54 protein-coding genes, 1 tRNA gene and 3 pseudogenes (1 of these 58 cut by a window edge) are annotated in these 54,240 nt (G+C 68.3%); 23 read left to right on the top strand and 35 right to left on the bottom strand.

Features of this window, described 5'->3' with window-relative positions; all coding sequences use genetic code 11:
• Positions 1-181: 181 nt before the first annotated feature.
• From HDR50_RS02330 to HDR50_RS02280, 11 genes are all read right to left on the bottom strand, one after another.
• On the bottom strand, positions 182-658 hold the full coding sequence (locus HDR50_RS02330) for a hypothetical protein (protein ID WP_291355552.1): 477 nt from the start codon (positions 656-658) through the stop codon (positions 182-184).
• Positions 627-968 (bottom strand): hypothetical protein, encoded by a 342-nt coding sequence (locus HDR50_RS02325; RefSeq protein ID WP_291355550.1) that lies wholly within the window; start codon positions 966-968, stop codon positions 627-629. Before HDR50_RS02325 ends, HDR50_RS02330 begins: the two co-directional genes overlap by 32 nt.
• Positions 965-2,731 (bottom strand): portal protein, encoded by a 1,767-nt coding sequence (locus tag HDR50_RS02320; RefSeq protein WP_291355548.1) that lies wholly within the window; start codon positions 2,729-2,731, stop codon positions 965-967. Before HDR50_RS02320 ends, HDR50_RS02325 begins: the two co-directional genes overlap by 4 nt.
• A gap of 11 nt (positions 2,732-2,742) precedes the next feature.
• Positions 2,743-3,480, bottom strand: coding sequence for an N-acetyltransferase (locus HDR50_RS02315; RefSeq protein ID WP_291355546.1), 738 nt, complete (start codon positions 3,478-3,480; stop codon positions 2,743-2,745).
• Positions 3,477-4,820: a hypothetical protein gene (locus HDR50_RS02310; protein WP_291355544.1), complete on the bottom strand. Its 1,344-nt coding sequence runs from the start codon at positions 4,818-4,820 to the stop codon at positions 3,477-3,479. The genes HDR50_RS02315 and HDR50_RS02310 overlap by 4 nt, the downstream gene beginning before the upstream one ends.
• 9 nt (positions 4,821-4,829) lie before the next feature.
• On the bottom strand, positions 4,830-5,075 hold the full coding sequence (locus HDR50_RS02305) for a hypothetical protein (RefSeq protein WP_291355542.1): 246 nt from the start codon (positions 5,073-5,075) through the stop codon (positions 4,830-4,832).
• Positions 5,075-5,467: a DUF2730 family protein gene (locus HDR50_RS02300; RefSeq protein WP_291355540.1), complete on the bottom strand. Its 393-nt coding sequence runs from the start codon at positions 5,465-5,467 to the stop codon at positions 5,075-5,077. The genes HDR50_RS02305 and HDR50_RS02300 overlap by 1 nt, the downstream gene beginning before the upstream one ends.
• Before the next feature lie 12 nt (positions 5,468-5,479).
• Positions 5,480-5,857: a hypothetical protein gene (locus HDR50_RS02295; protein ID WP_291355538.1), complete on the bottom strand. Its 378-nt coding sequence runs from the start codon at positions 5,855-5,857 to the stop codon at positions 5,480-5,482.
• A complete protein-coding gene (locus tag HDR50_RS02290) occupies positions 5,857-6,540 on the bottom strand; it encodes a glycosyl hydrolase 108 family protein (RefSeq protein ID WP_291355536.1) in 684 nt (227 codons plus the stop codon). Before HDR50_RS02290 ends, HDR50_RS02295 begins: the two co-directional genes overlap by 1 nt.
• A gap of 258 nt (positions 6,541-6,798) precedes the next feature.
• Positions 6,799-7,362: a Mor transcription activator family protein gene (locus HDR50_RS02285; RefSeq protein WP_291355534.1), complete on the bottom strand. Its 564-nt coding sequence runs from the start codon at positions 7,360-7,362 to the stop codon at positions 6,799-6,801.
• Positions 7,363-7,376: 14 nt separating this feature from the next.
• Complete coding sequence (locus HDR50_RS02280; protein WP_291355532.1) at positions 7,377-7,634, bottom strand: hypothetical protein; 258 nt, start codon at positions 7,632-7,634, stop codon at positions 7,377-7,379.
• A gap of 253 nt (positions 7,635-7,887) precedes the next feature.
• Here HDR50_RS02280 and HDR50_RS02275 point away from each other — a divergent pair, with 253 nt between their 5' ends.
• From HDR50_RS02275 to larC, 3 genes are read left to right on the top strand one after another with little or no spacing between them, the layout of a single operon-like run.
• On the top strand, positions 7,888-8,565 hold the full coding sequence (locus HDR50_RS02275; protein ID WP_291355530.1) for a helix-turn-helix transcriptional regulator: 678 nt from the start codon (positions 7,888-7,890) through the stop codon (positions 8,563-8,565).
• A 50-nt stretch (positions 8,566-8,615) separates the two neighbouring features.
• Positions 8,616-9,290, top strand: a complete 675-nt coding sequence (gene larB, locus HDR50_RS02270; RefSeq protein ID WP_291355529.1) for a nickel pincer cofactor biosynthesis protein LarB — start codon at positions 8,616-8,618, stop codon at positions 9,288-9,290.
• A complete protein-coding gene (larC, locus tag HDR50_RS02265) occupies positions 9,287-10,162 on the top strand; it encodes a nickel insertion protein (protein ID WP_291355528.1) in 876 nt (291 codons plus the stop codon). The genes larB and larC overlap by 4 nt, the downstream gene beginning before the upstream one ends.
• A gap of 95 nt (positions 10,163-10,257) precedes the next feature.
• Here larC and HDR50_RS02260 read toward each other — a convergent pair whose 3' ends face one another.
• On the bottom strand, positions 10,258-11,469 hold the full coding sequence (locus HDR50_RS02260) for an iron-containing alcohol dehydrogenase (protein WP_291355526.1): 1,212 nt from the start codon (positions 11,467-11,469) through the stop codon (positions 10,258-10,260).
• 162 nt (positions 11,470-11,631) lie between these two features.
• On the opposite strand from HDR50_RS02260, the gene HDR50_RS02255 reads away from it, so the two are divergent.
• The 3 genes from HDR50_RS02255 to HDR50_RS02245 are packed head-to-tail and all read left to right on the top strand — an operon-like array spanning position 11,632 to position 14,277.
• Positions 11,632-12,948, top strand: coding sequence for a cytochrome ubiquinol oxidase subunit I (locus HDR50_RS02255; protein ID WP_291355524.1), 1,317 nt, complete (start codon positions 11,632-11,634; stop codon positions 12,946-12,948).
• 2 nt (positions 12,949-12,950) lie between these two features.
• Positions 12,951-13,976, top strand: a complete 1,026-nt coding sequence (gene cydB, locus HDR50_RS02250) for a cytochrome d ubiquinol oxidase subunit II (RefSeq protein WP_291355522.1) — start codon at positions 12,951-12,953, stop codon at positions 13,974-13,976.
• The gene (locus HDR50_RS02245; protein ID WP_291355520.1) at positions 13,966-14,277 is read left to right on the top strand and encodes a hypothetical protein; all 312 of its coding nucleotides are present in this window, start codon (positions 13,966-13,968) and stop codon (positions 14,275-14,277) included. The genes cydB and HDR50_RS02245 overlap by 11 nt, the downstream gene beginning before the upstream one ends.
• A gap of 158 nt (positions 14,278-14,435) precedes the next feature.
• Here HDR50_RS02245 and HDR50_RS02240 read toward each other — a convergent pair whose 3' ends face one another.
• Positions 14,436-14,849 (bottom strand): thioesterase family protein, encoded by a 414-nt coding sequence (locus HDR50_RS02240; RefSeq protein WP_291355518.1) that lies wholly within the window; start codon positions 14,847-14,849, stop codon positions 14,436-14,438.
• 172 nt (positions 14,850-15,021) lie between these two features.
• On the opposite strand from HDR50_RS02240, the gene HDR50_RS02235 reads away from it, so the two are divergent.
• The 5 genes from HDR50_RS02235 to dinB all read left to right on the top strand — a co-directional run bounded on the left by HDR50_RS02235 (position 15,022) and on the right by dinB (position 19,222).
• Positions 15,022-15,414, top strand: a complete 393-nt coding sequence (locus HDR50_RS02235) for a DoxX family protein (RefSeq protein WP_291355516.1) — start codon at positions 15,022-15,024, stop codon at positions 15,412-15,414.
• Positions 15,415-15,564: 150 nt separating this feature from the next.
• Positions 15,565-15,777: a 50S ribosomal protein L31 gene (rpmE, locus tag HDR50_RS02230; RefSeq protein WP_165078290.1), complete on the top strand. Its 213-nt coding sequence runs from the start codon at positions 15,565-15,567 to the stop codon at positions 15,775-15,777.
• Complete coding sequence (locus HDR50_RS02225; RefSeq protein ID WP_365816516.1) at positions 15,764-16,762, top strand: DUF1385 domain-containing protein; 999 nt, start codon at positions 15,764-15,766, stop codon at positions 16,760-16,762. Before rpmE ends, HDR50_RS02225 begins: the two co-directional genes overlap by 14 nt.
• A gap of 78 nt (positions 16,763-16,840) precedes the next feature.
• On the top strand, positions 16,841-17,911 hold the full coding sequence (gene prfA / locus HDR50_RS02220) for a peptide chain release factor 1 (RefSeq protein ID WP_291355511.1): 1,071 nt from the start codon (positions 16,841-16,843) through the stop codon (positions 17,909-17,911).
• Positions 17,912-17,959: 48 nt separating this feature from the next.
• Positions 17,960-19,222, top strand: a complete 1,263-nt coding sequence (gene dinB, locus HDR50_RS02215) for a DNA polymerase IV (protein ID WP_291355509.1) — start codon at positions 17,960-17,962, stop codon at positions 19,220-19,222.
• Between the two features lie 46 nt (positions 19,223-19,268).
• On the opposite strand, the pseudogene HDR50_RS02210 reads toward dinB, so the two are convergent.
• From HDR50_RS02210 to HDR50_RS02140, 15 genes and pseudogenes are all read right to left on the bottom strand, one after another.
• Positions 19,269-19,976, bottom strand: a pseudogene (locus HDR50_RS02210) (prephenate dehydrogenase/arogenate dehydrogenase family protein); the annotation flags it as partial.
• A gap of 89 nt (positions 19,977-20,065) precedes the next feature.
• The gene (locus HDR50_RS02205; protein ID WP_291355507.1) at positions 20,066-21,505 is read right to left on the bottom strand and encodes a 3-phosphoshikimate 1-carboxyvinyltransferase; all 1,440 of its coding nucleotides are present in this window, start codon (positions 21,503-21,505) and stop codon (positions 20,066-20,068) included.
• A 1-nt stretch (position 21,506) separates the two neighbouring features.
• Positions 21,507-22,700 (bottom strand): prephenate dehydratase, encoded by a 1,194-nt coding sequence (pheA, locus tag HDR50_RS02200; RefSeq protein WP_291355505.1) that lies wholly within the window; start codon positions 22,698-22,700, stop codon positions 21,507-21,509.
• Between the two features lie 2 nt (positions 22,701-22,702).
• Positions 22,703-23,699, bottom strand: a pseudogene (locus HDR50_RS02195) (3-dehydroquinate synthase II family protein).
• Between the two features lie 2 nt (positions 23,700-23,701).
• Positions 23,702-24,499, bottom strand: a complete 798-nt coding sequence (locus HDR50_RS02190) for a 2-amino-3,7-dideoxy-D-threo-hept-6-ulosonate synthase (protein WP_291355503.1) — start codon at positions 24,497-24,499, stop codon at positions 23,702-23,704.
• 309 nt (positions 24,500-24,808) lie between these two features.
• A complete protein-coding gene (locus HDR50_RS02185; RefSeq protein ID WP_291355501.1) occupies positions 24,809-25,696 on the bottom strand; it encodes a potassium channel family protein in 888 nt (295 codons plus the stop codon).
• Positions 25,697-25,723: 27 nt separating this feature from the next.
• A complete protein-coding gene (locus HDR50_RS02180) occupies positions 25,724-27,082 on the bottom strand; it encodes an MFS transporter (protein WP_291355499.1) in 1,359 nt (452 codons plus the stop codon).
• A 14-nt stretch (positions 27,083-27,096) separates the two neighbouring features.
• On the bottom strand, positions 27,097-28,134 hold the full coding sequence (locus HDR50_RS02175; protein ID WP_291355497.1) for an urea transporter: 1,038 nt from the start codon (positions 28,132-28,134) through the stop codon (positions 27,097-27,099).
• A 29-nt stretch (positions 28,135-28,163) separates the two neighbouring features.
• The gene (locus tag HDR50_RS02170; protein WP_291355495.1) at positions 28,164-29,111 is read right to left on the bottom strand and encodes an urease accessory protein UreD; all 948 of its coding nucleotides are present in this window, start codon (positions 29,109-29,111) and stop codon (positions 28,164-28,166) included.
• 5 nt (positions 29,112-29,116) lie between these two features.
• Entirely contained in the window at positions 29,117-29,743 is a 627-nt protein-coding gene (gene ureG, locus HDR50_RS02165) for an urease accessory protein UreG (RefSeq protein WP_291355494.1), read from the bottom strand.
• A 30-nt stretch (positions 29,744-29,773) separates the two neighbouring features.
• The gene (locus tag HDR50_RS02160) at positions 29,774-30,589 is read right to left on the bottom strand and encodes an urease accessory UreF family protein (RefSeq protein WP_291355492.1); all 816 of its coding nucleotides are present in this window, start codon (positions 30,587-30,589) and stop codon (positions 29,774-29,776) included.
• Complete coding sequence (locus HDR50_RS02155) at positions 30,513-31,145, bottom strand: urease accessory protein UreE (RefSeq protein ID WP_291355491.1); 633 nt, start codon at positions 31,143-31,145, stop codon at positions 30,513-30,515. Before HDR50_RS02155 ends, HDR50_RS02160 begins: the two co-directional genes overlap by 77 nt.
• A gap of 105 nt (positions 31,146-31,250) precedes the next feature.
• The gene (locus tag HDR50_RS02150) at positions 31,251-32,969 is read right to left on the bottom strand and encodes an urease subunit alpha (protein WP_291355489.1); all 1,719 of its coding nucleotides are present in this window, start codon (positions 32,967-32,969) and stop codon (positions 31,251-31,253) included.
• Positions 32,970-32,972: 3 nt separating this feature from the next.
• Positions 32,973-33,407 (bottom strand): urease subunit beta, encoded by a 435-nt coding sequence (locus HDR50_RS02145; RefSeq protein ID WP_365816533.1) that lies wholly within the window; start codon positions 33,405-33,407, stop codon positions 32,973-32,975.
• Between the two features lie 134 nt (positions 33,408-33,541).
• Complete coding sequence (locus HDR50_RS02140; RefSeq protein ID WP_291355488.1) at positions 33,542-33,844, bottom strand: urease subunit gamma; 303 nt, start codon at positions 33,842-33,844, stop codon at positions 33,542-33,544.
• Between the two features lie 814 nt (positions 33,845-34,658).
• Between HDR50_RS02140 and HDR50_RS02135 the strand changes: the two genes are divergently transcribed.
• The 8 genes and pseudogenes from HDR50_RS02135 to HDR50_RS02105 all read left to right on the top strand — a co-directional run bounded on the left by HDR50_RS02135 (position 34,659) and on the right by HDR50_RS02105 (position 41,782).
• Positions 34,659-35,396 (top strand): hypothetical protein, encoded by a 738-nt coding sequence (locus HDR50_RS02135; protein WP_291355487.1) that lies wholly within the window; start codon positions 34,659-34,661, stop codon positions 35,394-35,396.
• Positions 35,397-35,504: 108 nt separating this feature from the next.
• A complete protein-coding gene (locus HDR50_RS02130; RefSeq protein ID WP_291355486.1) occupies positions 35,505-36,836 on the top strand; it encodes an MATE family efflux transporter in 1,332 nt (443 codons plus the stop codon).
• A gap of 212 nt (positions 36,837-37,048) precedes the next feature.
• On the top strand, positions 37,049-38,281 hold the full coding sequence (locus HDR50_RS02125; RefSeq protein WP_291355485.1) for a dicarboxylate/amino acid:cation symporter: 1,233 nt from the start codon (positions 37,049-37,051) through the stop codon (positions 38,279-38,281).
• A gap of 14 nt (positions 38,282-38,295) precedes the next feature.
• Positions 38,296-38,685, top strand: a pseudogene (locus HDR50_RS12375) (amino acid racemase); the annotation flags it as partial.
• A gap of 160 nt (positions 38,686-38,845) precedes the next feature.
• Positions 38,846-39,013: a hypothetical protein gene (locus tag HDR50_RS02120; RefSeq protein WP_291355484.1), complete on the top strand. Its 168-nt coding sequence runs from the start codon at positions 38,846-38,848 to the stop codon at positions 39,011-39,013.
• An 82-nt stretch (positions 39,014-39,095) separates the two neighbouring features.
• The gene (locus tag HDR50_RS02115; RefSeq protein ID WP_291355483.1) at positions 39,096-40,109 is read left to right on the top strand and encodes a D-cysteine desulfhydrase; all 1,014 of its coding nucleotides are present in this window, start codon (positions 39,096-39,098) and stop codon (positions 40,107-40,109) included.
• Positions 40,110-40,165: 56 nt separating this feature from the next.
• Complete coding sequence (locus tag HDR50_RS02110) at positions 40,166-40,825, top strand: GntR family transcriptional regulator (RefSeq protein WP_291355482.1); 660 nt, start codon at positions 40,166-40,168, stop codon at positions 40,823-40,825.
• Positions 40,826-40,843: 18 nt separating this feature from the next.
• A complete protein-coding gene (locus tag HDR50_RS02105; RefSeq protein WP_291355481.1) occupies positions 40,844-41,782 on the top strand; it encodes a DMT family transporter in 939 nt (312 codons plus the stop codon).
• On the opposite strand, the gene HDR50_RS02100 is transcribed toward HDR50_RS02105, so the two are convergent.
• The 6 genes from HDR50_RS02100 to HDR50_RS02075 form a co-directional block, all read right to left on the bottom strand.
• A complete protein-coding gene (locus HDR50_RS02100; protein WP_291355480.1) occupies positions 41,779-42,534 on the bottom strand; it encodes an SDR family oxidoreductase in 756 nt (251 codons plus the stop codon). The two genes, HDR50_RS02105 and HDR50_RS02100, sit on opposite strands and share 4 nt — an antisense overlap.
• 418 nt (positions 42,535-42,952) lie before the next feature.
• The gene (locus tag HDR50_RS02095; protein ID WP_291355479.1) at positions 42,953-43,783 is read right to left on the bottom strand and encodes a sugar phosphate isomerase/epimerase; all 831 of its coding nucleotides are present in this window, start codon (positions 43,781-43,783) and stop codon (positions 42,953-42,955) included.
• A complete protein-coding gene (locus tag HDR50_RS02090; protein WP_291355478.1) occupies positions 43,780-44,571 on the bottom strand; it encodes a DNA-3-methyladenine glycosylase 2 family protein in 792 nt (263 codons plus the stop codon). The genes HDR50_RS02095 and HDR50_RS02090 overlap by 4 nt, the downstream gene beginning before the upstream one ends.
• Positions 44,568-45,632 (bottom strand): DHH family phosphoesterase, encoded by a 1,065-nt coding sequence (locus HDR50_RS02085; protein ID WP_291355477.1) that lies wholly within the window; start codon positions 45,630-45,632, stop codon positions 44,568-44,570. Before HDR50_RS02085 ends, HDR50_RS02090 begins: the two co-directional genes overlap by 4 nt.
• On the bottom strand, positions 45,629-46,381 hold the full coding sequence (gene cbiR, locus HDR50_RS02080; protein ID WP_291355476.1) for a cobamide remodeling phosphodiesterase CbiR: 753 nt from the start codon (positions 46,379-46,381) through the stop codon (positions 45,629-45,631). The genes HDR50_RS02085 and cbiR overlap by 4 nt, the downstream gene beginning before the upstream one ends.
• Before the next feature lie 14 nt (positions 46,382-46,395).
• Positions 46,396-49,338, bottom strand: a complete 2,943-nt coding sequence (locus HDR50_RS02075; RefSeq protein ID WP_291355475.1) for an insulinase family protein — start codon at positions 49,336-49,338, stop codon at positions 46,396-46,398.
• 203 nt (positions 49,339-49,541) lie between these two features.
• Here HDR50_RS02075 and aroC point away from each other — a divergent pair, with 203 nt between their 5' ends.
• From aroC to HDR50_RS02055, 4 genes are all read left to right on the top strand, one after another.
• Positions 49,542-50,657, top strand: coding sequence for a chorismate synthase (gene aroC, locus HDR50_RS02070; protein ID WP_291355474.1), 1,116 nt, complete (start codon positions 49,542-49,544; stop codon positions 50,655-50,657).
• Between the two features lie 28 nt (positions 50,658-50,685).
• Positions 50,686-52,998 (top strand): ATP-dependent RecD-like DNA helicase, encoded by a 2,313-nt coding sequence (locus tag HDR50_RS02065; protein WP_291355473.1) that lies wholly within the window; start codon positions 50,686-50,688, stop codon positions 52,996-52,998.
• An 80-nt stretch (positions 52,999-53,078) separates the two neighbouring features.
• Positions 53,079-53,154, top strand: a tRNA-Val gene (locus tag HDR50_RS02060).
• Between the two features lie 108 nt (positions 53,155-53,262).
• Entirely contained in the window at positions 53,263-54,066 is an 804-nt protein-coding gene (locus HDR50_RS02055) for a ZIP family metal transporter (protein ID WP_291355472.1), read from the top strand.
• A gap of 12 nt (positions 54,067-54,078) precedes the next feature.
• Here the strand turns inward: HDR50_RS02055 and msrA are convergent, their stop codons facing one another.
• Positions 54,079-54,240, bottom strand: the end of a protein-coding gene (gene msrA / locus HDR50_RS02050) for a peptide-methionine (S)-S-oxide reductase MsrA (protein WP_291355471.1). Its footprint extends 792 nt past the window's final position; the window shows 162 of its 954 coding nt (coding positions 793-954); its start codon lies beyond the right edge, outside the window — the gene reads right to left on this strand; the stop codon is at positions 54,079-54,081.

Raw genomic sequence — 54,240 nt, 5'->3', positions numbered from 1 at the left:
GGTCGAGTACTTGAGTACACTCCCTGCGAAAATTTTTATCTTCCTTGCAAGCAGCAAAAAATCTTATTTTTTAGGATTCTTCCGGCACCAGCACCCGTCTTCCGCTTCGCTCCAGACGGGATATGGAATGTCCGCCACTGACATTCCTTCACAGCTCCTGACTTGAGCGCTTTCACTCCTTTTACGAATGCCAGTTGGGATACATGCGCTCCTCCAGCGGCGCGAGACCGCCTTCAGGGGTGCCGGGCGCGGGCACGTCCTCCATCACCGCGTCGGCAAGGCGGTTGAAGAAGCGCACGATGTCCGGGTGATTGCCGTAGCCCGAGCTCTCGAGCAGACGCCCGATGCGGCCCCCCTCGTCAAAGCGCCCGAGCGCGAGCTGCGCGCGGGCCACGCTGGCCTCAAAGCGTTCGCCGCCGAGCTCGGGGTCGCGCGCCACCTCGTCCCGCCACGATTCCACGCGGGCGCGCCACTGCTCGCGCTGCGCCGCCTCGCGCTCACGCAGCACGCCCTCCATCCGGGCCGCATCGTCTGCCGCGCCGGCTTCGGGCGAGGCGGCCTCCTGCGGCACCGCCTCCGCCTCCTCGGGCACGAAGCCCGGCAGGGGGATGTCGGGCGCTTGGGCCTCAGGCCCGCTTGCCACTTCCGTCACTTCCATCATCGTCCTCCCGTGTGAGCAAAAGGTTGGGGAAATGCGCCGGATCCGCGGCCTCCAGCAAGCGAAGGAGGCGCATGCCCACCTGCCTGGCGCCCTCGGCGAAAAGCAGGCGCTCGGCCAGCGGGGAGGCCCCGGGCGCCGGCGCCTCGGCCTCAAAGCAGCGGCACAGGGCGAGCAGCCAGCGCAGGAAGGCCCGGCCCTCCGGCCCTGCCATGAGCCCGTTCACCGCGGCGGCAAGGCGCGCCTCCTGCCGGCGAAGGACATCCTCGCGCTGCGGCACCGGGCCGCCCTCGAAGATGCCGCCGCTCATGGCCGCGCCCCGCATGCCGAGCCCGCCTCCAGCAGGCGCACGAGCGCATCGAGGGCGCTTCCCTCCGTGCCGTCGGGGAGCCGGAGTGGGCTTTGCGCCAGCCGCTCCACCATGCCCGTGGCCTCGCCGGCCAGCCTGAGCGCCTCGCCCTGGCCCGCGCTCCTGGCGCGCTCCTGCCGCAAGGCGTCGCGCTCCTCCTGCGGGCGCGTGAGGCTCACGGGCAGCCCCAGGCTGTCGGCGTAGGAATCGAGCAGCCTGTCCACATTGAGGCAGTCCAGCGCCTCGGGCCACGCGCCGGCCGCCCGCCGGGCCATGTCGAGGAAGCGGTCGGCCGCGCCCATGCCCACGAGCTTCTGCGCCTGCGCGAGCAGGGAGACGAATTCCACCTTGAGGCGGCGCCCGGCCAGCTCCGGCGGCGTGGGCGGCAGCATGTCGAGCTCGCGCATGAGCTCGAAGGTGCGGTCGATGAGCGGCAGGAAGAGCTCGTCGTGCAGGCGCTCCAGCACCGGGCCGATGAGCACGAGCTTTTCTTCCTCGCGGGCCGCGATCTCGCTGGCCGTGACCTGGCTGCGGCCCTCCAGCACCAGCTTGAAGAGGTCGTTGTAGAGGCCCTGGCGGATCTGGTTCTGTACCGATTCCATGGCCTTGCGCGCCGTGGCGAGGTCGGGCCGCACCTGAAAGAGCGGCGTGGCCGCCTGCGGGCTCTGCCCGGGCACGCTGTCCACATAGTTGATGGCCCCGGGCGTGAGGTCGAGCCCCACCGAGCGCAGGCCCGCGGCCACGCTCATGGGCGGGTCCACGGCCTTGTGGATGGCCTTGAGCGTGGTGATGCCCATCTGTTGCAGCATGCGACAGTCCGGCAGGGCGTCCATGGCCGGAGAGCGGCCGTAGACATCTGTCCCCGCCGCGTCCCAGCGCGGGCCGAAGCCCGGGAAGGCCCGGAAGCCCGACACGCGCAAGGGATGCGCGCCCTCGCGGCCCTCCAGCCAGTGGAGCGACGCGAAGGCCATGCTGCCGGCATCTACGCGGCCCGGGCGCCGCCCGGCCCGCGGAAAGACTGCCTGAGCCACGGCGAAGCGCTGATCCGGCGTGCGCGCGAGCGCGGCGCGCATGTCCTCCGGGAGCGCCCCGGGCCCGAAGGCCGCGGCCATCTGGCGCAGGCTCATGAAGACCCGCCGGAAGACCGTGTCCACCCGGCGACGCTCGTTCACGTCCAGCGCGTACTCGCCCGCGCAGAGCGGCACGAAGCTGAAACCCCAGCGCGGGTCGGCGAGCTCGAAGGCGAAGGCCGTGCCGAAGGTGCCGAGCTCCGCATAGAGCGTGTGCATGACGTTGTAGAAGTTGGAACGGTGGAAGACCACGCGCATGCGCGAGGCGCATTCGTCGAGCCATTCCTGCCCCTGGCGGCTTTTGGCGAGCTCCGCGTCGTCGAGCGAAAGGCGAAACCACGGCCGCGCCGGGCTCGTGAGGCCGCCCTGAAGCCCGGCCGCGAGCACGCGCATGGCGAGGATGCCCGTGGCGTCCACGAGGCGGCTGTTGAGCATGGGGCCGCGCTCCTCGCCGGTGCGCTCCCGCTCCGTATCCAGCCGGAAGCGCGTGGGCAGGAAGTGCTCGGCGAGGCTCTTCCACGCGCCTTCCCACGGGGCGCGGCGGCGCAAAAGCTCGCGGTGGCGCCGGGAAAGCCTCGCCACTTCCGCGCGCAGGCGCTCGCCGCTTTCGCCTTCATCCGCGGCCCCGCTGTCCGCGCAAGCGTGTGTGCGCATCCTCTCCTCCTTCATTGGCCGAGCAGGGTCTTGCGTTCCTCGCTGCGGGCCCGGGCCAGCGGGCTCGTGGTGATGGCGCCCCCGATGCCCGCGGCCTTCGCCGCCTTGTCACGCTGGTTCTGGCGCGCCGCCGTGGCCGCCTCGGTGACGGGCTTGGCCACTTCCTGCTTGGGCGCGGGCGTCACTTCCGGCACGCTGGGCTTGCTGCTCATGCCTCCTCCGAATCCCATGGTCCCTCCTTGGTTGTGCGCGTGGCGTGCGCGGGCCGTCCACTCCGCCCGGGAGAGGATGACCAGCACGCCGTCCACAAAACGGCCCTTGCGGGCGTAAAAACAGGCCCCCGGCAGGCGCCCGAGCACGCGGAAGCCACAGGCCCCGGCCAGCCGCCAGGCATGGCGGTTGGGCACAGGGCAGATGCCCGCGATGCCGGAGCAGGCCGTCTCCCGGAAGATCCAGGCAAAACCGCCGGCCGCCATGGTCGGAGCCAGCGCCGCGCTCTCCCTGAAAGTGGTGAAGTCGAATTCCAGCACAGTGCCGCGCCAGGGCGTGAACAGGCCGCAGGCGGCGAGCCGCCCGGACGCATCCTCACAGCGGAGCAGCAGCCCCCGGGCCGTCACCCGGCGCCAGTCGTCCAGCGTGGGTTCGGCAAAGGCATACATGGCGCAGCCGAGCAGCCCCTCGCGCCGCATGCGGTGAAAAGGCTCGTCGCGTTCGGCGTCCGTGACGGCGGGGCGATAGCTGAAGTTCATGGCCGGCCTCCCTGCTCCCCGAAGATGTCGTAGCCCGTGCGCGCCCGGCCGGGCGCGGGCGCCCCTTGCGCGAGATCCGCCCTGAAGCCCGTGGCCGCATAGCGCAGGGCGTCCGCCGCGTGGCTCGTCCAGTCATGGAGCGGGCCTGTGGCCTCGCCGTGGCCCCGCCACTGCCGCCTGTAGGCCCTGAGCGCGCGGATGCCGGCGCCGCAGTGCCTGGCATCGAACCAGAGGCGCGGGATGCGCCTGCGCGTGGCGTCGATGCCGTCCGCCAGCGAGAGCCCTGGGGCCACGCTGAAGCGGATGCCGAGGGCGGCCGCGCTTTCGAGCCGGCTCTGCCCGGTGCCGAGCTCGCGCACGCGGATGTCGCGCGGGGCGATGTGCTGCCCGTAGACGAAGCCGCGGCCGCCTATCCCCGGCAGATCCGCCGGCGCCGGGGAGCCCGCGGGCTGCGCCTTGAGCCCGAGCACCCGCGCATAATGGGCCAGCCCCTCCCCGCCGGCCTCGTAATAGTCGAGCATGCGCCACGCGCCCGAGGGTTCGGCCTGGAAGAACCAGATGGCCGTGGCGTCGTCCATGCCGAGATCCCACGCGGTATGCACCGGGAGCGCCGGGTCGGGCGCAAGGCGCGTGATGCGCCCCTCCCCTTCGGCGGCGTCCAGAAGAGCCGCGTAATAGGCCCCGCGCAGGGCGGCCGCGAAGGAGCACTCGAATTCCTGCCGGTATTCGCTCTCGTCCATGGCGCGGCGCGCGGCCGCAAGCTCGGCCTCGGGCAGGTACCCCGTGGCCGAGGCCGGAAAGCGGAAGCGCGACCACAGGCCCGTGGCGTCGGCGCCGGCCTCCTGCCACACGTCGTGGAGCAGGTTCTCCGTGCCGCGCGGCGTGCCGCAAAAGAGCGCCCTGCCCTCCCTGTCGGCCAGCATGGGCCGGAAGACCTGGCTCCAGACGCGGCGCTCCATGTCCGCTGGCTCGTCGAGCACGAGGTCGTCGAGGTAGAGGCCGCGCAGGGCGTCGGCGTTTTCCGTGCCGACGAGGCGGATGCGCGCGCCGTTGGGCAGGATGCAGCTAAGCTCGCTCTCGAGGAAGCGCGTGCCCGTGACGGCCCCGGCGAAACGCCGCAGGTAGTCCCAGGCCACGGCCTTGGCCTGCCCGAGGAAGGGCGCGGCATAGGCCGCCCGCCAGTCCGCGCCGCCGCGCCGGAGCGCCTCGCGGATGAGGTCGTTGACCGCGGCAACGGTCTTGCCGAAGCGGCGATGGCAGAGGAGCACGCAAAAGCGCGTGCGCTCCTCATGGAAGCGGCGCTGCAGCGGCCGCGGCGTGTAGGGGATGACACAGGGCATATGCCTTCCTCACTCCGGCTGCGCCGGCGTATCCGCCCAGACCACCACGAGCCGCGGGGCCTCGGCCTTCGCCGGCTCGGCCCCGTCCCGGAGCGCGCGCAGCAGGGCGTGCACTTCCTTGAGCTCGCGCACCACGTCGAGCCCCTTGTCCGCAACCGGCGCGGCGTCCAGCGTGTCCGCGAGGAGGCCGAGGCGCCGCTCCAGCCGGGCGAGCAACTGGCGCTCCTGCGTTTTTTTGGTGGCGCGGGGCGCCATCAGCGGCGCCCCCCCTCGGCCGGGAGCTGCCCGAGCCGGTCTTCCTGACGGTCGAGGCCGTGCTCGAGGCGCGCGAGCAGCCTGTCCAGCCCGGAAATACGGGCGTTCAGCGCCTGGATCTCGCCGCGCAGGGCCGCGAGCTCGCCGTGCAGCGCCGCCATGTCGCTTGCTGCCGGGAGCTCGCGCACGCGCTCCTCCAGTACGGAGAGGCGCCCGTTGAGCTCCGATTCGCTGCGCGCCTCGCGCTGAAGATGCAGGAGCCACTCGTCAGAGCGCACGAAGGCGCGCCGGAGGCTCCACAGCGCCAGGGCGAACAACCCCTGCACCGCGAGGATGAGAAGGGACGAGCCCCCGCCGCCGAAAAGCCCCTGCCAGGCCTGTGCTGTCATCATCATTTCCCTCCTTCAGAAGCCCAGGCCGAGCATGCCCAGAAGCACGGTGAGGATCTGGTCCAGCGCCGAGGGCGGCAGGTGCCGCTCCAATTGCGGGAAGAGGAGCGGGATGACGATGAGCCGGCCCGCGACCTCCCACGCGAAGAGCAGGGTCAGCACCCAGCCGAGGAAGGAGCGCCACAGCCTGAGCCGGCTTTGCGGGGCGCCTTCGATCTCGGCGCTGTTGATGCGGCCCTGGGCCTCGTTCTGGCTGGCGCGGCCGCTGAGCACGCGCTCCGAGGCGCGCGCGAGTTCGCCGGCGATGCCCTTGTCCCCGCCCTTGCGGCCGAAGAGGCTGCCGAGCACCCCGCCGGTGAGCGTGCCCAGAGCCTTGCCGAGCATGGCCCACATCAGAAGGCCCCCCTTTCGAGCTCGCCCAGATAGTCGGCGAGGGCCGCCACGCGGTTGCGCCAGCCCTGCAAAAAGGCCTTCATGGAGGGGCGGCGCGCCGCAAGGTCGCGGTAGAAGGCTTCGCGCTGGCGCAGGGCCTGCCGGGCCGCGCGGAAGGCGAGGTCCACCCCGGCGAGCGCCTCGGCCAGTTCGCGCGTTTTCGGGCCCATGAGGCCGTCTTCGGCGATGGGGCTCCAGAGGTCGAGCTCGGCCTCGCCCACCTGGTTCATGGCCCGCTGGAGCTGGCGCACGGCGCGGCCCGGGCCCATGTTCACCGCCCCGTCATAAAGGGTGACGCCAAGCGGCAGGGGCAGGCGCTGGCAGCCGAGCTTGTCCCAGAATTCCCGGCGAAAGAGCGCCGCGGCCTGGGCTTTCGTGCAGGCGCGGATATCGTCGGCGTCCACGTCGCCGTCCATGTCGAGGTCGAGCGACTGCCAGGCGCAGGTGCCGGCGGCCGGGCGCGGGCACGAGCCGCAGTGGCGGGCGAGGCGCAGGCATTCCTCCCGGGCCTCGCGGGCGAGCTCCTGCACAAAGCGCAGGGAAACGCCGTGGTTGGTGAGGCCGCCCGGGTCGGCGGGGTGGTCGGAAAGGCCGCCCTCCCAGCGGGCGGTGAAGGCATGGGCCACGGAAAAGGCGTCGCGCATGGTGTGCTCCCGAAACGAAGTGCCGTTGTGATGCCGGAACGGATGCCGCCCTGTGCGGCGCCCGTGGGAGCAAGGTGCCAAAAAGAAGGCGCGGCGTAAGAGTGAAGCCTTTCACCAGCGGCAAATGCCGGGCCGGCGCGGCCTTTGCGGCGCCGGGGGGCGTTTTTTGGGGTGTGGGACACGAAAAAAGCCCGCGATGCCGCGGGCTTGAAAATTTTTGCGGGAGTGTTTTCGGGGAAGACTTCCTGAAGCGCAGCCTCAGCTCTCCACCCGCTCCGGGGCGGCTTGCGTCAGCCGGCGCAGGGCCTTGGCGCCCCGGGGAGCGGACGCCGTGGTCTTGAGTATCTGCCAGATGCGCCGGTCTGAAAGGCCATAGCGCCCGGCCAGCGCGGCCACCGCGTTCACGCTGCTCATGCCGCGGCCCGCGGCGCGGCTGAAGTCCCGGATGATCTCCTGCTGCCGGAGGCGCCCGAGCACGGCCCGGCAGGTGGGCACATAGAGCTCGGTGCCGCCGTAGCGGGCCACCAGCCGCTCTGTACACGCGGCGCCGAGGCTTCGGCGCAGACGATGCCCGGGCGGCGGCACTGACGCGGGGATGCGCAGGGTTCGGCCGCCGTATGCCATGAGCACGCGCTTGAAGCGGTCGAGGTCGTCCAGCGCCGCCCAGAGCTGGCGCGCGCCCTCGGGGAGATGCGGCAAAAGCTCCTCCCACTGGCGCAGTTCCTCGTCCTTCCTCGCCCCCCCCGGCGCTGTGCCTCCGGGGCGCCGTCGCGCCTGACGAAGCCGCGCCCGCCCGCCACGCGGCGGGGACACGCCCGCCATGGCCGCTCGCGCGCTTACTGGAGCACATGGCAGGCCCCCTCCGGCGCGGGCAGGCTCACGCGGGCGCCCGCAGAAGGCTGCGCCGGGGCGCCTTCCCCGGCAGGCCCATCCCCCTCCGGGGCCTGAACCGCCCCGCGCGCCGCCAGCTCGGCCAGCAGGTGCAAATGCCGCTCCGCCAGACGCAGGGCCGGGCGTTCAGGCGCGGCCGCCTCCAGTTCTGCCAGCACCGCGCACACGGCGCGCATGCCCTCATAAATACAGCTCTCGTCCATGTGTCCACCTCTTCGCACGTTCTTTGCCCGCTTCTGCCGCCGCGCCCGCAAGGAAAAGTTTTAGTGACCTGCAGCCCAAGGCCGTCGCTCGAATCCTTGCGCTTTGCCTGTGGGCGGTATATCTTCTTCCTGTCGGGACGGCGTGGATCAGTATTCTCAAAGTTTTCCTTTTTTTGCAAAAGAAAAATTTTCAACTTTTCCATGAGGTTTGCGCCAAGCCCGCCGAAGCCTTGAGGAAAAAAACGGTTATCCTATGAATTCCACCCCGCCCACCGCCCAGGCCTCGGCCTTTGCCGCGCGCGTACGCCAGCGCCGCGCCCAGCTTGGCCTGCGCAAGCCGGACGTGGCAACGGCCGTGGGCGTGAGCCTGACCACCATCCAGCAATACGAAAACGGCCAGTTTCCGCGCGGTGAGCTCGCCATGCGCCTTGCCGACACCCTGCGGTGCACCCTCGACTGGCTTTTGGCCGGCCGCGGCGACCCCGAGGGCGGCATCGTAGACACGCCGGAAACGCGGCTTGTCATGGTGCCCATGGTGGAGGCCCGGCTTTCCGCCGGCACGGGCAGCTTCGAGACCGGGGGCGAGGTGCTGAGGCACTACGCCTTCCGCTGGGACTTCCTGCGCCGCAAGGGCAACCCGGCGCGCATGGCGCTTTTGCGCGTTTCGGGCGACAGCATGGAGCCGCTCATCCGCAACAACGACGTGGTCCTCATCGACCAGTCCCAGAACGACCCCATTCCCGGCCGCATCTACGCCGTGGGCGTGGAGGACATGGTGTATCTCAAGACGGTCAACGCCATGCCGGGCAAGATCATCCTGACGAGCGTCAACCCGGATTATGCGCCCATTGAGGCGCCTACGGACGAGCAGCTGGCCGACCTTGTGCGTATCATCGGCCGCGCCGTGTGGGTGGGCCGCGAGCTGGAATAGGTGTTCGCGGGCGCCCGCCACCTTTCACCCGGATATTCCCCGGAGGCCACATGGACGCACCCAAGGCCGGGAACCTGCCCGGCATCCTTTTCGACCATGCCCGGCGCGCGCGCATCGGCCTCCCCGAAGCGGTGTTTTGCGAGGGCAAGACCCGGGAGGCGCTGCTCGCGCTCTTGCGGCGCTTCCCGCGCGGCTCGGGCGAGGCCATCCTGTTCACGCGGCTGGCGCCGGAGATTTTCGCGAATCTTCCCGAGGATGTGCGCAGCGGGTATGATTATGACCCGGTTTCGCGCACGGCCTTTGGCGACCGCATGCCGAAGCGCCCGGGCGCCAGCGTGGCCGTGGTCTCGGCGGGCGCGGCGGACGCGCCCGTGGCCCGCGAGGCGGCGCGGACGCTCTTGTATCTCGGCATCCCGCACACGCTCTTTGAGGACTGCGGCGTGGCCGGCCTGTGGCGGCTCACCGGGCGCCTGCCCGAAATCAACGCCCACAGCGCGGTCATCGCCGTGGCCGGGCTTGAGGGCGCGCTCGCCAGCGTGCTTGGCGGCCTCACGCCGCTCCCGGTATTCGCCGTGCCCACCTCGGTGGGCTACGGCGTGGCGCGCGACGGCGCCGCGGCCCTTACCGGCATGCTCGCCAGTTGCGCGCCCGGCGTGGCGGTGCTCAATATCGACAACGGCTACGGGGCGGCCTGCGCGGCCGCCCGGGTGGTGAACCTCGCATGACGCATGACCACGAACATCCGCACGGCCACGGCCATCATCACCAGCACGAACATGCCCCCGACGAAGCCCCCCACGGCCGCGTGCTCACCATCCGCAGCCATTCGGGCCTTTCCGGCGACATGCTGCTCACCGGGCTCGCGCTCATGAACGCGGCGGCGGATAGGGAACAGACCGGGGACGCGCCCGTCGGCACCGCGGCCCTCGTGGACACGGCCAACAGCCTGCTCGCGGAGCTGCTGGCGCCGCTGGCGGCCACCGTGCCCGCGCTCGAAGGCTGCGTCCGCCTCGTGCGCAAGGAGGTGGCCGGCATCGGTGGCTGGCATGCGGAAGTGCGCCTCCCCGAGGCGCACGAGCACCGCAGCTTCGCCCATATCCGCGAGCTCATCGAGGCCACCGGCCTTACGGAGCGCGCCCGGCGCCTGGCCCTCGACTGCTTCGCCCTGCTCGCCCGCTGCGAGGCCGAGGTGCACGGCAAGGAGCCGGACGAGGTGTGTTTTCACGAGGTGGGCGCCCTCGACAGCATCCTCGACATCTGCCTCGCCTGCGCCCTTTTCGACCGCCTCGCCCCGGCGCGCTTCGTGGTGGGGCCGCTCCCGCTGGCCGATGGCAGCGTGCTCTGCGCCCACGGTCACATCCCCGCGCCCGCGCCGGCCGTGCTCGCCCTGCTTTCCGGCGTGCCGGTGCGGCCCTTCGCCGGCGCCCCCACCGCCGGCGAGCTCGTCACGCCCACGGCCCTCGCCCTTTTGCGCACCTTTGGCTGTGATTTCGGGCCCTGGCCTGCCTTCCGCGTGACGGCCACGGCGCTGGTCTACGGCAGCAAGGTCTTCCCGGGCACGGCCAACGGCGCGGTCTTCGCCGTGGGCATGGCCTAGGCCCGCAACCCGCTTAAAAACCGGCGCGCCGGCGGTCATCAAGACCCCCGGCGCGCTTGTTGTTTGGCGGCGCGGGCAAAAGCCCGCCCCCTGTCTTAATCCAGCGTCTTCATGGACACGCGGTAGATGGTCTCGATGCGCTCGGGCGTGGCGTCCACGGGCGCCATGGAGAGCAGAAGCCCCAGGGAGGGCGTGGTCTGCGTGAGCTCCACAAGGCGCGCGATGTCGCCCTCGCCGAAGCCCTCGGCGGTCAGCTTCTCGGGCACGTTGACCGACTCGAGCCACTGCTCCACCCCGGAGGCCGCGGCGTGGGCCTCGGCCGGGATGCCCTTGAGGCCGGGCACGATGGGCTCGAGGATCTGCGCGAGCACCGGCGCCGAGGAGGGATAGATGAGCTCCACCACCGCGGGCACGATCATGGCGAGGCCGAGGCCGTGGGCCAGTTCCGGCTTGACGGCGCTCAGCGGGTGCTCGAGGGCGTGGGTGTAGTGGAGCAGGCCGTTATCGAAGCTCACGCCGGCCAAAAGGGCCGCATAGGCGAGGAAGTAGCGGGCCGTGAGGTCGCCGGGGTTTTCCTCGGCGGCCGGCAGCCAGCGCGCCACGAGGCGGATGCACTCGCCGGCCAGCAGGATGGCGAAGGGATTGGTGGCCTTGGAGGTGGCGGCCTCGATGCTGTGGTTCACGGCGTCGATGGAGACATAGCGCGTCTGCTTGGCGGGCAGCGACGCCATGAGCGCCGGGTCGTCGATGGAGTACCACGGGTAGAGGCATTCAAAGGCGATGGCCGGCTTGTAGTTGAGCCTGGTGATGGTGGCCACGGCGAAGCGGTTGGCCTCGCTGCCCGTGCCGTGGGTGAGGTTGATGACCACGATGGGCGCGGCCTTGTCCGGGGCGAAGGCGCCGGTATACAGCTCTTCCGCCGTCTTGCCGGGATTGGCGAGCAGCACGGCCGCGCTCTTGCCCGCGTCGATGGGCGAGCCGCCGCCGATGCAGATGACGGCGGAAGCCCCGTTGTCGCGGCCGAGCGCCGCGGCCTCGTCGATGGAGTCGGTCGTCGGGTTGGGCGTCACCTTGTCATAGAGGGCGATCTTGATGCCATGGGCCGCGCAGGCCTTTTGCACATGGTCCCACGCGCCGGTGCGCTTGTAGGAGCCGCCGCCCGTGACGCAGAGCACGCTTTTCACGCCCTTGTGCGCAAGCTCCTGGGCGATGAAGTCCATCTTGTCGATGGCGCCCACGCCGAGAAAGACCGTGGTCTTGACGCGGATTTCCTTCACTTCATTGATATTGACGCTTTCTTCCCACATGGGGGCCTCCTTGTGCGGCAGGGGAATGGCTTGTGAAAAAAACAGCAACAATAAACTTGCGCCAGCCCGGCTGGATTGTCAAGCCGGCGCGCGCATTGCCATCCGGCCTGAGCCATGCTAGGAATTTTCAGGCATGTTTTGCTTCCGTCGCAGGAGGACGTTATGGATGTCGTGATGCTCTCACGGCTGCAATTCGCCGTGGCTGTTTTCTTCCATTTCATCTTCGTGCCGCTCACCCTCGGGCTCTCGGTCATCCTTGTCTGGATGGAAACGCGCTACGCCGCCACCGGGGACGAGTTCTGGAAACGGCAGGTGAAATTCTGGGGCAAGCTCTTCCTCATCAACTTCACCCTGGGCGTTGTCACCGGCATCACCCTTGAGTTCCAGTTCGGCACCAACTGGTCGCGCTATTCCGAGTATGTGGGCGACATCTTCGGCTCGCTGCTCGCCATCGAGGCCACGGTGGCCTTCTTCCTCGAGTCCACCTTCATCGCGGTGTGGCACTTCGGCTGGGACCGCTTGAGCCGCCGCGCCCACTGCGTGTGCATCTGGCTCGTGGCCATAGCGAGCAACACCTCGGCCCTGTGGATCATCCTCGCCAACGGCTTCATGCAGCACCCGGTGGGTTACGCCATCAACGAGGCCGCTGGCCGCGCCGAGCTCACCAACTTCGCGGACGTGGTCCTCAACGGCTACGCCTGGGGCCAGTACGCGCACACCATCCTCGCGTCGTGGGCTCTCGCGGGCTTCTTCGTGCTCGGCGTGTCGGCCTGGCACCTGTTGCGCAAGAGCCACTCGGACTTTTTCCACCGCGCCTTCCGCATGGTGGCGCCCTATACGCTCGCGCTGACCCTCATCCTCGCGCTGAGCGGCGACGAACAGGGCAAGGCCGTGGCCGAATACCAGCCCGTCAAGCTCGCCGCCATGGAAGCCCACTGGCACACCATGCAAAACGCGCCCTTCTATCTCTTTGTCTGGCCCGACCCGGCCAATGAGACCAACAGCGTGGAGTTCCTCGGCATCCCGAGCCTCATGAGCTGGATCTCCTACGGCTCCGCCGACGCCGAGGTCAAGGGCCTGCTCGACTACCCGCCTTCCGACCGGCCGCCGGTGGCCGAGGTCTTCTGGTGCTTCAGGGGCATGGTGGCCCTCGGGCTGCTCTTCCTGGCGCTCGCCCTCGCGGCCACATGGCAGCGCAAGCGCGAGGACATCTGCCCCTGCCTGCTCAAGGGGCTCGTCTGGAACATCCCGCTGCCCTACGTGGCCATCATGATGGGCTGGGCCGTAGCCGAGATCGGGCGGCAGCCCTGGATCGTCTACGGGCTCATGCGCACCTCGGACGCGGTCTCGCCCGTGCCCGCCTCCAGCGTGAGCATCTCGCTCCTGGGCTTCATCGTGGTCTATTCCATCCTCGGCATTCTGGACATCTACCTGCTGCGCAAATACGCGATCAAGGGCCCTGACGCCCAGGAGGCATAGTCATGCTCGAAACCATCTGGTTCGTCCTCTGGACCCTGCTCTGGGCCGTGTATTTCGTGCTGGACGGCTTTGACCTCGGCCTCGGCGTGCTTATGCCCGTCCTCTCGAAAAACGAGGAGGAGCGGCGCATGGTCTACAACGCCTCGGGCCCCTTCTGGGACGGCAACGAGGTGTGGCTCATCGCGGCGGGCGGCGTGACGTTCGCGGCCTTCCCCACGGTCTACGCCGTCATGTTCAGCACGCTGTACGCGCCGCTTCTGCTTTTGCTCTTCGCGCTCATCCTGCGCGCGGTGTCCTACGAGTTCCGCAACAAGGTTGACAGCCCGGCGTGGCGCGCCTTGTGGGATATCGTGCACTTCATCGTCAACCTCGCGGCCTGCCTGCTCCTCGGCGTGTTTTTCGCCAACCTCTTCATGGGCATCCCCTTTGACGCCAACGGCGTCTATCAGGGCAATTTGCTCAAGCTGCTCAACATCTACGGGCTTGCGGGCGGGCTCTTCTTCCTCGCGGCCTTCATGATGCACGGCGCCATCTGGCTGACCATCAAGAGCCGCGACGAGCTCCAGACGAGGGCGCTGGCCGCCGCCGGCGTGTGCTGGGTGGCCGTGGCCGTGCTGCTCATCGTCTTTTTGGTGCTGACCTTCTTCTGCACCAACATCTTCGGCAATTACCTGCGCATGCCCTGGCTCATCGTGCTGCCCGCGCTGGCCGTGCTGGCGCTGCTCGCGGTGCCGCGCATGCTCAACAAGGGGCGCCTCTGGCTCGCCTGGGGCGCGAGCGCGCTTTTCCTCATCTGCGTGACCTTCTTCGGGGTCATGGGCATCTACCCCAACATGCTCATTTCGAGCATCGAACCCGCGGCCACGCTAACGGCCTTCAACGGCGCCTCCACTTCCAACACGCTGCAGATCATGCTGGTGGTGGCGCTCGTCATGGTGCCCATCGTGCTGCTCTACCAGTTCTGGATGTACCGGCTGTTCTCCAGGCCCGTGACCCGTGAGGAGCTGGAAAGCGACCATGCCTATTGAGACCGGCGGCGCCGGGCGGAAGACTTCCTCCGCCCGGCGCCGGGCTCGTTGGTGGCGCCTTTCGGCGTCTCTGCTGGCGGCCGCGCTCCTCGCGCTGGCCCTCACGGCCTGCGGGCCGCCAAGGCCGCTCACCTTTGAGGAGCAGGAAGCCTACATGGCGAAGCAACAGTGCGAGCAGGAGGCCACCAACATGGCCGGCCCCTCCTGGGGCGGCAGCAATCCCTACTGGACGGACTATTTCGTCATGTGCATGAACCAGTTCGGCATCTCGGGCGCGGCGCTCGACCGCATGTGGTATTGAAGCTGCGCGTTTTTTAAAAGCAAAAAGCCGGTCACATGCCGGCTTTTTTTCATGCCAGAAGTTGCGGCCGGTGAAGTCTGTGACAGGGCGGCTGCCCTTGCGGGGCTCCGCGTGCCGCACTCCCACTTGGCGCCGCCGGCCACCGCCCCTGCCCGCGTTTACGCTTTCGCGGCGCCCCCTTTCGCCCGCGTCCGCGCCTCGAATTTCTCTTTTTCCACCACCACGCGCCTGTGCAGCCCCTCGCCGATGATGCCGGCCTCGTCCCGCGCCTCGACGCGGAAGGTGAGGCCCTTGCCGTTGGGCGAGACCTCGATGAGCTCGCAGGCGAAGGTCACGCGCATGCCGAGGGGCGTGGCCGCCTTGTGCGCCACGTCCACATGCACGCCCACCGTGGTCTCGCCCGGGCCGAGCAGGGGCTGCACGGCCTCCACGGCCGTGGCCTCCATGCCGGCGATCATCATGGCCGTGGAAAAGACGCTCACCAGGCCGCTGCCCACTTCGCTCGCCAGGTGCCGTTCTTCCACAAGATGCGTCATTTCACCCCGGACGCCGGGGCGCAAGGCTCGTTCCATCATTTCCCCCTTTCATGGCCGGTTCGTCGCTGTGCCGAGGCCACTATCCCGGCGCCACGCCCCCCTGTCAAGCGGCCCCGCCTTGACGGCCCCGCCGCCATGCGGCACCATCTTCCCGCGGCCTGCCCTGTGCCGTTTGCGGCGGGGCATCTCCCAAAACCCCGGAGCCACCATGTCACTCGCCACCATCCTCACCACATCCGTCCCCGGCGACTTGGCCATCCTCCTCCTGCGCTGGGTCATCGGCCTCGCGCTCTTGCCCTATGCCGTGCAGAAGATCCGCACGCCCTCCATGGCCGAAAAATTCCCGGCCGTGCTCGGCCTGTCGTCGAGCCTGAGCTTCCATCTCGCCATGTGCGTGGAGACGCTGGCCACGGTGTGCCTTTTGCTCGGCCTCGGCACGCGCATCGCGGCCGTGGCCGGCATCTGCAACATGTCCGTGGCCTTCAAGGTGAACCACGGCCCCTATTTCACCGCGCCGTCCGCGCCCTTCCTGCTCGGCTTCATCGCCGTACTCGTTACCGGGCCCGGGCGCTTCGCGCTGGACGCCCTCATCTGGGGCTAGGCCGGCGCCCCGACGGCCCAGCGGCTGTGCGGGCCGCCCCCGCTTGCCAAGCGGCCCGGATAGGCTTATAGTATTCGCCCGCCCGGGAGCTCCGGGCGCCATATCTTGCGGCCGGTGCCTGCAAAGGCCGGCCGCCGCGAGGACGCCTTCATGAAAAAAGATATCCATCCCAAGGTTTACAAGGCCACCATCACCTGCGCCTGCGGCAACCAGGAAGAAGTGCTCTCCACCAAGGGCGAGCAGGTGCATGTGGAAGTGTGCTCCGCGTGCCATCCCTTTTTCACGGGCAAGCAGCGCTTCCTCGACACGGCGGGCCGCATCGACCGCTTCAGGAAGAAGTACGCCAAGTTTGAACAGAAGTAGCCGGCTTTTCCCGCTGCTTCGCGCCCTTGCGGCGCCCTCGCCCGTGGTGGGCGGGCAGGCCGTCATGGAAGGCGTCATGATGCGCAACGGCGACGTTTTCGGCCTCGCCGTGCGCCAGCCCGACGGCGGCATCCTCGCCCGGCGCCTGCCGTGGTTTTCGCTGACCAGGCGCCCGTGGCTCCGGGCGCCCTTCGTGCGCGGCTTCCCCATCCTGCTGGAGACCTTGGTCAACGGCATCCGCGCCCTCAACCGCTCGGTGGAGATGGCCGACGGCGGCAACGGCGACGCGGCGCCCCTCACGCCGTGGCAGATCTCCCTCACCCTGGGGCTTGCCCTGCTCATGGCCGTGGGGCTCTTTGTTGTCGCGCCGCACCTGCTTTCGCTCATCATGCTCTGGCTCGACCTTGGCGGCGACGTGGAAGGCCTTTCCTTCCACCTCTGGGACGGCTTTTTCAAGTGCTGCATCTTTTTGGGCTATATCTGGCTCATCTCGCTGGTGCCGGAGATACGCCGCGTCTTCCAGTACCACGGCGCGGAGCACAAGACCATCCACGCCTTCGAGAGCGGCGGCCCGGTGGAGGCCTGCGGGGCGCGCGGCATGAGCCGGCTGCACCCGCGCTGCGGCACGACCTTCCTGCTCTTCGTGATCTGCATTTCCATCATCCTGCAGGCGCTGCTCGTGCCGCTGCTGCTCGCCGTGTGGACGCCGGAAAGCGCCGTCGCCAAGCATGTGCTTTCCATCGGCTTCAAGCTCCTGCTCGTCATCCCCATCAGCGCGCTCGCGTATGAGCTCATCCGTTACGCCGCGCGCCTGCCAGACGGGCCCGTGGCGAGGCTCCTCAGGACGCCGGGGCTCGGCCTTCAGCGGCTGACCACCCACGAGCCGGACGAGCGCCAGATGGAGGTGGCCGTGGTGGCCCTGGCCGAGGCCCTGGGCCGCGATGCGGACACCGAGATCCGCACGCCCCCCTATTCGCGCCTGTGAGCGCAAGCGCGGCACCAACGCAAAACAGCGCAAAACCCGAGCGCAGGCGCAGGCCCCTTCAGCCCGCGGAGTCAGCACATGTTCGCCAAACTCGAAGCCCTGGAAAAGAAATACCTGGAACTGGAAGACGCCCTGGCCCAGCCCGACGTTTTCAACGACCAGGAGCATTACCGCAAGCTCACCAAGGCCCACGCTGACCTTCGCGACATCGTGGAGCTTTTCCGCAAGCACCGCGCCCTCGAGCGTGAGCTCGCCGACAACAAGCAGCTCCTTCGCGACGAGGACCCGGAAATGCGCGAGCTCGCCCACGAGGAGGCGCGGCGCATCGAAGCGGAGCTCCCCGAGATCGAGCAGGCCCTCAAGGTGGCCCTGCTCCCGGCGGACCCGTTGGACGAGAAAAACACCATCCTCGAGATCCGCGCGGGCACCGGCGGCGAGGAGGCCGCGCTCTTCGCGGCCGACCTGTTCCGCATGTACTGCCGCTTCGCCGAGCTCCAGGGCTGGAAGGTGGAGGTTTTGAGCGAATCGCCCACCGAGGGCGGGGGCTACAAGGAAGTCATCTGCCTCATCGCGGGCAACAAGGTCTACAGCCGCCTCAAGTTCGAGGCCGGGACGCACCGCGTGCAGCGCGTGCCCGTCACCGAGACACAGGGCCGCATCCACACCTCGGCGGCCACCGTGGCCGTCATGCCCGAGGCCGAGGAGGTGGACGTGGAGATCCGCCCCGAGGACCTGCGCATCGACATCTTCCGCGCGTCCGGCGCGGGCGGGCAGCACGTCAACAAGACCGAGTCGGCCGTGCGCATCACCCACATCCCCACGGGCACGGTGGTCACCTGCCAGGACGAGCGCTCGCAGCACAAGAACAAGGCCCGGGCCATGAAGGTGCTGGCCTCGCGCATCCTCGCGGCCGAGCGGGAGCGCCAGAGCCTGGAGCAGTCGGCGGACCGCCGCGCGCAGGTGGGCTCGGGCGACCGCTCGGAGCGCATCCGCACTTATAATTTCCCGCAGGGCCGCTGCACGGACCACCGCATCAACCTGACCCTCTACTCGCTGGACCGCATCATGGAGGGCGAGCTTTCGCCGCTCCTCGACGCGCTCGCCACCGCGGCCCAGGCCGAGGCGCTCAAGGCCCAGGCCGAGGGCTAGGGAGCCCCTGCGCAGTCACGGGCGCGGCCGCGCCCGCCGGAGACCGCCATGATCCTGCACCTGGACATGGATGCGTTCTTCGCCTCCGTGGAACAACTGGACGACCCCGGCCTCAGAGGCAAGCCGGTCATCATCGGCGGCGACAAGCGCGGGGTGGTGTCCACGGCCTCCTATGAGGCGCGGCGCTTCGGCGTGCACTCGGCCATGCCCATCGCCACGGCCCGGCGCCTCTGCCCCAACGGCATCTTCATCCGCGGGCGCCACGGCCGCTATTCCGAGCTTTCGGCGCGCATCATGGAGGCCCTGCGGGGCTTCTCCCCCTCTGTGGAGCCCGCCAGCATCGACGAGGCCTACCTGGACGCGGGCGGCCTCGACCGCCTCTTCGGGCCCCCGGAGGCGCTGGCCCGCGCGGTCAAGGCGGCCGTGGCCCAAGTGACCGGCGGCCTCACCTGCTCGGTGGGCATCGCGCCGGTGAAGTTCCTCGCCAAGATCTGCTCCGAGGTCAACAAGCCGGACGGCGTCTTCATCCTCGCGCCCGAAGAGGCCGACGCCTTCCTGCTCTCGCTTGAGGTGACGCGGCTCCCGGGCGTGGGCAGGCGCATGGCCGCGAGCCTCGCGGCCCTCGGCATCACCCATGTGGCGCAGCTGCGCGCGTTGAGCCGGGACTTTATGGAACGGCGCTACGGCAAGTGGGGCCTCGTGCTCCACGACCGCGCCCATGGCATCGACCCGCGGCCGGTGACGCCCGAGCACGAGGTCAAGAGCGAGGGCGCGGAGCGCACCTTCGCCCGCGACGTGCGCGACCGCGGCCTGCTCGCGCGGGCGCTTTTCGCCCATGCCGAGCGCGTGGGCACGCGCCTTCGGCGTCACGGCCTCGCCGGGCGCACCGTGACCCTCAAGATCAAGTTCGCGGATTTTCGCCAGATCACGCGCTCACGCACCCTCGGCGGGCGCACGGACGCCACGCGCACCATCTTCGAGACCGCGCGCGGCCTGCTGGATGAAGAACCCCTGGGCCAGCCCGTGCGGCTTATCGGGCTTTCGGTCTCCGGCTTCGAGCAGGGGGCCGAGCAACTGCTGCTCCCCGGCGCCGCGCGAGGCTCCGCACCGCACCGCCCGGGGAACCTGCCGGCCCCGGAGGAGGAAGCACGCCGCCGTCGGCTGGACCGGGCGCTGGACACGCTGCGCGGGCGCTTTGGCAAGGACGCTGTCCAGCGCGGAGGCATCCACGGCGCCGACCTTTCCGGCGAGACGCAGGACCCGTCCCCGGGCGGCCCTCGCCAGCCCGGGGGCACGCCGCGGCCGGACTGATTGCCCCAGTATCCACGCGGGCAGTGCCCTTGCCGGCCCCCGCGCCTTCCTCCCACCACCAGGCGGCCCGGTGGCAGAGCAGATCGATGTCGCCGGCAGCGGCCACATTGAGCATCTTGCGGTACTGGCGCACGGCCTCGAGGCTGTGGGCATTGGCCTCGAAGAGGCCGCTGAAAAGCTCCGCATCCTCGGTGAGCATCTTGGCGGCCGCCGCCCTCCTGCGCTCGAAGGAGGGCGTGAGGAAGGGCAAAAGCTCCTCCTCGCCGGCGAGCAGCGCGAAATACGCGAGATTGGTGATGAAGTTGGTGTTCTGGATGCGGGCCATGGCGCGGTCGTGCGCGGCCGCGGAGCAGCGGAAGGTGCGGCAGCCAAGCGCCGTGAAAAAGCCCTCCACCCGGGCGAGGTGGGCCTCATCCGCGCCCTTGCCGGCCACCACGGCCACGGGCTGATCCGCCCCGGGGGCGGACTTGGGCCCGAAGAGCGGATGCGTGCCCACCACCGGCCCGTGCCAGAGGCGTTCCATCTGGCGCAGGGGCCGCTCCTTGACCGAGGTGATGTCCGCGAGCACGGCCCCGGGCGCAAGCTGCGCCGTCACGGCCTTTGCCACTTCCGCGAACACGGCCGCGGGCACGCAGAGCAGGGCGAGGTCTGCCCCCGCGAGCGCAGCCTTGAGCGCTTCCCTGGTGAGCGGCTGGTCAACGCCGCTCACGTCAAGGCCCGCAGCCCGCGCGCGCCTGAGCAGCATGGCGCCCATGCGCCCCCGGGAGCCCACGATAGCCGCCTTTCCGGGGGCACCGGGGCCCTGGGGCACCGGGCGGCTTTCCGCGTCTTCCTGTTCCGCAGTCATGAAAGCCGGCTCCAGAGCTCCCAGAACCCGGGGAAGGACTTGCGCACCACCGTGGGATCGTCGAGGCGGGCGCGCACGTCGAGCTCAGGGTCGCGCAGGCCGAGCAGCGCCAGCGACATGGCCATGCGGTGGTCGTTATGCGCCGAGAGCGTGACGCCGTCGCGCAGCCTGGGGGCGTCGGGCCGGTTGCGCACATGGCCGGCGAGGCCGCCCATGCCGCTCACGAGCAGGCCGTCCGAGAGCGCGTCCACCGTGACGCCGGCCTTGGCGAGTTCCTCGGCAGGGGCGGCGATGCGGTCGGACTCCTTGAGGCGCAGGTGCGCCACGTTGCGCACCCGGGTGGAGCCCTTGGCGAAGGCCGCGAGCACGGCCACCGTGGGCACGAGGTCCGGGCAGGCGCCCATGTCGAGCTCAACGCCGTGCAGCTCCGTCGGGTAAACGGTGACGGCGTCCGGCTCCACCTTCACGCGCGCGCCCATTTTCTGGAGGATGGCGAGCATGGCGCGGTCGCCCTGGAGCGAGTCGGCCCTGAGGCCCTCCACGCGCACCGGGCGCGGGCCGAGGGCGCCGGCCGCGAGAAAATAGGACGCGCCCGACCAGTCCCCTTCCACCACATAATCGCCCGGCCGGTAGGCGCCGGGCCACACGGTCACGCGCAGGCAGCCCGGCGCTGCGTCGCGCAGGTTGCGCCAGGCCGTGCCGGTGAGCGATTCCCACGGGTCGGAGAGCCGCGCGCGCATGGACACGCGGAAGCGGATGCCGAAATCCGTCAGGCACTGGAGGGTCAGGCCCACATAGGGCCAGGACACGGCCTTGCGCCCGGCCAGCTCCAGCGTGAGCGGCGAGGGGCACATGGGCGCGGCGAGCAGCAGCCCGGAAAAGTACTGGCTGGACGATTCCATGCCCACGCGCACCACGCCGTCGGCCAGCGAGGGCGCGAGCCCGCAGGCCTGGAGCAGGAAGGGCGGGCAGCCCGCCGTGCCCTCCCACGTGACGCCCGCGCCCAGGCGCACGAGCACGTCGCAAAGCTCGCCGATGGGGCGCTCGTGCATGCGGCCCTCGCCATGGATGCGGAACAGGCCCTCGCCCGCGGCGAGCACCGCGGTGAGCAGGCGGCAGGTGGTGCCGGATTCGCCCACGTTGCAGGAGAGCGGCTGCCCGTGGCCCCCGCGCGGGGCGCCGGACATGCCTTCAACGCGCCAGCCGGTGGGCGCGGCGCCGGCCTCGCACTCGTGCAGGGGCTCCATTTTGGCGCCCGCCTCGCAGAGGATGGCGCGGGTACGCTCAAGGTCCGCGCTTTCAAGGGTATGGCGCACGCGCGATTCGCCGTCGGCCAGCGCCGCGCCGATGAGGTAGCGGTGCGAGAGGGACTTGGACGCCGGCGCCGGGATGATGACCGGCGCTTCGGCCGCGTCCGTACTTTTGTGGTCAGTCATGTCAGATACCTTCTTCGTCGTCGCGCGCGCCGGCATCGACGCTCATGCGGTCGAGCTGGGGCCCGGTTGGATAGGTACCGAGGATGCGGAAGCTGGCGCAGGCGTGGCCGAGCTGCTTCAAGAGCTCCGCATGGCGCGGGTGGTCGAGGTCGCTCTCCACATCGGCGAAAAAGACATACTTGCCGAGCTGCCCGTGGAGCGGCCGCGACTCGAGCTTGCGCATATTGATGCCGTTGGCCGCAAGGAGTTCGAGCACGGTGGAGAGCGCGCCCGCCTTGTCCGGCACGGTGAAGAGCAGCGAGGTCTTGTCCGCGCCGGACTGGCCCCCGGGCGTGGGCCGGGGCACGACGGCCGCGCGGGCCGAGGCCGCGCGCGGGGCGATGATCACAAAGCGCGTCCAGTTGCCGGGCTCGTCCTCGATGCGCCGGGCGAGCACGCCAAGGCCAAGCATGTCGGCGAGCTTGCCGTTGCCGATGGCGGCCGCGCCGGCCTCCCCGGCGGCGCGCTCGGCCGCCGCCGCCGTGGACTCCACGGGCACCAGCGCCGCGGCCGGCAAATGCGCGCGCAGCCAACCGCCGCACTGGGCCAGCGGCTGCGGGTGCGAATACACCGTGCGTATCTTCGCAAGGCTCGGCTCGTTGGAGAGCAGGCAATGCGAGATGCGCGAGAAGAGCTCGGCCTCGATGACCACGTCATGCTTGAGGAAGAGGTCGAAACTCACGCCCACGGTGCCCTGGAGCGAATTTTCCAGCGGCACCACGCCTAGCTCGCAGGCGCCGGAGCAGACCTCCTCGAACACGCCCGCGATGTCGCGGCAGGGGTGGAAGCTCGCCGCATGCCCCAGGTATTCCACCCCGGCGAAGTAGGAGAATGTCCCCTCNGGCCCGAGNTAGGCCACGTTCTGCGGCCGCTGGAGCGCCCNNGAGGAGGANAGGATCTCGCGCCAGATGGCCCGCAGNTGCGGCTCGGGCAGGTCGCCCGGGTTGCGCGCGGCGAGCGAGTCCAGNAGGTCGCGCTCGCGCAGGGGCTTGAAGATGAGGTCGCGCCCCTCGGCCTTGATGCGGCCCACCTCGCGGCTCANGGCCGCGCGCCGGTTGAAGAGCCNGAGCAGCTCCTCGTCCACGGCGTCGATCTCGCCGCGGATGGCGGCNAGGCGCGCGCTTGCGTCCGCTCCCTCATGNGTCTTCGCGCACATGCTCAGACCTCCCTGATGTCCTCGGCGACGCGCATGCCGAAATGCCGNCCGGCGCCGCCCNTGGCGTCATCCACGCGGCAGAGCACNTCGTCCCCGGGCTCGAGCGCCACCACGCTNACGGGCTCGCCNNTGGGCGTCACGAGNCGGATGGTCTCGGCNTTCTGGAGGAANACCGCGCCCTTNACCGGNCCGTNCTNGCCCATGACCTCGGCCTCGATGAGCAGCATGGGNCNNACCTCGATCTTCACGCGCCCNAGNGTGGCCACGCCCGTGGNGCCNTCCGCCGANACGATGAGCACNTCCTGNCCGGCGCGCAGCTCNCCNAGNTAAGTGGTGCGGTCATGCGGCAGNCGCACATAGGCGTGCACCGCGCCCGCNTTGACGCGGAAGGGNCGNGAGGCCACATACTCGTTGTGCTCGGTCTCGGCATGCACGAGGAAGGTGAAGGCGCTGGCNTTGCCCACCAGCATGCCCTGNCCGCGCCTGAAGCAGNGAGAGCGTGTCCGCGCAGACGCGGTGNCCGAGGCCCACNGGCTCCACGCGNGTNACGCGCGCNGGCACGAGCTNTTCCTCCCCCTGCGAGAGCTTGCACTGGGCCACGATGGCCTTGATGTCGGAAACGGCCGAGACCGGCACCACGATGCCGGCCACGCCNCGCTCGAGGATGCCNGCGGCGAGNCGCGCCTGCTCGAGGNTNGCGGCCTCGGCGAGCACNTCGTCGCTCTGGGCGAGCAGGTTCTCCACCGGGATGATCTCCCAGCCNGAGGCCAGCACCACGCGCTCGCCGGCGCGCATGCGGGCNAGCGCCTNCTCCTCGTCCGCCTTGGCNGCGAGGCTCACGAGCGGGGTCTCNTCGTCGNNCCAGACCTCGCAGCGCGAGAGCGTGGCGGCCTGGGGCGCATGCGCTTNCGGCACGATGACNCCGTCCACGCCCGACTCGAGCGCCAGGGTCAGGCTCTCCTTGTCATANGGCACACAGCGGAAATAGATGCGCGGCATGNCTACTCCCCAAGNATCTNGAGGGCCTGGTCCACGGTGGCGTTTTCATGCACGATGGCGCGCAGCGCCCGCACNAGCTCCACNCGGCGCGGATGCTGGAACACGTTGCGGCCCATGGAGATGCCGGCGCCGCCCGCCTGGAGCGAGTCATACACCATCTGGAGCACGGCGCGGTCGGAATCCATGCGCTCGCCGCCGGCGATGACCACNGGCACGCAGCAGTTGGCCACCACGTCGGCGAAGCTGTCCNNGTCNCCNGTGTAGGANACCTTGACGATGTCCGCGCCGAGCTCCACGCCCACGCGCGCGCAATGGGCGATNTTNNNNGGGTCNAAGCTGTTCTTCACCTGCGGNCCGCGCGCGTAGACCATGGCGAGCAGCGGCATGTGCCAGTTGTCGCAGGCTTCGGCGATGGCGCCCATGTCGCGCAGCATGTCGCGCTCGTTGACNTCNCCNANNTTGATGTGCACGGAGACNGCGTCCGCGCCGTGCTTNAGGCCCTCNTCCACCGTGCCCACGAGGGTCTTGGTGTTGCCGTTGGGCGAGAGCGCCGTGGAGGCGGANAGATGCACGATGAGGCCGATGTCCTTGCCGGCGCTNCNGTGCGAGCAGCGCACGAGGCCCTTGTGCATGAGCACGGCGTCCGCGCCGGCCTTGGCCATGTCNTTGACGGTCTCGCGCATGTCGATGAGGCCGTCCACGAGGCCCATGGTCACGCCGTGGTCCATGGGCACGATGATGGTNCGGCCGTCGGTGCGGTCGANGATGCGCTCCATGCGAACCTGTTTGCCGAGATACATGGGAAACTCCTTCGGTTTGTGGCCCCGAAACACGCCCGCGCGGCCGGCGGAACAAAAAAGGGCCGCCGGCACATGCCTGCGGCCCTGGACTTCACGTTGGCGGTATGGCGTCAGCGCAGTTCCCGGCCGCAGGCATCCGTAAAGTAAAAGTACGCAAAGAACCAGCGGCTGGCGCCGGCGGCGTACTGGATGGCTGCGGGGGAAAGAACGCTCGACATGGGTGACTCCGTCAACTTGGCATAGCGCCCGCCGGGGCGGCGTGTCAAGGATTTTCCCGGCGGCCGCAAGACAAAAACTGGCGCGCCCCCGCTATTGGGCGGGCTTGCCCTTGAGCTTGTTGTTGTAAGCCGTGACCATCTGCCCGAAATACACGGTGAACAGGGGGAACATGATCAGGCCGACCAGCGAGAGGATGAGGCTCAGCACCTTGCCGATGGGCGTCGCCGGGTTGATGTAGCAGCCCACGGTGGAGGCGTTCATGCCCGCCCACCACAGGGCGTTCCAAAAGTTCTCGATGGCCGGGTTCACGGCCTTCTCGGCCACATAGAAGATAAGGCCCGACATGTAGATGAAGGGCACGAGCACGATGAGGTAGGAGACGAACACCGTGGAGGCGAGGTTTTCGCTCACATAGTTCACCACCATGACCTGCGCCACCATGCCGCGCACGATGGGGACGAAGCAGATATAGCGCAGGAGCTCGTGGTCCACCTGGATATTGTACTGCTCGATGATGTTCAGGTACGGGATGGCGATGAGGAGAAAGGGCAGAGAAAAGAAAAAGTAGCGCAGCTTGTGCTCGGAGGTGATGAAACGGTAGAGGTATTCGATGAGAAAGATGATGCAGACATAGAACTGATACTTCATATAGAGCGGATTTTCCAGGTAATCCACGCCTCTGAAAGTATCAAAGGAGATGAAGGCGATAAGGCCGAAGGAAAGGATGATGGAGAGGATATTTACGAAATGCGGCAGCGTTTGCGACCAGAAGGGATGCCTCGGGGGCGCCCCCGTGGCCGCGGCCGCAGCCTTTTGAGCGGTGGCCGCCACCTTCGCCACGTCCGCAGCCGCCTCCCGGGCCGCGGCCGCCGCTGTCTGTGCCGCGGCTGCAGCCGTTTGCGCCGCGGCGGCGGCTGTGGCCTGACTTTCCGTGGCCGACGGGCTTGCGGCCGTCTGCTGGTTCGTCTCTGTCGTCATGGTGTCCACCTTGCGATGCGCGGCCCGTCACACGAGCTTCAGGCGCTTTCCGTAAATAAAGGTCACCGCCGCCCCCGCGAGCTGCACGGCGATGGAAACGAGGAGCACGGCGGTGATGCCGCCCCAGCTCAGGAGCACGGGCATGAAGAACACCCCGAGGATGGCCCCCACCTTGCCGAGCATGGCGGCGATGCCCATGCCCGCCCCGCGCTCAGCCACCGGATAGATCCTTGAGGGGATGATGAAGGTGATGAGGTGCGGCCCGGCATTGAGCGCCGTCTCAAAAACCACGAAGGCGAGAAAGCTCACCCACACCGGCCACGCCCACTCGTGCCCGGCCCAGAGCACGGCCAGGGAGAGCGCGCAGAGCACGAAGCTCCAGCCCATGAGGCGCACGGAATTGACCTTGTGGAGAATGGCGAGGCCGATGGCGAAGCCCGCGCCGATGAAGATATTGATGAAGGCGGTGGTGCGCACGGAATCGAGCACCCTGGGCACGCCCTCGCCCACATCGCCCTGAAGGCCCAGGGCCATGACGAGGATGGGCAAGAACACGCCGAAGCCGTAAACGCCGAGGCCTTCGCAGGCCCAGGAAATGCCGCTGAAGATGACCTTGTCGAGGTTCTCGCCGCGGAACATCTCACCCCAGGAGACGGGCGCGCCCGCCGCCTGCTTCGGCAGCGGCAGCACCTCGGCGCTGGGGCCGAGAAAGCCCCGCGCGGCCTCTTGGGCCTTTTTGGTCTCGCCGCGGGCCATGAGCCAGCGCGGGCTCTGGTACCAGCGCAGCCGGAGCAGGAACCCGAGCACCCCGAGGCCGCCCACGAAGAGGATGAGGTCGGGCCAGGCCGCGGCCGAGGGGTCGGCCTTGAGGAAAAAATAGGCGTACGCCGCGCCCCCCACGAAGCCCACGGAGCTGGTGGCCTTGGCGAGCCCCACGAAGAAGCTCTCCCAGCGGGCGGGCATGACCTCCGAGATATAGCCGGAGTCAAGGCTGTAGCCGCCGCCGACACCGAGCCCGATGACAAAGAGGCACGACGCGAGCGGCCAGAAGCTGTCGGAGAAATACACCCCGCCAGCCCCGGCCGCGATGATCAGCGGGCAGAGGCGGAACCAGAGGAGATAGCCCATGCTGTCCATGAGCTTGCCGATGATGACCGAGCCCACGGCGATGCCCACGAGGCCTGCGGCGCCGAGAATGCCCTGCTCGGCCGCCGTGAGGTGCGGCGTGCCGAGGAGCAGGATGAGCGGGATGATGATGCCCGCGATGGTGGAGAGCGCCGCGCCGATGAGCTGCTCCAGCGAGGCCACGGCAAAGATGTACCAATGCCGGGTCCGCAGGGGCATCTGCGCAATGGGGACGAGCTTGTCTGCCATCTTGTCTGCCATGCTCTGCTCCAGCTTCAATTCTTGCCGGCCGTGACATTCTTGGCCGTGGGCACCTTTTGGCCGGTGTGCTTCCAGTCGCTCTTGTCGGGGTCGTTCTCATCGAGCTTGTAGAGCGGCAGCAGGAAGAGCCAGGTGGCCACGCAGAAGGGACCGGTCAGGGTGGGCAGGCCCCAGGGCGTCATGAGGGCGTCCATGCCGGCCTGGATGAAGACCGTGGCGACCACGCCGGTGATGGCCCAGAGCGCCGTGCGCCAGTTGACCTTGTAGAAGGTGCAGCCAAGCGCGATGGCGGTCAAAACCGGGCTGAAGCCGAAGAGGCCGGCGGTCACGTCCGCCGGGTCGGCCGCGAAGGCGATGGCCACCACAAGCGCCACGGCCGAGCCCACGGCCGCGTAAATGGCCGCCCACAGGCTGCACACGGCGAGGCCCACGAGGAAGATGAGGCCGGTGACGGCATTGTTGATGAGGAAGACCTGCGAAATGCCCTTGAGCCAGTAGATGACGAAGGACTGGATGCTCCAGTCGATCTCGCCGCCGATGTGGATGATAAGGGCCGGCGAGTCCGCATCGGCAAGCGGCATGCCGGTGAGCACCCGCGCGGAGAGCAGAAAGACCCAGGTCAGGAAGACAAAGGGGAAGGTCAGCGAATTGATCTTGAAGCGCACGGAGACGTTATTGAAGCCGCGCCGCATCCACGTGGTGAGCATGGAGCAGAAGATGAGGGCAACCCACATGAGCGGCACGGGCGCGAGAAAGGTGGGGAAGGCGCAGCCCACAAGGATGCCGTTGAAGCCCCACAGGCCGTCCTCGCCGTCCTCGGGGTATTCGCCGATGATCCAGCCGGCGAAGCTGCTGGCGATGAGGCCCACGAGCGAGCCCCAGGCCACCTGCGGCGCGCCGGCGTTGTAGGCGCCCCAGAAGATGCCGGCCAGGAAGAGGATGCCCGTCCACGCGCTCTGCTGGAACATTACCTGGCCCGAGCCGCGCAAGGTGCCGCGCACGGCGCCCTGGAGCGAGAACACATAGGTGCGGGGCTGGTCAGTGGTCGCCATAGCCTTTCTCCTTTCTTCCCTTTCTTGTCTCAGCGCCAGGGGAATTCCTTGGGCAGCGGATGCCCCTTGACCGCCTGGCGGACGGTGGAACAAAACTCTCGCACCACGGCCTTGACCGGCCCCGGCTCCATGCCCAGCACCTTGAAGAGCAGCCCGGCCCCGTTGGGAAGATGCGTCACGCCCGAGGCGAGGCGCCTTTCCGCGTCGATGAAGGGCTCGGTCATGGCATAGACCTTTTCCGCCTGCCCCACGGGGGCGAGCACGATGACATTGGCGAACACGTCATAGCCGTGCATCACGCCCACATCGCGCAAAAGCCCGGCGCGCGGGTCGATGACGAATTTCTCCCTGAAGAGCGGCGTGCCGTCGGGCCGCTTGGCGTGCGCGCACACCGAGAGCACGTCATACTGGAAGATCTCGCCTTCCTTGTAGTATTTCCGGCCCGGCATATAGATCTCGGAATAGAACATGGCCGCGGTCGGGTCCACGATGATGTCCGTATCCGAGATATAGCGGGTGTGGCGGCAGGGGATGATGGGCTCGGGCAAATATTCGAGATACGCATCCGCCTCCAGGGTGATGGTCTGGCGCATGGCGGAATAGTTGCTCGTCATCTCGGCGAGCTTGGTGGCCGCGCCCGTGCTGATAAAGGCCATGGCGCCCTGTTTCAGCACGAAGTTCTGCACATAGCGGTCGCCGTCCACATTGGGGCCGCCGGAGGAGAGGATGTAGACGCAGGGCATCTCCGGGAGCTCTTCATCGAAGTAAAGCTCCCGCTGCACGATGAGCGGGGCCCGGCGGTCGAGCTCGCGCAGGATGGACTTGCCCTCGCGGTTTTTCTCGAAGCCCAGGTTGAGGTAGCCGTGCTTGCCCGGGCAGCCCACATACATGGCCTGGGGCTGCTCGGTGAAGCCCGCAAGCTCCGGCATGGCATCGAAGTCGACCTTGGGGGCGTCGGAATAGTGCAGTTGCGCCATGGGGCTCAGTTCCCCCCAACCTTGTCGAAGAGCGCCATCTTGAAGATGAGCGAGACGAGCTCGTCGATGCCCTCGCCGGTGAGCGAATTGGTGAACACAAAAGGCTTGCCCGGTCGCATGAGCTTGCTGTCGTGGTCCATCACCTCGAGCGAGGCGCCGACGTAAGGGGCCAGGTCCGTCTTGTTGATGACGAGGATGTCGCTCTGCGAGATGCCCGGGCCGTCCTTGCGCGGGATCTTGTCGCCCGCGGCCACGTCGATGACGTAGATGAAAAAGTCCACCAGCGCCGGGCTGAAGGTGAGGGTGAGATTGTCCCCGCCGGACTCGATGAGCACCACGTCGGCGTCCGGGAATTTCGCTTCCATCTCTTCCACGGCGGCGATGTTCATGGAGGGGTCCTCGCGCACGGCCGTGTGCGGGCAGGCGCCGGTCTCCACGCCGATGATGCGGTCTTCCATGAGGATGCCCTTGAGCGTCTTGCGCACGTGCTTGGCGTCCTCGGTGGTGACGATGTCGTTGGTGATGATGAGCACGTTCATGCCGCGCTCCATGAGGCGGGGGGTGATGGCCTCGATGAGCGCGGTCTTGCCGCTGCCCACCGGGCCGCCGACGCCGATCCTGCAGGTTGACATAGGGCCTCGCTAGCGTTTGTGCCGTCAGGCTCAGTTCATGAACATGCGCATGCTGCCCTTTTCGTGCAGCGAAGCAAGGATATCCATCTCGGGAACAAAGGCGTTCATGTTCTCAAAGCCCATGCCGCGGGCCTTGTCATACATGGCCTCCACCTCGCCGCCGAGCTCTGAAAGAATTTTTTGCGTGTCGTAGTGCGAAACGCGCACAAGGCGCAGCGCCGCGGAGAGCACCATGTTGATGACGCCGTACTGGTGCGACACATAAAGCTCCCTTTCGCCGAGACCGTCGAGGGCGAAGGCGATGCCCTGGGCCACAGGGAAGGTGCCGGGCGTGGCCCCGGCCTCGATGTCGGCAAGCCAGCGGCCGAAAAGGCTCCCCTCGCCGTGGCGCCTAAGGCCGAGCTCCGCGAACTTCTTGCCCATGCGGCAGAGCATGAGCCTCGCCTCGTCATTCATCTTGAAGAGCAAGAGATCGCGGTCGGCCGCGCAGACGGCCGCATAGTCGCCCTTGCGGGCGGCGCGGAAGGCGAGCAGGGCGGCCACGCCGTCGCTGAACGCGGCCTGCGTGGCGACAGAGCGCGCATATTCCCGCAAGGTCGCGGCATCGTGCACGATGCCGAGATGCGCTGCGGTCTCGAGGCCGTTTGAAAAGGAGAAAGTCCCCACCGGGAAGGCGGAGTCCGTCATCTGGATGAGCCGGAACAGGCCGGCCATGGAAGGCGCGCCGGCTGGGGAAGGCACGGCGCTTTCGGCGGCCGCGGCCGGGGTCTCATTGCTCATGGTGGTGCCCGTGGGGGTGGTCATGCCCATGGTCGTGGTGATGGTCATGCGGGTGCGCGTGGTCATGCCCGTGCGCGTGTTCGTGGCTGCCGTGCGAGGCCCCCCCGAAGAGGCGGCGGATCTCGTGCGGCGCCATGTAGGGGATAACCTCCCGGCCGGGCTGAAATTCGTAGCTCACGCCCTCAAGGTGATGGGTATCCATGACCGAGAGCATGACCTTCTTGTCAACGGTCAGCGGCACATAGATCTTGGTGCCCTTGACCACGGCCGGCCAGTGCTGGTTGCCGATGGCGTGCCCGAGCTCGAGGCTGCGGCGGATGATGGTCTCCGGGCTTTCGGTAACGAGCGAGGAAAGGTCGAGCACGAGCACCGGGTTGAGCTCAAGCCTGAGCGCCGCCACATGGCCCTTTTCGGCGTCATAAAACACGATGTCGCCGTCCACCACCTGCGACTGGCGCTGGAGCGCGATGGGGTATTCCGTCCCTCTGTCGCTCACGGCGAGAAAGCGCGATTTCTGGGCCGTCCACTGGTCCAGCGGAATATATTCGATGTCGAGCCCGTCAAGGCGCTCTTTCCACTCGGGGTCGTGCAGGTTGCCGAGGATGCGGGTGCAGATTTCCATGAGGTGCCGGGGTTATTCGGTGAGTTAAAGGGGGGCCGGCGCCGCCGGCCCCGCGCAAAAAGGCCGGGGGCGCCCGCCATTTCTGGGCGCCCCCGGAAACAGGCCCTAACTGAACCAGTAGAGCTGCGCGAGCGAGAGCTCCTTGGCCGGCGGCACCGTGGCCAGGGTGCCGTTCACATAGACCTTGAAGGTCTCGGGATCGATCTCGATCTGCGGCATGGCGCCATTGCGCACCATGTCGGCCTTGCCGATCTGGCGGCAGCGGCGCACCGGGTAGAGGATATTGTCGGTGCGGAGCCTCTCCTCAAGGCCGGACTCCATGGCCGCCTGCGAGGTGAAGCGCACGCAGGTGCGGGGCATGGCCTTGCCGAAGCTGCCGTACATGGGCCGCATGATCTTGGGCTGCGGCGTGGGCAGGGAGGCGTTGCAATCGCCCATGTTGGCCCAGTTGATGAAGCCGCCCTTGATGACGAGCTTGGGCTTGGTGCCGAAGAAGGCCGGCTCCCAGAGCACGAGGTCGGCCATCTTGCCCACTTCGATGGACCCGAGCAGGTCGCTGAAGCCGTAGGTGATGGCCGGGTTGATGGTCACCTTGGCGAGATAGCGGAGCACGCGGAAGTTGTCGTTGCTGTCGCTGTCTTCGGGGAGCTTGCCGCGAACCTGCTTCATGTAGTCGGCCATCTGGAAGGCGCGCATGAAGGATTCGCCCACGCGGCCCATGGCCTGGGAGTCGGACGAGACCATGGAGAGGATGCCGAGGTCGTGGAAGACGTTTTCGGCGGCCTGCGTCTCCGGGCGCACGCGGCTTTCGGCGAAGGCCACGTCCGAGGGGATGCCCGGGTTCAGGTTGTGGCAGACCATGATCATGTCGAAGAGTTCCGCCTCCGAGTTGATGCCGAAAGGCAGCGTCGGGTTGGTGGAGGACGGAAGCACGTTGGCCATGGAGGCCACTTTCAGAAGGTCGGGGGCATGGCCGCCGCCCGCGCCCTCGGTGTGGTAGGTGTGGATGGCGCGGCCGTCGATGGCGGCGATGGAGTCTTCCACATAGCCGTTTTCATTGAGCGTGTCGGTATGGATGGCGACCTGCACGTCCATGCGCTCGGCCACGCTGAGGGCCTTGCGGATGACGGCGCAGGTGGCGCCCCAGTCCTCGTGGACCTTGAAGCCGCAGCAGCCGGCCACGATCTGCTCTTCCAGGGTGTCGATGACGCTGGAATTGCCCTTGCCGAGGAAGCCCATGTTGATGGGCAGCCCCTCGGAGGCCTCGAGCATCTTCTCCACGTTCCACACGCCAGAGGTGATGGTGGTGCCGTTGGAGCCGTCCGTGGGTCCGATGCCGCCGCCGATGAGGGTGGTGATGCCGTTGGAAAGGCAGTTGTAGGCCTGCTGCGGCGCAACCATGTGCACGTGGCCGTCGATGGCCGCGGCCGTGAGGATGCAGTGCTCGCCCGAGATGGCGTCCGTGGAGGGGCCGGTGCAGAGCGTCGGGGTGACGCCGTCCATGACGTTGGGGTTGCCGGCCTTGCCGATGCCCGCGATCTTGCCGTCCTTCACGCCCACGTCGGCCTTGATGACGCCGAGCATGGGGTCGATGATGGTGACGTTGGTGATGACAAGGTCGAGGGAGCCGCCCTTGGTGGTGATCTCATTGGCCGTGCCCATGCCGTCGCGCAGGGTCTTGCCGCCGCCGTAGACCGTCTCGTCGCCGTAGACGCGAAGGTCCTTCTCGATCTCCACATAGAGCTGGGTGTTGCCGAGGCGGATCTTGTCGCCCGTGGTGGGGCCGAAAAGGTCGTTATTCTGTTTCCTGGAAATGACTGCCATTTTTTACTTCCCCCCCTTGGCCTTGGCTGAAAGCTCGGCCTCGTTCACTTCGGATTCGGCCTCGGCCTCAGAGACCGACTTGAAGCCCATGAGCGCCATCTTCTTGAGCGCGCGGATGCGCACCGGGTAGTAGGTGGGCGTGTCCTCGAGGCCGGTGTAGCCGTCGGTGAGGTCGTTGAAGCCGATGACGCGGCGCTTGCCGCCGAAGGCCACGAGCTCCACTTCCTTCTCCTCGCCGGGCTCGAAGCGCACGGCCGTGGTGGCCGGGATGTTCAGGTGCTTGCCAAAGGCCGCCGCGCGGTCAAATTGTAGGTAGCGGTTCACTTCAAAGAAATGGAAGTGGCTGCCCACCTGCACCGGGCGGTCGCCCGTGTTGTGCACCACCACCTTGGCGGTGCGGCGGTGGGCATTGTAGGTGATGTCGCCGTCGGCAAGGATGACGCCGCCCACCGGGCAGGGGGTCTTGGGCGTGAAGCCCGGCGTCTTGGGATAGTCGATGGGGGGCGTGCCTTCAAAGACGCCCTGCGGGGTCGAATACGTCTGGGTTTTGGAATCTGCCACGTCAACACCCTCTACTTGATCGGTTGATGGATGGAAACGAGCCTGGAGCCGTCGGTGAACACGGCCTCCACCTGGAGCAGGGTGATCATGTCGGCCACGCCTTCCATGACCTGTTCCTTCTTGAGCACCTGCGCGGAATCGTGCATGACCTCTTCAACGGTCTTGCCCTCGCGCGCGCCCTCGAGCGCCGCGGAGGTGATGTAGGCGACCGCCTCGGGGTAGTTGAGCTTCAGCCCTTTCTTGAGCCGGCGCTCGGCAATGATGCCCATGGAAAGCAGCAGGACCTTGTCCTGCTCTCTGGGGGTCAAATGCATTGTGACTTCCTCCTTTCTGTTGGCAACAAAACGGGACGGAACACATGAAAGACCATGCCCTGACGCTGCCTTAAGGAAGAACGCGGGAGAGGAGGTAGTGTCAGGACAAAATCCTTATAACCACCGTAGAAGGCTAAACCTTTTTTCTGAAAGTGGCAACCGTTTTTCCCCGGGCACTCCCGAAGCGGCGCCGCGGGCCTTAAAACACTCCGTTTTCCCCGTCTGCCCTTTCTTTCACATGTGCAATTTTGCAACACGCGGCCCGCACAGACGGGGATACTTACCCCTGCCCGGGCGCGGCCAACGCAGAAACAAAGCCCTTCCCGCCCCTCGCCCAAAGCCTCCGGGGCGACGGGGCCGACGGCGCATTCCACCCGTTTCGGAGACCTTCCGTATCTGGTTGCGTCTGCGCTTTCCTGCCGAAGCATGCCCGGCGCGAATTTTACCAGCCAAAAGTCAGAAAAAACACGCCTTTACACATCTTCCTTAATCCCTTACTTAAAAAACTTCGCGTTTGGGTTCCCTGGGGCTTTTCTGCAACCGGGCCCCAGGGCACAGGGGCCAGGATGCAGCCCCTTTCGATACTGCCCAGTGGCCCGCAACAGCCCGAGAGCGCGTCTCTCCTGAATCCTTCATGGGATACTGACATGGCAAACGCAGAGACAGCGGCTGAACCCCAGCGAATGGGCGTGGTCATGGCGACCTTTCTGGTTGCCGGCAACATGAGAGGTTCCGGCATGTTCCCGGCCGGCGGCGCAAGGCACCGGGACTTTTCCGAGGCCGCAGCGACCGCCATGTGGGGAGCTACGCCAACATGTGGTGGGCCGGCCTGACCGGGCAGGGCACCTGGGACAACTTCTCCGCGGCCTTTGACTTTGAATACGGCGCCGTCACCTGGGACGACGACGGCCGCCTCAACCGCTCGGGCTGGTTCGCGGCCCTGCTGCTCCAGTATTCGCTCGACTGGGGCGTGCCCGGCCTCTACGGCTGGTACGGCTCCGGCGACGACGGGAACCGGGCCAACGGCTCGGAGCGCCTGCCCGCCCTTGACCCCAACAATGCCAACAACTTCTCCTATTTCGCCTTTGACGGGGCGCCCTATATCGAGCGCTACGCGGTCATCGGCAACAACATGGCCGGCACATGGGGCATCGGCGCCCGGCTCAACAACGTGAGCTTCGTAAAAGACCTCACGCACATCTTCCGCGTCAACTACATCCGCGGCATCAACAGCCCGACCATGGCGAAAAAGATGTCCCTCGCCGGGCTGTGGACCAACGGCACGGTGCTCACGCCCAACCTGGGCAGCCAGGGCGCGGCCCTCGGCATGCCGGGCATGTACCTGACGAGCCTTGACAGCGCGCTCGAACTGGGTTCCACCAATTCCTGGCAGGTATACGAGAACATGTGCATCAACGTGGAGGCCGGCTATGTCTTCATGTTCCTGGATACGGGCAAGTCCGTGTGGGGCGCCCGCCACAGGCACGGCGAGTCCATCCCCGGCACCAGGGACGCCTGGAACGTGAACGCGAGCTTCGTGTATTCCTTCTAGTATCTCACGGCGATGGGCGGCGCCCTTCGGGCCTGCCGTTCACCGCCCGAAAACGCCGGCCCCCCGGCACCACGACCCGCCGGGGAGCCGCCCGACCCGGATAGCGCCATGGCCGTACGGCTGTCGGACCACTTCAACCCCCTCAGGCTCATCCGTTTCACCTGCCCCACCATGGGCATGCTGATCCTGACGAGCCTCTACACCATCGTCGACGGCTACTTCGTGTCCAACTATGTGGGCAAGACCGCCTTTGTGGCCGTGAACCTCATCTTCCCCTTCATCATGATCCCGGCCACCCTGGGCACCATGATCGGCACCGGCGGCAGCGCCCTGGTGGCCAAGACCCTGGGGCGCGGCAAGGTGGCGCTGGCGCGCAGCCGCTTTTCCCTGCTCGTGTATTTCGCCATCGTCATGGGCACGGCCCTGAGCTTCGTGTGGCTCGTGTTCCTCGAGCCCTGCGCCGTCCTGCTCGGCGCCGAGGGCGAGGTGCTGGAGGCCTGCAAGATCTACGGCTGGGTGCTCATCCCCGGGCTCACCCCCATGATCCTCCAGTTCATGTTCCAGAGCTTCTTCCCGCTGGCCGGGCGCCCGCAGCTCGGGCTCTGGGTGACCTTCGCGGCCGGCGTGACCAATATCCTCTTCGATTACCTGCTCATCCTCGTGTTCGGCTGGGGCCTGCTCGGCGCGGCCATCGCCACCGTGGGCGGCATGCTGGTGGGCGCGGTGCCGCCGCTGCTCTTTTTCGCCATGTCGGAAACGAACGAGCTGCGCATCAGCCGCGCGGCGCTGGAGTGGCGCGCCATCGTGAAGAGCTGCACCAACGGCGCCTCGGAATTCATGAGCAATGTCTCCATGTCGCTCATTTCCATCCTCTACAATTTCCTGCTCCTGAAAATGGCCGGCGAGAACGGCGTGGCCGTGTACGGCCTGCTCATGTACATCGGCTTCATGTTCATCGCCATCTTCCTGGGCTTCGGTTTCGGCGCCATCCCGGTCATCGCCTACCACTACGGCGCCCGCAACACCCCGGAGCTGAAGAGCCTTTTGCGCTACAGCCTCGCCATCAACCTCACCCTCGGCATCCTGCTCTCCGTGGCCGGCCTTCTGCTCTCCCCCTTCCTCGCGCGGCTCTTCCTCGGCTATGACCCGGAGCTGGCGCGCATGGCCGAACACGCCTCGGTGATCTATTCCTTTTCCTTCATCTTCGCCGGGGTGAACATCTTTGTCTCCTCCTTTTACACCGCGCTCAACAACGGCCTTTTTTCCGCGGCCGTGTCCTTCGTGCGCACCCTGGCGCTCCAGGCCGTGGCCGTTGTGGCGCTGCCCTTCATCCTCGGGCTCAACGGCATCTGGGCCGCCACCCCGGTGGCCGAGGTGCTGACTCTCTTTTTCGCCCTGCCCTGCCTCTACTATACGCGCAAGGAATACGGCTATTTGTAGCCGCCCGCGCTGAAAACCCCCGCCCTTCCATCCGCGTCGCCTCCCGCTGCCCCCCGCTTGACAGCGCTTGTGCTCAATGCCACAAAGAACGCAAGGGAGAATGTCAACATTTGACTCTTGACATTCCGGCGTCAACGGCACAAGGCCGCGGCCGGCAACGGGCCGCCAACCTTTCCCCGGGCCTCGCCCGGAAGGTGTGACAAGGAGGCTTTATGAGTGAGAAAAAACGCATGAGCCTGCCCGTACAGATGGGCATCGGCATGGTGCTCGGCGTCCTCGCCGGCGCGGTGGCCCCGGCTGTGGGCTTTGACGCCCAGTGGTTCCGGCCCTTCGGGCAGCTGTTCATCAACCTCGTGCGCATGGTTGTGGTGCCGCTGGTCTTCGCCACGCTCGTGGCCGGCGCGGCCAGCGTGGGCGACGTGGGCCGGCTCGGGCGCGTGGCCATCAAGACGCTCATCTACTATTTCGCCACCACGGCCATCGCCATCATCATCGGCCTCATCCTCGCCAACCTGTTCCAGCCGGGCATGGGCCTCGACCTCTCCACGGCCAATCTCCAGGCCAAGGAGGCCACGCCGCCGCCGCTCGTGCAGGTGCTGCTCAACATCGTGCCCATCAATCCCATGGAGAGCCTTGCCAAGGGCACCATGCTCCAGATCATCTTCTTCGCCGTCCTTCTCGGCTTCTCGCTGAGCATCTGCGGCGAGAAGGTCAAGGTCGTCACGGACTTCTTCAACGGCATGGGCGAGGTCATGATCCGCCTCACCACCATCGTCATGCTCTACGCGCCCATCGGCGTCTTCGCCCTCATGGCCTTCACCGTGGCCTCGCACGGCCTCGCGGTGCTTCTGCCGCTCATCAAGCTCGTGATCATCATGTATGTGGCGAGCCTGTGCCAGATCCTCATCGTGTATCTCCCCTGCGTGCGCTTCAGCGGGCTCAGGTCCGGCCAGTTCCTCAAGGGCATCAGCGAGCCCCTGCTCATCGCCTTCACCACCTGTTCCAGCGCGGCCGCCCTGTCCTCCAACCTCATCAGCGTGGAAAAGCTCGGCGCCTCGCGCAGCGTCTCGAGCTTCTCCATCCCGCTCGGCAACACCATCAACATGGACGGCGCCGCCATCTACATGGGCATCGTGGCCCTTTTCGCGGCCGAGGTGTATGGTATCCCCATGACGCTCGACAAGCAGCTCGTCATCCTGCTCATGGCGCTGCTCGCGTCCATCGGCTCCATGGGCGTGCCCGGTGCGGCGCTCATCATGAGCACCATGGTCTTCACGCAGGTGGGCATCCCGCTGGAGGCCATCGCGCTTGTGGCCGGCGTCGACCGCATCATGGACATGGCCCGCACCACCATCAACGTCATGGGCGACGCCACGGGCGCCATCTTCGTCTCCAAGCTCGAGAACGACATGGACCCGGCCCGGGGCGCGGCCATGAAGATCTAGCGCGGGAGTGTGACATGCGTACCTGCGGCATCCTCGGCGGCATGGGCCCCGAGGCCACCATCGACCTCATGCGCCGCGTGGTGGCCCACACCCGGGCCAGCGACGACGCGGACCATGTGCACCTCATCGTGGACAACAATCCCCAGGTGCCCTCGCGCATCAAGGTGCTGCTCGAAGGCGGGGACGTTTCCCCGGGGCCGTGCCTCGCCGGCATGGCCCGCGGTCTCGAGGCCCAGGGAGCGGACTTTCTCTGCATCGCCTGCAACACCGCCCACAACTGGCGCGGGGAGGTGGCCCGGGCCGTGAAGGTGCCCGTGCTGGACATGGTGGCNNTNGCCTCGGCNGAGGCCGCGCGGCNTGCGCCCGGCGCCCGCGTGGGNCTTNTGGCCTCGCCGGCNGTGCGCCTCACNGGNCTNTATGAGGCGCCNCTGCGCGAGCTCGGGCNCAACGCCCGTNTATGCGGACGAANCNGAGGAGGCGNNCCTGCTNGCCGTCATCCGCGCCATCAAGGCCGGGGACACCGGGGCNGGNGTGCGCGCGNAGCTNGCCAGCGTGGTNGNCCACATGCTCGAAAAGGGCGCCCAGGTGCTCATCGCGGCCTGCACGGAGCTCGGCGTGGTGGGCATCGACGCGCCCGTGCCCGTGGTGGACGCCGCGGACGCGCTCGCCCGCGCCATCGTGCGCGAGGGCGCGGGCCCGGAGGCGCTGAAAGAGCCGGAAGCCGGCGCCTGAGCCCCNGGAACACACAACACCAACGCGCGGGCCGTGCGGCACTTGTCACGGCCCGCGCAAGACTCCCAAGGAGGAGCAGACAATGAANCTGGCACGTTTCCCCCGTCGCGGCTATGTGAAGGAACCCACGCCGCTGGAATTCCTTCCCGCGTTCAGCAAGGCGCTGGGCGACAAGATCCNNCTCTGGATCAAGCGCGACGACCTGCTGCCCGGCGCGGGCGGCGGCAACAAGACCCGCAAGCTCGACTTCACCATCGCCGACGCCCTTTCCAAGGGCNCGGACACCATCATCACCTGCGGGGCCGTCCAGTCCAACCACTGCCGCCTCACCCTNGCCTGGGCCGTGCATGAGGGGCTNGACTGCCACCTCGTGCTTGAGGAGCGCGTGCCCNNNAGCTACAAGCCCGAGGCCTCGGGCAACAACTTCCTTTANCAGCTGCTCGGCGTGAAGAGCATCACCGTGGTGCCCGGCGGCAGCAACATGATGGAAGAAATGGAAAAGGTGGCGGNNAAGCTCCGCGCCGAGGGCAANAAGCCCTACATCGTGCCCGGGGGCGCCTCCAACGCGGTGGGCGCNCTCGGCTATGTCTCCTGCGCGCAGGAGCTCATGGAGCAGATGTTCGCCAAGCAGCTCNANTTCGACCACATCGTNGTGCCGAGCGGCAGCGCGGGCACGCATGCGGGCTTCCTCTTCGGCATGCTCGGCTGCAACATGAACATCCCGGTGACGGGCATCGGCGTCAACCGCAAGAAGGCCGTGCAGGAGGAGGCCGTGTATTCGCTCATGGAAAAGATCGGCGACTACACGGGCGCGCACTTCGANATGCCGCGCGAGGCGGTCAAGGTNTTNGACGACTATGTGGGCCCCGGCTANTCCCTGCCCACGGACGCCATGGTGGAGGCCGTGACCATGCTNGCCCGCACNGAGAGCATCCTGCTNGACCCGGTGTATTCGGGCAAGGCCATGNNCGGCCTCATGGACCTGACGCGCAAGGGCTACTTCCCCGNAGGGGCCAGGGTGCTCTTCCTGCACACGGGCGGCTCGCCGGCGCTCTACGCCTATGAGGACACCTTCCGCAAGGCCTGGAAGGCTTGACACGGCNCNNGGGCGGCGCTACCTCATTCCTTCCTTCCACCCGAGGAGCGCCGCCCTTGTCCCAGATCAAGACCTACGCCGAGCAGGCCACGGCCTATATCAAGCAATGCCTGCTGGACGGCACCCTCACTCCCGGCGCCCCCATCCGNGAAGGCGAGATCGCCCGGCACCTCGGCATCAGCCGCGGCCCGGTGCGCGAGGCGCTGCAAAGCCTGCTNTTGCAGGGGCTCGTCACGGGCGAGCCGCANAAGACCCGCTGCATCCGCCACCTCACCCTGCAGGANATCGAAGACAGCTATTGNCTNGGCGGCACCCTCGAGGGCGCCTGCATCGTGCAGTCGCTGGAGCGCTGGGACGACGCGGCCCTCGCCANNGTNGCCGGCATCCTNGAGGAAATGGAGCGCCAGAGCANGACGGCCCCGGGCCTCGCGGCCCTGAGCCAGATCGACGAGGCCTTCCACGACGCNCTGCTCGCNCCCTGCCGCAACCGGCTCATGGCCGGCATCGCGCGCAATTCCTGCTCGCACATCTCCAAGTTTCTCTANTACAANTGCTGGGACACCCTGTTCTCGCCNAGCGAGTTTTACGAGCGCCACGCNGTGCTCTACAAGGCGCTNGTGAGCCGTGACCCGCGCGTCATCGAGCGCGCCCTGCTCGACCACTATGCCGAATCCGGGCGCCGCCTCGGCCTCGTCTGCGGCAAGCAGGAAGGCTAGGCGGAGGCCAAGGCGTCCATGCCAGCCCCCGCGCCCAACGCCACGCGAACCCGAGCAGGCGGCAGCGCCCGAAATCTCTGGGGCTACGGCTTCGCCGCGCTGGCCGCCGCCTTTTACGGCACCAACCCGCTCTTCGCCGTGCCGCTCTATGCCAGCATGGACGCGGTCTCGGTGCTGCTGTTCCGCTATCTGCTCGGCATCCCGCTGCTCGCGGCCATCATCGTCGGGCGCTCGCAAAGGCTGTTGCCCGTAAGGCAGGAGGTCATGCCGCTGGCCGTTTCCGGCATCGTCATGGGTCTTTCCTCGCTGGCGCTCTACGAGGCCTACCGCTTCATGAACGCGGGCGTCGCCTCCACCCTGCTCTTCATGTATCCTGTCCTGACCTCGCTGCTCATGACCCTGTTTTTCCATGAAAAATTCCGGCTCGTCACCGGCGTGTGCCTCGGCCTCACCGCGGCCGGGCTCTGCCTGCTCATGCAGCCGGGCGAGGGCGCGGACATCAATGTGACGGGCTTTGTGCTCATCTTCCTCTCGTCCCTCACCTACGCCGTCTATCTCGTCATGGTGAAGGTCTCGCGGGTGCTGGTGCTGGTGCCGCCGCTGCGCGCCCTGCTTTGGCAGCTCCTTTTCGGGGGCCTCGTGTTCGTGGCCGCGCTGCCGCTCGCCGACGGCTTCCACGCGCCGCAGACGCTCCTCGCGTGGACCAATCTCGCCTGCCTCGCCCTCTTCCCCACCGTGCTCTCGCTGCTCTTCACCCTCAAGGCCATCGCCGCTATAGGCCCCACGGCCACGGCCATCTTCGGTGCGCTGGAGCCGGTCACGGCGGTGAGCCTTTCCCTGCTCTTCCTCGGCGAGAGCATCAGCGGCCGCGAGATCTTCGGCGGCTGCCTCATCGTGGCCGCGACCCTGCTGGTGGTGGCCGGCGGGCGCGAGAGGGCGGCGCGGGCCGGCTCCTAGAGCGAGGCCATGAAGCCGCCGTCCACAAAGAGGATCTGCCCGGTGATGAAATCCGCCGCCGGCGAGGCCAGGAAGGCGGCGGCGCTCCCCACCTCCTCCACCGTGCCCCAGCGTTTCGCCGGCGTGTGGCGCATGATATAGGCGTTGAGCTCCGCGTCTTCCATGAGCGGCCGGTTCATGTCCGTGGCGATGAAGCCGGGTGCTACGCCGTTGACCTGGATATTGTACTGCGCCCATTCCGTTGCCAGCGCGCGCGTGAGCTGGCGCACGGCCCCCTTGGCCGCGGCATAGGGCGCGATGCCGGGCCGGGCGATCTCGCTCATGAGCGAGCAGAGATTGATGACCTTGCCGCCCTGTGCCCTGAGCAGGGGGAGCGCCGCGCGCGACACGCGGAAAACGCCGGTCACGTCGGTGTCGAGCATGCGCTGCCAGAGCTCGTCCGGCATGTCCTCCACGGGCGCGCGCAGGTTGATGCCCGCGTTGTTGACGAGGATGTGGAGCGGCCCCGCGCCTGCGATGGCGGCGAGGGCCATGTCCACGCTCTCCTGCTTCGCCACGTCGCAGAGGACGCCGTTGACCCGGCGCTCAGGGAAGTCGTGACGCAAGGCCGCCACGGCGGCGTCCAGCCCCTCGCGGTGCACGCCCGAGAGCCAGATGTCCGCGCCCTGCCGGGCCAGGGCGCGCGCGATGCCGTGGCCGATGCCGCGGCTTGAGCCGGTGATGAACGCGGTCTTGCCGTTCAGGGAAAACATGCGGCCTCCTTGTTCCCAGGACTCTTCCAAGTTTACCAAGCCGAGCCTTCCTCAAGTCCGTCTGGAGCGAAGCGGAAGACGGGGGCTGGTGCCGGAAGAATCCTAAAAAATAAGATTTTTAGGTTCCGGCGCGCTAGCCGTTGGCGAGTCTGCGAGCCTTACGGATAGCGACAGCGGTTGTGTTGTCTGGCTTTTAGGTAACTAATTGCTGTCTCCATCCGTAGCTTCCTTCGTCGCAACGGCTGAAGCAAGGAAGAAAAATAATTTCCGAAGGGAGTGTACTCAAGTACTCGACCGAGGAAATTTTTTTCTGACGCAGCCGGCACCTAAAAGGCTGTTTGTGACGGATAATTTCGGCATTACACAGGGCGCACAGCCGCGGAACCACCTCGCAGGCAGGCAAAGCCCATCCTCGTTCCTACTCCCCGCGCAAGGCCGGGCGCGACAGCAGGGCGCGCACCGTGGCGAGGCCGGCGCGGGCCTCGTCCTCGGGGTCAGGCCCCGGCACGGCCTCCATGCCGAGAAAGCCGTCATAGCCCGCCACGCCCAGGCACTCGGCGAGCGCGCCGAGCGCGAGGCATCCCAAGCCCGGCACGGCGCGGGTATTGTCCACAAAATGCACATGGCCGATATGCCCGGCGGCGCGCGCGATGGCGGCCGCGAGGGACGACTCCTCGATGTGCATATGGAACACGTCCGGCAGGATGGAGAGGTTCCCGGGCGCGCCCGCCCGCTCCCGCAAGGCGAGCGCTTCGGCGACCGTATGGATGGAGTCCATCTCATAGCGATTGATGGGCTCGAGCAGCACGCCCACGCCGAAAGTTTCGGCAAGGCCGCAATAGGCCGCCACGCCCTCGGCCATGCACTTCAGGCTCTCCTCCCTGCCGCCGGGAACATCCTTGTGCTGTCCGCGGAAAAAACCCACGATGCTTTTCGCGCCCAGCTCCGCGCACATGGCGAGGTGCCGGCGCGAACCTTCCAGCAGGCGCGGGAGCACCCCGGGCCGGTTGAGAAAAAGCCCCTCGGCCATGAGGTCCCCTTGGGCCGAGAGCATGGCGGCCTTGAGGCCGCTCTCCGCGAGCGCCGTGCGGGCCGCGGCCACATCCGCCGCCGGCGGCTCGGGGAAGAAGAGGTCGATGCCGTCGAAGCCCAGCGCGGCGAGCTTCGCGCAGATGGGGCCGAGCGGCCCCGCGAACATGATCTGCGGCATCCTGCCCGGCCGGTCGGCCACGGAAATGCTGATTTTCATTCTGCCTCCTCCTGACGGCGCTTGCGCCCGCGCGGGGCCGGGGCGCCCTTCTTCGACCGGGCCGCGTGCTTTTTCTTTTGCGCCGGGTCCTTGTAGTCCGGGCCGCCCGCGCCGCCGGCCAGCGCCCAGAGATAGAGGCTCGCCGCCGAGGCGCAGGGCGAATAGCGCTTCTTGCAGCGCGCCAGAAAGGCCGGGGTGAGCTCGCGCTTGTTATAGAGCATGCGCAGGCCCTTGCGGATGCCGAAATCGCCCACGCTCAGCACGTCCTCGCGGCCGAGGCAGAAGATCATGAGCATTTCCGCCGTCCACAGGCCCACCCCCGGGAGCTCGCAGAGGGCCGCGCACAGGGATTCGTCATCGAGGGCGGCGAGACCGGCGAGGTCCAGCTCGCCGCAGGCGGCGCGCCGCGCTATCTCGAGGATATAGCCGGCCTTGCGCCCGGAGAGGCCGCAGGCCCGCAAGGCTTCCGGCGGGGCGCAGGCGAGCCTTTCCGGCGTGAAACAGGGGAAGGCGTCGAGCAGGCGCCGCCAGACCGTGGCGTGCGCCGCGCCCGAAATCTGCTGGCCGGCGATGGCATGTGTGAGCGCCATGAAGGGGTCGGGCACACGCTCGCGCCGAAGCGGCCCCAGCGCCGCCATGAGGCGCCCGAGCGCCGGGTCGCGTTCGGCGAGGTGCGCCCTGTCCGCCTCGGTGGCGCAAAAAACGCAGGCGCCGGCAGCTATGGCCGGGGCTTCCGAAACGGGCTCAGGCGGGGGAGGCGGGGCGGCCGCCCCGCGCCGCCCTGTCATGCGCCGGCGCCCGCGGGGCCCGGCCGCGCGGGGACGAGAGTGGCGGGCAGCGGGATGGGCGCGGTGCAGCGCGGGCGCACCTTGCGGGTCATGAGCCGCTTGAAGACGAAATCCGCGGGCTTCACACCATCGGGCACCGCGGCAAGCGGAAATTCCGCCCGGCCCATGTTGCGGTGGCCGCCGGCCGTGCCCACGTCATAGAAGCAGGCGTCGGCAAAGCGGCCGATGTCGCGGCTGCCGTCGCCCCGGAAGACGACGATGACCGTCTTGCCCACGATGCCGCTCACGGCGATCCACTTAAGGCCGTGGACGCGCGTGAAGAAATCCGCCACCGAGACGAGCAGGTCCGCGCTCTTGATCTCGCCCAGCGCGGCATAGGCGCCGCCGCCCCGGCAATCGGTGAGGCTGCGGAAGGCGCGCGAGAAAAAGGGCAGCCACGCGCGCAGATATTCGCTGCGGCTGATGCGCCTGAGCAAATTGGCGTCCGCATGATGCGAAAGCCACTGGTAAGCGCGCAGGTCCTCCTCGCCGCCCGAGCGCTCGAAGGCGCCTGTATCGGTGCGGATGCCGTAGAGCAGCGCCGTGGCGAGCAGCGGCCCGGGCCTGAGGCGCAGGGCCTGGATAAAACGGGTCATCATGCTGCTGGTGGCGCCCACGCCGGGCCGGATGTCGCAAAAGGCGTCGGGCGTGAGCAGGCCGGCCAGGTCGGTGAGCGGGTGATGGTCGATGATCAGGCTGTAGATGAGGCCGGCGAAGGCCGGATGATGCGCGGGCTGCGAATCCACCATGGCGAAGCGATCGAAGGAGGTCGCGCGCTCGGGCTGCCACGGCTTCACCGGGATGCGCAGGTAGCGCACCATGGCGAGATTGTCCGGCCGCGTGACCTCGTTGACGCGCATGATGTCAACGGAATGCGTCTTGCGGTGCATGATGCGCTTGAGGGCCAGCGCCGAGGCCAGGGCGTCCGGGTCGGCATTGATGAGGACGCACCAGCGGTCTTCCTTGCGCAGGGCTTGCCGCCACTGCCTGAAGGCCAGGATATGTTCGGGTATGGCTGTCATGCGCCCTCCTTCAGCGGCGCCTGCGCCACGGCCGCAGCCTCCCCGAGCCAGCGGTGGGACGCCGCCGCGCCCTCCCAGTGGAAGACCTCGGCGAGATGCACGGCCTCAGGCGAAAAACGCCGGAGCAGGCCGAGGGCCACGGCCCGCTGCGCCCGCGTGAACGCGGGAAGCGGAAGGTGCCTGTCCTCCCCGGGGACGGCGCCCGGCGCGCTCCAGTGGACGAGCCGCGCCCGTTCGGGAAGCTCCGACGCGAGGAGCCGCCCCTGAGCATAGCCCAGCAGGTGCCCAACGTCCAGACAGACGCCCAGTCCCTCCCCGTCCAGAAAATCGCAGCCGAGCTCCGTGAGCTCGCAGCCGCGGATGTTCTCGAGCAGCAGGGGGGGCGCCTCGGCGGCATGCCACACCGCGGCAAAGGCCGCGAGGAGCGCCCGCGCCTCCCGCACGGGCATGCCCAGGGGGGGGTGCAGCACGGCGAGATGCGGCGCGAGGTACGCCACGCGCGCGAGCACGGCCAGCGCGACACGGGCGGCGGCCGAGCCGCCCCGCGCCCACGGCAAATCAGCCGGGAGGTGCAGGTGCCAGCGCAAGGGGAGGGACGCGAGCTCAGGCGGCAGGTCGGCCTCGGTATAGGCGAGGGTGCCCTCGGTCTCAAAGCAGCAGAGGCCCACCTCCTCCACCCGGCCGGCGAGGAAGCGGGCGTTCTCCGCCACCGTGCCCGGGAGCACGAAGGACGGCGCGGCCAGCTTCATGGAACCGGGCCGGCCTAGAGAACCTGGCGGGTCATCCAGCCGGCCTCCTGGGCGGCGTTTTCCGCCTTCTGGCCGCCGAGCACGCAGATCTCGCCGGCTTCGGCCGCGGCTTCCAAGGTGTCTGCGAAGCGCACGAAATCCTCGGCCGTGGTGGCCAGCATCTCCTCGCGGGTGCGCTGGCGCAGCTCCTCGGTGTTGCCGGCGAGCCAGGTGCCGAGCGCCCGGGCGCCGCGCGCGTCGGGCAAAAGGTAGGTGTCGAGGTCGCCCACGGCGCCCACGATGGCCTGGGTGAGGCGCCCGGCGTCCGGGGCTGCGGCGCGCAAAAAGTCCGCCAGGCCGTCATAGGCCGCGAGGGTGCGCTCCACATTGGGGTCGCGGTAGGAGGCGCAGACGAGGGTGCCGCCCACGCGGTCGAGATTGCAGAAAACGCCGTAGGCGCCGCCGCGCACGCGCACCTCGTCCCACAGGCGCCCCATGCGCAGGTAACGCAGGATGACGCTCGCCGAGCCGTGCCACTGGTAGCCGAGGTCGTAGAGGTTGGCGGCCTTGCCCACATAGTTGACCTGCGCCGGCGTCAGCAGGGCCTCGGCCTGGGGCAGGCCCGTCATGGGCGCAAGATGGCGGATGTCCATGAGGTCGGGGTCGTCCGCGCTTTCCGCCGGCGCCCCGGGGAGGCGCGCGAGCAAGGGCGCGGCGTAGCGCTCGGCAAGGGCGAGGCCCTGGGCCTCGGCCGTGCAGTCGAAGATGACGCCCGCCCCGGTGACGATGCGCCGCCGCAGTTCCTCAAGGTCGGCGAGCACGCTTTCCGGCGCCTCCTCGAGGCGCCTGAGCAGCGCGCGCACGGATTCGAGATAGGTGAGGCCGGCGAGCTGCTCGGAAAGCGCGCCCTCGCCGGTGTAGCGGGCGCGCAGCCGCGCCCCCACCGTGGCGTGCCCCGCCGCCTGGATGCCGTATTCGAGCCGCGCCTTTTCCTCGAGCAGCATCTGCCCCAGGCGCTCGCGCAGCATGGCCGGGTCGCGCGCGGGCTCGAGCAGGACTTCCTCCATGATGGCGAAGAGATCCGGGATCTTGTCGTACACGGCCTTGCCGGAGAGCGCCACATGGCAGAAAGTCTCGCGGCTCCCGAGCCGGAGGCCCGTGAGCGGCGTGGCGCCCACACCGCCGGTCTTGGCGGCCATGTGCGCGCCCAGCGCGGCCATGTCGCGCCGGGCCGTGCCTGTCTCGGTGAGGGAGCGGCAGAAGAGCGGCAGGAGCGGCAAAAGCCGGTCGGGGAGCCGCGTCACCGGCAAGAGCAGGCTCGCGTAGGCGATGCCCGCGGTGGGGAGATCGTGGGCGAGGGCCGTCTGTGGGATGCTCCGCTCCGCAAGCGGGAGGGGCATGTTGCGGGGGGGCAGGTCGGCAAGGCCAAGGGCCGGGATGGTGGCCAGGGCCTCGGGGCAGTCCGGCGCGGCCTGGGCTTGCTCAAGGTGGCGCGTCTCCTCCTCCAGGCGCTCGCGGGCCTCGGGCGAGGATGCGGCGCGCAGGGCCTCGAGGCGGGCGGCTTCGGCCGCCAGGCGCTCCTCGCCGAGGCTGGTGTCCGGCAGCAGCACCACATGCGCGCGGTGCGGATTGTCGAGGAAATTGCGGCGCAGGGCCTCCTCGAAGACCGGCTCGCCGGCGGCGATGCGGGCCTTGATGGCCTCGAGCGGCGCCTCCCAGGCGAGCGGCGCCAGCGGGTCGCCGTCATAGAGCCAGGTGGAGAGGGACTGGATCATGGCGGCAAGCCCGCGCGGGAAGCGGCCGGAATTGTTCTCGCGGTAGGCGAATTCCACGCTGTTCACCGCGGCCTCCACGGCCTCGGCCGGGATGCCGTTTTCCGCCAGGCCGCGCAGGGTGTCCATGATCAGGGCCTCGGCGCGGGGCACGTCCTCCGGCGCCACGCCCTTGAGGCCCGTGGAATAGTACATCTGGCGCAGGTCGGTCTCGAGGCCGCAGCCCGTGGTGTCCTCCCCGAGGCCGGAGCTGATGAGCGCGAGCCTAAGCGGCGAGCCGGGCAGGCCCTCGAGGATATGCTCCAGCATCTCCATGAGCAGGGCCTCAGTGACGTCGCCGCGCTCGCCCAAAAGCCAGTTGATGGTGAAGAGCGCGCGCGTCTCGCCCGGACCGGCCGCATAGGGCACCTCCACCCGGCGCGGCGCGGGAAGGCGCTTTTGCAGGGGCACGGCCTCGTCCGCCGGCTCGGGGCGACGGCTCGCAAGGCGCTGAAGCTCCGCGTCGATGCGCGCAAGGCGCGCGTCCTCGGGGTCGTCGCCCCAGAAAAAGAAGCGCGCGTTGCCCGGCTGGTAGTGGCGGCGGTGGAATTCCTTGAAAGCCGTATACGCGAGGTCGGGGATGCGCTCCGGGTCGCCGCCGGAGTCGAGGCTGTAGAGGGTGTCGGGAAAGACCGCCTGCTGGCTCTTTTCGGCGAGCACGGAATCGGGCGACGAATAGGCGCCCTTCATCTCGTTGTAGACCACGCCCTTGTACGTCCAGGGGGCGTCGCCCGGGGCGGCCTCCACATGCCAGCCCTCCTGCCGGAAGATGTCCTCGCTGATGCGCGGATGGAACACCGCGTCGAGGTAAACGTCGATGAGGTTGTAAAAATCCTGCAAGTTGGCGCTGGCCACCGGGTAGCAGGTCTTGTCCGGGAAGGTGAAGGCGTTGAGGAAGGTCTGGAGCGAGCCCTTGAGCAGCTCCACGAAGGGCTCCTTCACCGGGTAGCGCTCCGAGCCGCAGAGCACGGAATGCTCGAGGATGTGGGCCACGCCCGTGGAATCCGCGGGCGGCGTGCGGAAGCTGACCCCGAAGCACTTGTTCTCGTCCGCATTGACGATGGAGAGCAGTTCGGCCCCCGTGGCGTCGTGCCGCCAGAGCCGCGCCGTACCCCCCACCTCGGGGAGCTCCCTTTCCTCCGCCAGACTGAAACCGTGCCGCTCCATGGGCCGTCCTCCCGCTTGCATGCGCCGCCGGAACGCTCCGGCGCCAAGGGCAGACTATAGGCATCGGGCGCCCTTTTGCAAGTGCGGCCGGCATGGTGCGCCGCCCCGGGGCCGGCGGCTTGTCAGGGGGGCGGCCCTCCCCTATACTTCCGGTGCCGTCGGCTCCGCCCACGGCGCCCCATCCTCCAGACAGGACGTGCAACATGGCGGGCAACACTTTCGGGCGCGTGCTGCGCCTGACCACCTTCGGCGAATCCCACGGCCCGGGCCTCGGCGGCGTGCTCGACGGCTGCCCGGCCGGGCTTCCTCTCAGCGAGGCCGACCTCCAGGCCGAGCTCGACCTCAGGCGCCCCGGGCAGGGGCCGGCCTCCACCAAGAGGAAGGAGCCGGACACCGTGCATCTGCTCTCCGGCGTGTTCGAGGGGCAGACCACGGGCACGCCCATCGCCTTCTATATCGCCAACGAGGACCAGCGCTCGCGCGATTATGGCAAGCTCGCCGAGCTTTTCCGGCCCGGCCATGCGGACTGGAGCTATCACCAGAAATTCGGCGGCATCCGCGACTATCGGGGCGGGGGCCGCTCCTCGGCGCGCGAGACCGCGGCGCGCGTGGCCGGCGGCGCCATCGCCCGCAAGCTGCTGTCCGTGGCCTGCGGCACGGTCATCCGCGCGGCCTGCGTGGAGCTGGGCGGCATCGCCGTGCCCGAGGCCGAGATCGACATGAAGGACGCGGTGGCGAGGCCCTATTTCGCGGCCTCCGAGGCGGCGCCCGCGCTCTGGGACGCGGCCGTGGCCGAGGCGCGTGCCGCCGGCGACACCCTGGGCGGCATCGTGCGCATCGTGGCCGAGCAGGTGCCCGCCGGCCTCGGCGAGCCGGTCTTCGACAGGCTGGACGCCACGCTCGCCCATGCGCTCATGAGCGTGGGCGCGGTCAAGGGCGTGGAGGTGGGCGACGGCTTCGCCGCGGCACGCAGCCGGGGCTCGGCCAACAATGACGCCCTCTTCCCGGCTGAGGGGGCGGACGGCTGCGGGCACGCGCCCCGCGCCCGCTTCGGCAGCAACCACGCGGGCGGCATCCTGGGCGGCATTTCCAGCGGGCAGGACATCATCCTTCAGGCTGCCGTTAAGCCCATCGCCTCCATTGCGCAGGAACAGGCCACCGTGGACAGGCAGGGCCGGCCCACCAGCGTCACCGTGGGCGGCCGCCACGACCTCGCCGCCATCCCGCGCATCGTGCCCGTGCTCGCGGCCATGACCGCCCTCGCCCTTGCGGACGCGTACCTGCTCCAGCGGCGCATGGCGGCCGGGGAGCGGCTGTGAGGCGGCGCCCCACCCCGGAGCGCGCCTGATGGCTCCCGGCCAGGACCTCCCCCTACTGCGCGACGCCGACGCCGTGGAGCTTTCCGGCACGGTGGAGCGCATCGTCTTCCATAATGAAGACAACGGTTTCACGGTGCTCAGGCTCATGCCGGACGCGGATGCGGGGGGGGATGCCGGAGCCTCCCGCCGCCCCGTGCCCCGCAGCCAGCGCGAGCCCGTGGCCTGCGTGGGCCACATGACCCTGCCCAAGGCCGGGAGCCGCCTGCGTGTGCGCGGCCGCTGGATCACCAATCCGCGCTTCGGGCGCCAGGTGGAATTCACCGACGTGGAGGAATTGTTGCCGGCCACGGCCGAGGGCATCCGCCTCTACCTGTCCTCCGGGCTCATCAAGGGCGTGGGCGAGGAGATGGCCGGGCGCATCGTGGACAAATTCGGCACCGAGGCCCTCCGCGTGCTCGACGAGGAGCCGCAGCGCCTGCTCGGCGTGCGCGGCCTCGGCCCCAAGACGCTGGAGCGCATCCGCGAATCCTGGGCGCGGCATCGCGGCGTGCGCGACCTCTTGCTCTTCCTCCAGCCGCACGGCATCACGCCGGCCATGGGCATCCGCATCCACCGCGCCTACGGGGAGCACGCGCTCGAGATCGTGCGCGAAAATCCTTACCGCCTCGCCATGGATATCCACGGCGTGGGCTTCCTCACGGCCGACGCCATCGCCGCCAAGCTCGGCTTCGCGCCGGACAGCCCCCTGCGCGTGCAGGCGGCCTGCCTCTACAGCCTGCAAAAGGCCGCGGAGGAAGGCCACGTCTATTTGCCCGAGGCGCGCCTCGCCGAGGAGGTGGCGAACCAGGTGGGGGCCCCGCCAGAGGCCGTGCTGGACGCGCTGGAGGCGCTGGAGCGGGACGAGCGCCTGGTGCGCGAGGATTTTTCGCAGGAGGAGGGCGCGCCTGGCGAGGTGGCCGACGCCGCGGAAGCGGGCCCGGGCGAAAATGTGGGCGTCTATCTCGGCCGCTACCACCATTGCGAGGCCAAAACCGCCTACTATCTCCAGCGGCTGCTCCATTCGCCCAAGGCCGTACGCCTGCCCGAGCCCGAGGCGCTGGCCGCCCGCGTGGCCGCGGAACTCCCCATCGAGCTCGCGCCCGAGCAGCTCGCCGCCGTCACCGCCGCGGCCAGGAGCAAGGTGCTCGTCATCACCGGCGGCCCGGGCACGGGCAAGACCACCATCATCAACGCCATCATCAGGCTCTTCGAGACCGCGCGGGCGCGCATCCTCCTGGCCGCGCCCACGGGCCGCGCGGCCAAGCGCATGGCCGAGACCTCGGGGCGGGAGGCCAGGACCATCCACCGCCTGCTCGAATACAGCCCGCGCGAGGACGGCTTCGCCCGCAACGAGGACAATCCCCTCGCCTGCGGCCTGCTCGTGGTGGACGAGGCCTCCATGATGGACTGCCTGCTCTTCTACCACCTGCTCAAGGCCGTGCCCTTGGGCGCCACGCTCGTGCTGGTGGGGGACGTGCATCAGCTCCCCTCCGTGGGGCCGGGCAATGTGCTCGGCGATGTCATCGCCTCGCGGGCCGCGCCCGTGGCCGAGCTCACCGAGATCTTCCGCCAGTCGGCCGAGAGTGAGATCATCCTCAACGCGCACAGCATCAACCGCGGCGAGGTGCCCCTCTTGGAGTCGAGCCGGGAGCGGCTGTCGGATTTCTACTTCATCCGCCAGGACGACCCGGAGCGCGCCGCCAGCCTCATGGTGGAGCTGGTGACGCGCCACATCCCGCGCCGCTTCGGGCTCGACCCGGTGGACGACGTGCAGGTGCTGACGCCCATGCACAAGGGCGCCGTGGGCGCCGGCCGCATGAACGCCCTCCTGCAGGAGGCGCTCAACCCCAACGGCCTCGAGGTACGCCGCGGCGACCGCGCCTTCCGCCTCCAGGACAAGGTGATGCAGGTGCGGAACAATTACGAAAAGGATGTGTTCAACGGCGACATGGGCCGCATCACCCATATGGACCCGCGCGAGCGCACCCTGAGCGTCACCTTTGACGGCCGCGTGGTGCCCTATGACTTCGACGAACTGGACGAGCTTGCGCCCGCCTACGCCATTTCCATCCACAAGTCGCAGGGCTCGGAATACCCGGCCGTGGTCATCCCGCTCATGATGCAGCACTATGTGCTCTTGCAGCGCAACCTTGTCTATACGGGCGTGACGCGCGGCAAAAAGCTCGTCATCCTCGTGGGCGAGCCGCGCGCCCTGCACATGGCCGTCAAGAACAACAAGACGCACCGGCGCTTCACCCGCCTCGCCCAGCGCCTCGCCGGGGCCGACCGCCCCGCGCATTGACACGGCCGCGGACGCCGCATAGGCTGCGACATTCCCGAAAGCGCCGCCACGCCGCAGCACGGCGGCACTCCGCACGATCCGGGCAGTTAGCTCAGCTGGCAGAGCATCGCCCTTACAAGGCGAGGGTCACAGGTTCAAATCCTGTACTGCCCACCATGATTGGAAACAGCAGGACCCCACGGGGCGAGCCCATGTGGGGTCCTGGCTTTCTGCTGTTTCATCGGGCGGGTGCGCGCGGCAATGCGCCTTGCATGAGGAAACACGATGCTTGACTTTATCCGCGAGTCGCCGGCGCTGGCCGGCCTCGGCGCCGGCCTCGTCACGTGGCTGTTCACCAGCCTTGGGGCCGGGGCTGTTTTCCTGAAGCAGGAATTTTCGCGCAAAACGCTGGACGTGCTGCTCGGCTTTGCGGGCGGCGTGATGCTGGCGGCAAGCGTGTGGTCGCTGCTCATTCCGGCGCTGGATCTGGCGCGGCCCGCCTGGGGCGGCTGGAAGTTCATGCCGGCGGCCGGCGGCTTTTTGCTGGGCGCGCTCACCTTGCGGCTGCTGGATTATGCCACGCCGCACTTCCACCTGATGCTCGCCAGGCCGGACGGCCCCAAGTGCGAGCTGCCGCGCAGTTTCCTGCTCGTGCTCGCCATCACGCTGCACAACATCCCCGAGGCGCTGGCCGTGGGCGTGGCCTTTGGCGCGGCCGCCCTTGACCCGTCCCTGGGCATAGCCGGGGCGCTCACCCTCATGTTCGGCATCGGCATGCAGAACATTCCCGAGGGCATGGCCGTTTCGCTGCCGCTCTTGCGCGAGGGCATGGAGCGCCGCAAGGCCTTCTTCATCGGCCAGCTCTCCGGCGCAGTGGAACCCGTGGCGGCTGTGCTCGGGGCGGCGCTCACCGCCATCGCCCTCCCCGTGCTGCCTTGGGCGCTGGGCTTCGCCGCCGGGGCCATGATCTTCGTGACCGTGGAGGAGGTCATCCCCGAGGCCCACGCCTCGGGCAACGGCGACGCCGCCACCTTGGGGCTCATCCTGGGCTTTGTGGCCATGATGTGCTTGGACGTGATGTTCGGCTAGGGACGCCCCGCGTCACTTTGCCGGCTGGCGCTGCTCTTCGAGCAAATAGCCGTAGCCCTCTTTCTCCATGTCCTTCAGGGGGATGAAGCGCAGGGCCGCGTCGTTGATGCAGTAGCGCAGGCCCGTGGGGCCGTCGGGGAAGATGTGCCCGAGGTGCGAATCCCCCTGGCCGGA

Source organism: Desulfovibrio sp. (genome assembly GCF_014803725.1).
In the GTDB taxonomy this organism is placed as follows: domain Bacteria; phylum Desulfobacterota; class Desulfovibrionia; order Desulfovibrionales; family Desulfovibrionaceae; genus Desulfovibrio.
The sequence above is the reverse complement of the archived record's forward strand: the minus strand, read 5'-3'. Positions and strand labels throughout refer to the sequence as shown.

What these genes read in the sequence shown, in the direction of transcription:
- HDR50_RS02260 (WP_291355526.1), bottom strand. Translation starts at nt 11,469, where the DNA reads ATGTGGGAAGAAAGCGTCAATATCAATGAAGTGAAGGAAATCCGCGTC.
- HDR50_RS02155 (WP_291355491.1), bottom strand. Translation starts at nt 31,145, where the DNA reads ATGGAAATCTGCACCCGCATCCTCGGCAACCTGCACGACCCCGAGTGG.
- HDR50_RS02105 (WP_291355481.1), top strand. Translation starts at nt 40,844, where the DNA reads ATGCCAGCCCCCGCGCCCAACGCCACGCGAACCCGAGCAGGCGGCAGC.
- larC (WP_291355528.1), top strand. Translation starts at nt 9,287, where the DNA reads ATGACGCATGACCACGAACATCCGCACGGCCACGGCCATCATCACCAG.
- HDR50_RS02310 (WP_291355544.1), bottom strand. Translation starts at nt 4,820, where the DNA reads ATGCCCTGTGTCATCCCCTACACGCCGCGGCCGCTGCAGCGCCGCTTC.
- HDR50_RS02245 (WP_291355520.1), top strand. Translation starts at nt 13,966, where the DNA reads ATGCCTATTGAGACCGGCGGCGCCGGGCGGAAGACTTCCTCCGCCCGG.
- HDR50_RS02170 (WP_291355495.1), bottom strand. Translation starts at nt 29,111, where the DNA reads ATGGCGCAACTGCACTATTCCGACGCCCCCAAGGTCGACTTCGATGCC.
- HDR50_RS02065 (WP_291355473.1), top strand. Translation starts at nt 50,686, where the DNA reads ATGGCTCCCGGCCAGGACCTCCCCCTACTGCGCGACGCCGACGCCGTG.
- HDR50_RS02235 (WP_291355516.1), top strand. Translation starts at nt 15,022, where the DNA reads ATGTCACTCGCCACCATCCTCACCACATCCGTCCCCGGCGACTTGGCC.
- larB (WP_291355529.1), top strand. Translation starts at nt 8,616, where the DNA reads ATGGACGCACCCAAGGCCGGGAACCTGCCCGGCATCCTTTTCGACCAT.
- HDR50_RS02325 (WP_291355550.1), bottom strand. Translation starts at nt 968, where the DNA reads ATGAGCGGCGGCATCTTCGAGGGCGGCCCGGTGCCGCAGCGCGAGGAT.
- HDR50_RS02290 (WP_291355536.1), bottom strand. Translation starts at nt 6,540, where the DNA reads ATGCGCGACGCCTTTTCCGTGGCCCATGCCTTCACCGCCCGCTGGGAG.
- HDR50_RS02160 (WP_291355492.1), bottom strand. Translation starts at nt 30,589, where the DNA reads ATGACCACGCGCACCCGCATGACCATCACCACGACCATGGGCATGACC.
- HDR50_RS02120 (WP_291355484.1), top strand. Translation starts at nt 38,846, where the DNA reads ATGCTCGAAAAGGGCGCCCAGGTGCTCATCGCGGCCTGCACGGAGCTC.
- HDR50_RS02295 (WP_291355538.1), bottom strand. Translation starts at nt 5,857, where the DNA reads ATGTGGGCCATGCTCGGCAAGGCTCTGGGCACGCTCACCGGCGGGGTG.
- cbiR (WP_291355476.1), bottom strand. Translation starts at nt 46,381, where the DNA reads ATGAAGCTGGCCGCGCCGTCCTTCGTGCTCCCGGGCACGGTGGCGGAG.
- HDR50_RS02090 (WP_291355478.1), bottom strand. Translation starts at nt 44,571, where the DNA reads ATGACAGGGCGGCGCGGGGCGGCCGCCCCGCCTCCCCCGCCTGAGCCC.
- HDR50_RS02280 (WP_291355532.1), bottom strand. Translation starts at nt 7,634, where the DNA reads ATGGACGAGAGCTGTATTTATGAGGGCATGCGCGCCGTGTGCGCGGTG.
- HDR50_RS02095 (WP_291355479.1), bottom strand. Translation starts at nt 43,783, where the DNA reads ATGAAAATCAGCATTTCCGTGGCCGACCGGCCGGGCAGGATGCCGCAG.
- HDR50_RS02175 (WP_291355497.1), bottom strand. Translation starts at nt 28,134, where the DNA reads ATGGCGACCACTGACCAGCCCCGCACCTATGTGTTCTCGCTCCAGGGC.
- HDR50_RS02150 (WP_291355489.1), bottom strand. Translation starts at nt 32,969, where the DNA reads ATGGCAGTCATTTCCAGGAAACAGAATAACGACCTTTTCGGCCCCACC.
- HDR50_RS02140 (WP_291355488.1), bottom strand. Translation starts at nt 33,844, where the DNA reads ATGCATTTGACCCCCAGAGAGCAGGACAAGGTCCTGCTGCTTTCCATG.
- HDR50_RS02085 (WP_291355477.1), bottom strand. Translation starts at nt 45,632, where the DNA reads ATGACAGCCATACCCGAACATATCCTGGCCTTCAGGCAGTGGCGGCAA.
- HDR50_RS02255 (WP_291355524.1), top strand. Translation starts at nt 11,632, where the DNA reads ATGGATGTCGTGATGCTCTCACGGCTGCAATTCGCCGTGGCTGTTTTC.
- HDR50_RS02125 (WP_291355485.1), top strand. Translation starts at nt 37,049, where the DNA reads ATGAGTGAGAAAAAACGCATGAGCCTGCCCGTACAGATGGGCATCGGC.
- HDR50_RS02240 (WP_291355518.1), bottom strand. Translation starts at nt 14,849, where the DNA reads ATGGAACGAGCCTTGCGCCCCGGCGTCCGGGGTGAAATGACGCATCTT.
- HDR50_RS02075 (WP_291355475.1), bottom strand. Translation starts at nt 49,338, where the DNA reads ATGGAGCGGCACGGTTTCAGTCTGGCGGAGGAAAGGGAGCTCCCCGAG.
- cydB (WP_291355522.1), top strand. Translation starts at nt 12,951, where the DNA reads ATGCTCGAAACCATCTGGTTCGTCCTCTGGACCCTGCTCTGGGCCGTG.
- HDR50_RS02315 (WP_291355546.1), bottom strand. Translation starts at nt 3,480, where the DNA reads ATGAACTTCAGCTATCGCCCCGCCGTCACGGACGCCGAACGCGACGAG.
- HDR50_RS02185 (WP_291355501.1), bottom strand. Translation starts at nt 25,696, where the DNA reads ATGACGACAGAGACGAACCAGCAGACGGCCGCAAGCCCGTCGGCCACG.
- HDR50_RS02130 (WP_291355486.1), top strand. Translation starts at nt 35,505, where the DNA reads ATGGCCGTACGGCTGTCGGACCACTTCAACCCCCTCAGGCTCATCCGT.
- aroC (WP_291355474.1), top strand. Translation starts at nt 49,542, where the DNA reads ATGGCGGGCAACACTTTCGGGCGCGTGCTGCGCCTGACCACCTTCGGC.
- HDR50_RS02180 (WP_291355499.1), bottom strand. Translation starts at nt 27,082, where the DNA reads ATGGCAGACAAGATGGCAGACAAGCTCGTCCCCATTGCGCAGATGCCC.
- HDR50_RS02275 (WP_291355530.1), top strand. Translation starts at nt 7,888, where the DNA reads ATGAATTCCACCCCGCCCACCGCCCAGGCCTCGGCCTTTGCCGCGCGC.
- prfA (WP_291355511.1), top strand. Translation starts at nt 16,841, where the DNA reads ATGTTCGCCAAACTCGAAGCCCTGGAAAAGAAATACCTGGAACTGGAA.
- rpmE (WP_165078290.1), top strand. Translation starts at nt 15,565, where the DNA reads ATGAAAAAAGATATCCATCCCAAGGTTTACAAGGCCACCATCACCTGC.
- HDR50_RS02100 (WP_291355480.1), bottom strand. Translation starts at nt 42,534, where the DNA reads ATGTTTTCCCTGAACGGCAAGACCGCGTTCATCACCGGCTCAAGCCGC.
- HDR50_RS02305 (WP_291355542.1), bottom strand. Translation starts at nt 5,075, where the DNA reads ATGGCGCCCCGCGCCACCAAAAAAACGCAGGAGCGCCAGTTGCTCGCC.
- HDR50_RS02055 (WP_291355472.1), top strand. Translation starts at nt 53,263, where the DNA reads ATGCTTGACTTTATCCGCGAGTCGCCGGCGCTGGCCGGCCTCGGCGCC.
- HDR50_RS02320 (WP_291355548.1), bottom strand. Translation starts at nt 2,731, where the DNA reads ATGCGCACACACGCTTGCGCGGACAGCGGGGCCGCGGATGAAGGCGAA.
- ureG (WP_291355494.1), bottom strand. Translation starts at nt 29,743, where the DNA reads ATGTCAACCTGCAGGATCGGCGTCGGCGGCCCGGTGGGCAGCGGCAAG.
- HDR50_RS02300 (WP_291355540.1), bottom strand. Translation starts at nt 5,467, where the DNA reads ATGATGACAGCACAGGCCTGGCAGGGGCTTTTCGGCGGCGGGGGCTCG.
- HDR50_RS02205 (WP_291355507.1), bottom strand. Translation starts at nt 21,505, where the DNA reads ATGACTGACCACAAAAGTACGGACGCGGCCGAAGCGCCGGTCATCATC.
- HDR50_RS02330 (WP_291355552.1), bottom strand. Translation starts at nt 658, where the DNA reads ATGGAAGTGACGGAAGTGGCAAGCGGGCCTGAGGCCCAAGCGCCCGAC.
- HDR50_RS02285 (WP_291355534.1), bottom strand. Translation starts at nt 7,362, where the DNA reads ATGGCGGGCGTGTCCCCGCCGCGTGGCGGGCGGGCGCGGCTTCGTCAG.
- HDR50_RS02135 (WP_291355487.1), top strand. Translation starts at nt 34,659, where the DNA reads ATGTGGTGGGCCGGCCTGACCGGGCAGGGCACCTGGGACAACTTCTCC.
- dinB (WP_291355509.1), top strand. Translation starts at nt 17,960, where the DNA reads ATGATCCTGCACCTGGACATGGATGCGTTCTTCGCCTCCGTGGAACAA.